This is a genomic window from Spongiibacter thalassae, from assembly GCF_012272835.1.
Classification (GTDB): domain Bacteria; phylum Pseudomonadota; class Gammaproteobacteria; order Pseudomonadales; family Spongiibacteraceae; genus Spongiibacter; species Spongiibacter thalassae.
In genome coordinates this window covers 339,451-397,121 of sequence record NZ_JAAWWK010000002.1, presented here as the reverse complement: position 1 = coordinate 397,121, position 57,671 = coordinate 339,451, and the positions used below count along the sequence as shown (strand labels likewise).

53 protein-coding genes (1 of these 53 running past the window's edge) are annotated in these 57,671 nt (G+C 57.6%); 8 read left to right on the top strand and 45 right to left on the bottom strand.

Translation table 11 applies throughout. The features are described from left to right. Positions 1–91, top strand: partial view of a VOC family protein gene (locus tag HCU74_RS06025; protein ID WP_168449511.1) — the final stretch only. The gene continues 350 nt to the left of window position 1, outside the view; 91 of the gene's 441 nt are visible here — the last part of the coding sequence; the start codon falls outside the window, past its left edge; the stop codon is at positions 89–91. A gap of 12 nt (positions 92–103) precedes the next feature. Here the strand turns inward: HCU74_RS06025 and HCU74_RS06020 are convergent, their stop codons facing one another. From HCU74_RS06020 to ttcA, 22 genes are all read right to left on the bottom strand, one after another. Further along, entirely contained in the window at positions 104–709 is a 606-nt protein-coding gene (locus HCU74_RS06020; protein WP_168449510.1) for a transglycosylase SLT domain-containing protein, read from the bottom strand. Next, the gene (ligA, locus tag HCU74_RS06015; RefSeq protein ID WP_168449509.1) at positions 706–2,727 is read right to left on the bottom strand and encodes an NAD-dependent DNA ligase LigA; all 2,022 of its coding nucleotides are present in this window, start codon (positions 2,725–2,727) and stop codon (positions 706–708) included. The genes HCU74_RS06020 and ligA overlap by 4 nt, the downstream gene beginning before the upstream one ends. Before the next feature lie 16 nt (positions 2,728–2,743). Further along, positions 2,744–3,715: a cell division protein ZipA gene (zipA, locus tag HCU74_RS06010; RefSeq protein WP_168449508.1), complete on the bottom strand. Its 972-nt coding sequence runs from the start codon at positions 3,713–3,715 to the stop codon at positions 2,744–2,746. 144 nt (positions 3,716–3,859) lie between these two features. Next, positions 3,860–7,363 (bottom strand): chromosome segregation protein SMC, encoded by a 3,504-nt coding sequence (gene smc / locus HCU74_RS06005; RefSeq protein WP_168449507.1) that lies wholly within the window; start codon positions 7,361–7,363, stop codon positions 3,860–3,862. Positions 7,364–7,503: 140 nt separating this feature from the next. Next, on the bottom strand, positions 7,504–8,697 hold the full coding sequence (gene ccmI / locus HCU74_RS06000; protein WP_168449506.1) for a c-type cytochrome biogenesis protein CcmI: 1,194 nt from the start codon (positions 8,695–8,697) through the stop codon (positions 7,504–7,506). A 5-nt stretch (positions 8,698–8,702) separates the two neighbouring features. Beyond that, the gene (locus tag HCU74_RS05995) at positions 8,703–9,182 is read right to left on the bottom strand and encodes a cytochrome c-type biogenesis protein (RefSeq protein WP_168449505.1); all 480 of its coding nucleotides are present in this window, start codon (positions 9,180–9,182) and stop codon (positions 8,703–8,705) included. Further along, the gene (locus tag HCU74_RS05990) at positions 9,179–9,742 is read right to left on the bottom strand and encodes a DsbE family thiol:disulfide interchange protein (RefSeq protein ID WP_168449504.1); all 564 of its coding nucleotides are present in this window, start codon (positions 9,740–9,742) and stop codon (positions 9,179–9,181) included. Before HCU74_RS05990 ends, HCU74_RS05995 begins: the two co-directional genes overlap by 4 nt. Next, entirely contained in the window at positions 9,729–11,717 is a 1,989-nt protein-coding gene (locus tag HCU74_RS05985; protein WP_168449503.1) for a heme lyase CcmF/NrfE family subunit, read from the bottom strand. The genes HCU74_RS05990 and HCU74_RS05985 overlap by 14 nt, the downstream gene beginning before the upstream one ends. Then, positions 11,714–12,178: a cytochrome c maturation protein CcmE gene (gene ccmE, locus HCU74_RS05980; RefSeq protein WP_168450037.1), complete on the bottom strand. Its 465-nt coding sequence runs from the start codon at positions 12,176–12,178 to the stop codon at positions 11,714–11,716. The genes HCU74_RS05985 and ccmE overlap by 4 nt, the downstream gene beginning before the upstream one ends. A gap of 25 nt (positions 12,179–12,203) precedes the next feature. Beyond that, positions 12,204–12,395 carry a heme exporter protein CcmD gene (gene ccmD, locus HCU74_RS05975; RefSeq protein ID WP_168449502.1) on the bottom strand — a complete coding sequence of 64 codons (192 nt, stop codon included), beginning with the start codon at positions 12,393–12,395 and terminating at the stop codon, positions 12,204–12,206. After that, on the bottom strand, positions 12,395–13,168 hold the full coding sequence (locus HCU74_RS05970) for a heme ABC transporter permease CcmC (RefSeq protein ID WP_168449501.1): 774 nt from the start codon (positions 13,166–13,168) through the stop codon (positions 12,395–12,397). The genes ccmD and HCU74_RS05970 overlap by 1 nt, the downstream gene beginning before the upstream one ends. Positions 13,169–13,246: 78 nt before the next feature. Further along, on the bottom strand, positions 13,247–13,933 hold the full coding sequence (gene ccmB / locus HCU74_RS05965; RefSeq protein ID WP_428480334.1) for a heme exporter protein CcmB: 687 nt from the start codon (positions 13,931–13,933) through the stop codon (positions 13,247–13,249). After that, entirely contained in the window at positions 13,930–14,562 is a 633-nt protein-coding gene (gene ccmA / locus HCU74_RS05960; protein ID WP_168449500.1) for a cytochrome c biogenesis heme-transporting ATPase CcmA, read from the bottom strand. The genes ccmB and ccmA overlap by 4 nt, the downstream gene beginning before the upstream one ends. 185 nt (positions 14,563–14,747) lie before the next feature. Continuing rightward, positions 14,748–15,551, bottom strand: a complete 804-nt coding sequence (locus HCU74_RS05955) for an Hpt domain-containing protein (protein WP_168449499.1) — start codon at positions 15,549–15,551, stop codon at positions 14,748–14,750. Positions 15,552–15,750: 199 nt separating this feature from the next. Then, positions 15,751–16,125: a response regulator gene (locus HCU74_RS05950; protein ID WP_168450035.1), complete on the bottom strand. Its 375-nt coding sequence runs from the start codon at positions 16,123–16,125 to the stop codon at positions 15,751–15,753. Positions 16,126–16,228: 103 nt separating this feature from the next. Beyond that, entirely contained in the window at positions 16,229–17,071 is an 843-nt protein-coding gene (locus tag HCU74_RS05945; RefSeq protein WP_345889658.1) for a MinD/ParA family protein, read from the bottom strand. Next, the gene (locus tag HCU74_RS05940; RefSeq protein ID WP_168449497.1) at positions 17,068–17,613 is read right to left on the bottom strand and encodes a hypothetical protein; all 546 of its coding nucleotides are present in this window, start codon (positions 17,611–17,613) and stop codon (positions 17,068–17,070) included. The genes HCU74_RS05945 and HCU74_RS05940 overlap by 4 nt, the downstream gene beginning before the upstream one ends. A 28-nt stretch (positions 17,614–17,641) precedes the next feature. Next, positions 17,642–18,028 (bottom strand): flagellar motor switch protein FliN, encoded by a 387-nt coding sequence (gene fliN, locus HCU74_RS05935; RefSeq protein WP_168449496.1) that lies wholly within the window; start codon positions 18,026–18,028, stop codon positions 17,642–17,644. 21 nt (positions 18,029–18,049) lie between these two features. Beyond that, positions 18,050–19,012, bottom strand: coding sequence for a flagellar motor switch protein FliM (gene fliM / locus HCU74_RS05930; protein WP_168449495.1), 963 nt, complete (start codon positions 19,010–19,012; stop codon positions 18,050–18,052). Between the two features lie 149 nt (positions 19,013–19,161). Further along, complete coding sequence (locus HCU74_RS05925) at positions 19,162–19,539, bottom strand: Hpt domain-containing protein (protein WP_168449494.1); 378 nt, start codon at positions 19,537–19,539, stop codon at positions 19,162–19,164. 142 nt (positions 19,540–19,681) lie between these two features. Further along, positions 19,682–21,013 carry a FliG C-terminal domain-containing protein gene (locus tag HCU74_RS05920; protein ID WP_168449493.1) on the bottom strand — a complete coding sequence of 444 codons (1,332 nt, stop codon included), beginning with the start codon at positions 21,011–21,013 and terminating at the stop codon, positions 19,682–19,684. Positions 21,014–21,236: 223 nt separating this feature from the next. After that, positions 21,237–22,127 (bottom strand): tRNA 2-thiocytidine(32) synthetase TtcA, encoded by an 891-nt coding sequence (gene ttcA, locus HCU74_RS05915; protein ID WP_168450034.1) that lies wholly within the window; start codon positions 22,125–22,127, stop codon positions 21,237–21,239. A 311-nt stretch (positions 22,128–22,438) separates the two neighbouring features. Between ttcA and HCU74_RS05910 the strand changes: the two genes are divergently transcribed. Both HCU74_RS05910 and HCU74_RS05905 read left to right on the top strand, forming a co-directional pair. After that, on the top strand, positions 22,439–23,419 hold the full coding sequence (locus HCU74_RS05910; protein ID WP_168449492.1) for a malate dehydrogenase: 981 nt from the start codon (positions 22,439–22,441) through the stop codon (positions 23,417–23,419). 147 nt (positions 23,420–23,566) lie between these two features. Continuing rightward, positions 23,567–24,208: an NAD(P)H-binding protein gene (locus HCU74_RS05905; RefSeq protein ID WP_168449491.1), complete on the top strand. Its 642-nt coding sequence runs from the start codon at positions 23,567–23,569 to the stop codon at positions 24,206–24,208. A 50-nt stretch (positions 24,209–24,258) separates the two neighbouring features. Here the strand turns inward: HCU74_RS05905 and rpoS are convergent, their stop codons facing one another. The 11 genes from rpoS to pyrG form a co-directional block, all read right to left on the bottom strand. Beyond that, positions 24,259–25,230 carry an RNA polymerase sigma factor RpoS gene (rpoS, locus tag HCU74_RS05900; RefSeq protein ID WP_168449490.1) on the bottom strand — a complete coding sequence of 324 codons (972 nt, stop codon included), beginning with the start codon at positions 25,228–25,230 and terminating at the stop codon, positions 24,259–24,261. A gap of 131 nt (positions 25,231–25,361) precedes the next feature. Then, on the bottom strand, positions 25,362–26,150 hold the full coding sequence (locus HCU74_RS05895) for a peptidoglycan DD-metalloendopeptidase family protein (protein WP_168449489.1): 789 nt from the start codon (positions 26,148–26,150) through the stop codon (positions 25,362–25,364). 155 nt (positions 26,151–26,305) lie between these two features. Further along, positions 26,306–27,217, bottom strand: a complete 912-nt coding sequence (locus tag HCU74_RS05890; RefSeq protein WP_168449488.1) for a DUF368 domain-containing protein — start codon at positions 27,215–27,217, stop codon at positions 26,306–26,308. Between the two features lie 34 nt (positions 27,218–27,251). After that, a complete protein-coding gene (locus tag HCU74_RS05885) occupies positions 27,252–27,890 on the bottom strand; it encodes a protein-L-isoaspartate(D-aspartate) O-methyltransferase (protein ID WP_168450033.1) in 639 nt (212 codons plus the stop codon). 53 nt (positions 27,891–27,943) lie between these two features. After that, positions 27,944–28,984: a tRNA pseudouridine(13) synthase TruD gene (truD, locus tag HCU74_RS05880; protein WP_168449487.1), complete on the bottom strand. Its 1,041-nt coding sequence runs from the start codon at positions 28,982–28,984 to the stop codon at positions 27,944–27,946. Continuing rightward, positions 28,974–29,459 (bottom strand): 2-C-methyl-D-erythritol 2,4-cyclodiphosphate synthase, encoded by a 486-nt coding sequence (gene ispF / locus HCU74_RS05875; protein ID WP_168449486.1) that lies wholly within the window; start codon positions 29,457–29,459, stop codon positions 28,974–28,976. The genes truD and ispF overlap by 11 nt, the downstream gene beginning before the upstream one ends. After that, positions 29,456–30,178 carry a 2-C-methyl-D-erythritol 4-phosphate cytidylyltransferase gene (gene ispD, locus HCU74_RS05870; RefSeq protein ID WP_168449485.1) on the bottom strand — a complete coding sequence of 241 codons (723 nt, stop codon included), beginning with the start codon at positions 30,176–30,178 and terminating at the stop codon, positions 29,456–29,458. The genes ispF and ispD overlap by 4 nt, the downstream gene beginning before the upstream one ends. A 5-nt stretch (positions 30,179–30,183) precedes the next feature. Beyond that, positions 30,184–30,462 carry a septum formation initiator family protein gene (locus tag HCU74_RS05865; RefSeq protein ID WP_168449484.1) on the bottom strand — a complete coding sequence of 93 codons (279 nt, stop codon included), beginning with the start codon at positions 30,460–30,462 and terminating at the stop codon, positions 30,184–30,186. Between the two features lie 48 nt (positions 30,463–30,510). Continuing rightward, the gene (gene eno / locus HCU74_RS05860) at positions 30,511–31,794 is read right to left on the bottom strand and encodes a phosphopyruvate hydratase (protein WP_168449483.1); all 1,284 of its coding nucleotides are present in this window, start codon (positions 31,792–31,794) and stop codon (positions 30,511–30,513) included. 66 nt (positions 31,795–31,860) lie between these two features. Beyond that, positions 31,861–32,712 carry a 3-deoxy-8-phosphooctulonate synthase gene (gene kdsA, locus HCU74_RS05855; protein ID WP_168449482.1) on the bottom strand — a complete coding sequence of 284 codons (852 nt, stop codon included), beginning with the start codon at positions 32,710–32,712 and terminating at the stop codon, positions 31,861–31,863. 61 nt (positions 32,713–32,773) lie between these two features. Continuing rightward, positions 32,774–34,396: a CTP synthase gene (pyrG, locus tag HCU74_RS05850; RefSeq protein WP_168449481.1), complete on the bottom strand. Its 1,623-nt coding sequence runs from the start codon at positions 34,394–34,396 to the stop codon at positions 32,774–32,776. Between the two features lie 188 nt (positions 34,397–34,584). Here pyrG and HCU74_RS05845 point away from each other — a divergent pair, with 188 nt between their 5' ends. Further along, the gene (locus HCU74_RS05845) at positions 34,585–35,388 is read left to right on the top strand and encodes an inositol monophosphatase family protein (protein ID WP_168449480.1); all 804 of its coding nucleotides are present in this window, start codon (positions 34,585–34,587) and stop codon (positions 35,386–35,388) included. Between the two features lie 77 nt (positions 35,389–35,465). Here HCU74_RS05845 and secF read toward each other — a convergent pair whose 3' ends face one another. The 3 genes from secF to purL all read right to left on the bottom strand — a co-directional run bounded on the left by secF (position 35,466) and on the right by purL (position 42,247). Further along, positions 35,466–36,389 carry a protein translocase subunit SecF gene (gene secF, locus HCU74_RS05840; RefSeq protein ID WP_168449479.1) on the bottom strand — a complete coding sequence of 308 codons (924 nt, stop codon included), beginning with the start codon at positions 36,387–36,389 and terminating at the stop codon, positions 35,466–35,468. Between the two features lie 13 nt (positions 36,390–36,402). After that, on the bottom strand, positions 36,403–38,277 hold the full coding sequence (secD, locus tag HCU74_RS05835; protein ID WP_168449478.1) for a protein translocase subunit SecD: 1,875 nt from the start codon (positions 38,275–38,277) through the stop codon (positions 36,403–36,405). 79 nt (positions 38,278–38,356) lie between these two features. Then, positions 38,357–42,247 carry a phosphoribosylformylglycinamidine synthase gene (purL, locus tag HCU74_RS05830; protein ID WP_168449477.1) on the bottom strand — a complete coding sequence of 1,297 codons (3,891 nt, stop codon included), beginning with the start codon at positions 42,245–42,247 and terminating at the stop codon, positions 38,357–38,359. Positions 42,248–42,377: 130 nt separating this feature from the next. Between purL and mltF the strand changes: the two genes are divergently transcribed. Both mltF and HCU74_RS05820 read left to right on the top strand, forming a co-directional pair. Then, the gene (gene mltF, locus HCU74_RS05825) at positions 42,378–43,832 is read left to right on the top strand and encodes a membrane-bound lytic murein transglycosylase MltF (RefSeq protein WP_168449476.1); all 1,455 of its coding nucleotides are present in this window, start codon (positions 42,378–42,380) and stop codon (positions 43,830–43,832) included. Positions 43,833–44,391: 559 nt separating this feature from the next. Further along, entirely contained in the window at positions 44,392–44,889 is a 498-nt protein-coding gene (locus HCU74_RS05820; protein WP_168449475.1) for a hypothetical protein, read from the top strand. On the opposite strand, the gene tadA is transcribed toward HCU74_RS05820, so the two are convergent. Then, positions 44,881–45,411, bottom strand: coding sequence for a tRNA adenosine(34) deaminase TadA (gene tadA / locus HCU74_RS05815; protein ID WP_168449474.1), 531 nt, complete (start codon positions 45,409–45,411; stop codon positions 44,881–44,883). The genes HCU74_RS05820 and tadA overlap by 9 nt on opposite strands. Positions 45,412–45,909: 498 nt before the next feature. Here tadA and HCU74_RS05810 point away from each other — a divergent pair, with 498 nt between their 5' ends. Further along, complete coding sequence (locus HCU74_RS05810; RefSeq protein WP_168449473.1) at positions 45,910–46,599, top strand: adenosylcobinamide amidohydrolase; 690 nt, start codon at positions 45,910–45,912, stop codon at positions 46,597–46,599. Between the two features lie 24 nt (positions 46,600–46,623). Here HCU74_RS05810 and HCU74_RS05805 read toward each other — a convergent pair whose 3' ends face one another. From HCU74_RS05805 to guaB, 6 genes are all read right to left on the bottom strand, one after another. Further along, on the bottom strand, positions 46,624–47,703 hold the full coding sequence (locus HCU74_RS05805; protein ID WP_168449472.1) for a PepSY-associated TM helix domain-containing protein: 1,080 nt from the start codon (positions 47,701–47,703) through the stop codon (positions 46,624–46,626). Positions 47,704–47,757: 54 nt separating this feature from the next. Then, positions 47,758–48,354, bottom strand: coding sequence for a 3'-5' exonuclease (locus HCU74_RS05800; RefSeq protein ID WP_168449471.1), 597 nt, complete (start codon positions 48,352–48,354; stop codon positions 47,758–47,760). Between the two features lie 5 nt (positions 48,355–48,359). Next, on the bottom strand, positions 48,360–49,052 hold the full coding sequence (locus tag HCU74_RS05795) for an RES domain-containing protein (RefSeq protein WP_168449470.1): 693 nt from the start codon (positions 49,050–49,052) through the stop codon (positions 48,360–48,362). Continuing rightward, positions 49,049–49,450 (bottom strand): MbcA/ParS/Xre antitoxin family protein, encoded by a 402-nt coding sequence (locus tag HCU74_RS05790; protein WP_168449469.1) that lies wholly within the window; start codon positions 49,448–49,450, stop codon positions 49,049–49,051. The genes HCU74_RS05795 and HCU74_RS05790 overlap by 4 nt, the downstream gene beginning before the upstream one ends. 256 nt (positions 49,451–49,706) lie before the next feature. Continuing rightward, positions 49,707–51,290 (bottom strand): glutamine-hydrolyzing GMP synthase, encoded by a 1,584-nt coding sequence (gene guaA, locus HCU74_RS05785; RefSeq protein WP_168449468.1) that lies wholly within the window; start codon positions 51,288–51,290, stop codon positions 49,707–49,709. A gap of 102 nt (positions 51,291–51,392) precedes the next feature. Beyond that, positions 51,393–52,859 (bottom strand): IMP dehydrogenase, encoded by a 1,467-nt coding sequence (guaB, locus tag HCU74_RS05780; protein ID WP_168449467.1) that lies wholly within the window; start codon positions 52,857–52,859, stop codon positions 51,393–51,395. A gap of 112 nt (positions 52,860–52,971) precedes the next feature. On the opposite strand from guaB, the gene xseA reads away from it, so the two are divergent. Continuing rightward, on the top strand, positions 52,972–54,360 hold the full coding sequence (gene xseA, locus HCU74_RS05775) for an exodeoxyribonuclease VII large subunit (protein ID WP_168449466.1): 1,389 nt from the start codon (positions 52,972–52,974) through the stop codon (positions 54,358–54,360). On the opposite strand, the gene HCU74_RS05770 is transcribed toward xseA, so the two are convergent. Continuing rightward, entirely contained in the window at positions 54,357–56,531 is a 2,175-nt protein-coding gene (locus HCU74_RS05770) for a glutamine synthetase III family protein (protein ID WP_168449465.1), read from the bottom strand. The genes xseA and HCU74_RS05770 overlap by 4 nt on opposite strands. 238 nt (positions 56,532–56,769) lie before the next feature. After that, a complete protein-coding gene (locus HCU74_RS05765) occupies positions 56,770–57,423 on the bottom strand; it encodes a Crp/Fnr family transcriptional regulator (protein WP_168449464.1) in 654 nt (217 codons plus the stop codon). Positions 57,424–57,671: the final 248 nt, after the last annotated feature.

Genomic DNA, 57,671 nt, shown 5'->3' with positions numbered 1-57,671 from the left:
GGATAATATTTCGATTGAGCTACTGCAGGCAGGTGAACCCCTGCCTGCACAGGAGCCTTGGCTTTCGATGGCCAACACCGGCGAATGGTAGGCGCTGAATAACCTAGAATAAACCGAAGAACCAACCACCTTTTTTCAGGTCTTCTTCGCACCGCTTGAGCTGGGCGGTATAGGTGTTTGCCCGCGAGGACACCTTTGACGCAACCCGCCGCAGCCAGGCTTTTTTAGCAAAGGTGCGGCGCTTAAACCCGCCGTGCCCTTCGTGATAGGCCAGATACAGAGAATAGGCATCGTGATTGGCGATACCTACCGTGCGTGTACTCACACTGTTGTACCAACCGATAAAATCAATGGCATCGGCGAAATCATCGCGGTCAGCTCCCCAATTACCGGACTTGTCCTTGTACCACCGCCAGGTAGCATCCTTCGCCTGTGGATAACCGTAGGCGTCGGACATGCGACCGGCGGGAATAAAGCCCAACCAGTATTTCCGCGGCGGTTTGGCATTGGCGACAAAAGCGGACTCCTGGTACATGATCGACATCATTACCGGAATCGGTGAGTTCCAGCGTTTGGAGGCGTCACTGGCATCGTCATACCAGTCGTCCTTTTCCTTGAAAATAGCGCAGATATCGCCAGAATTGCGCGGCGGCGCTGTCGTACAGGCCGCCAGACTCAGTATTGCGAGGCACAGCACCAAAGCCTTCACGGGGCTTCACCACCCTGCAACAGGGCGATTAATCCCGCTTCATCAATCACTTTGATACCCAGCTCCTCTGCTTTCTTTAATTTTGAGCCCGCATTTGCCCCCGCCGCAACGCAGCTGGTCTTGGCGGAGACACTACCGGCGACCTTGGCCCCAAGGGCTTGCAACTGTTCTTTGGCTTCGCCACGGGTCATTGTTTCCAGATTACCGGTAAGTACCCAGGTTTGGCCAGCCAGCGGTTGCTCACCGTCGCTCTGTTTTTCTACCGGCCAGTCTACGCCGTTCTGCTGAAGCTGAGCGATCACCTGGCGGTTGTAGTCACTGGCGAAAAAACTGGCGATATGGCTGGCGACAATGGGGCCGACATCGTCCACCGCTAGCAGGGCCTCTTCATCGGCGGCCATCAAGGCCTCCAGGGTTCTGAAGTGTTTAGCCAGATTCAGCGCTGTGGCCTCCCCCACTTCGCGAATACCCAGTGCGTATAAAAACCGCGGAAAAGTGGTATGGCGGGCCTTGTCCAGCGCGGCAACCAGGTTGTCCGCCGATTTCTGGCCCATGCGCTCCATGTCGAGCAATTGCGCCGCCTCGAGTCGGAATAAATCCGCCACCGTCTCGATTCGCCCGGTATCTACCAATTGCTCAACCAGCTTGTCACCGAGGCCATCAATATCCATCGCCTTGCGGCTGGAAAAGTGCTTGATCGCTTCCTTACGCTGAGCGCCACACACCAGACCGCCGGTACAGCGCATGGCAGCCTCACCCGGTGCGCGCTCCACCGGACTCTCGCAAACCGGACAAGCCGCAGGTGCTTCAATATCCCGCGCGTCTTTCGGGCGGCGATCCTCCACCACCTGCACAATTTGCGGAATCACATCACCGGCGCGGCGCACGATCACCGTATCGCCGATTTTCACCCCGAGGCGCTGTATCTCATCCAGGTTGTGCAGGGTGGCATTGCTCACCGTCACCCCACCGACAAACACCGGTTCCAGCTTCGCCACTGGGGTAACCGCACCGGTGCGCCCAACCTGAAATTCGACATCCTTGAGGAGGGTAATTTCTTCCTGGGCGGGAAATTTATGGGCAATAGCCCAGCGCGGCGCCCGTGACACAAAGCCCAGTTCCGCCTGCAGAGCCAATGAATCGACCTTGAACACCAAACCGTCGATATCATAGCTCAGCCCATCCCGCCGGCTTAACATATCAGCGTAATAGGCCAGACAGCCGTCAATATCGTCAACCACGCGCATTTCCGGGTTGATGTTAAAGCCCCACTCGCCCAGTTGATACAGACCCTCGCTATGAGTCGCAAATAGCCCTTCTTCCGCACCGGCGATGCCGTAACAACACATTTCCAGTGGCCTGGTCGCGGTAATGCGGCTGTCGAGCTGGCGCAAACTTCCCGCTGCGGCGTTGCGTGGATTGACAAAGGTTTTGGTACCCGCCTGCCGGGCGGCCTCGTTCATTTTTTCAAAGCCCTGCCGAGGCATATAAATTTCGCCGCGCACCTCCAGCTCTGCGGGCCAACCGCCCCCTTTCAGTTTCAGAGGCACTGATCTGATCGTGCGCACGTTATGGGTAATATCCTCACCAACGCGGCCATCACCTCGGGTCGCCGCCCGCACCAGCACGCCGTCGACATACAGTAAACTAACGGCAATACCGTCAAGTTTAGGCTCACAGGCGTAGCGCAGTTCGGCAGGGTCAGTCAGACGACCGCGCACCCGGCGGTCGAAATCCCGCAGTTCGTCCTCGGAGAACACATTGTCGAGCGACAGCATGGGAGTTTCGTGACGCACCTGGCGAAACTCGGGCAGGGGCTCGCCACCCACACGCAAGCTGGGCGAGTCGGCCAGTTGCAGCTCCGGGTATTGCGCCTCCAGCTCACGTAACTCGCGCAGCAGGCGGTCGTACTCACTGTCGGGCACGGACGGGGCATCGAGCACATAGTACTCGTTATTATACTGATTCAGCTGGTCGCACAGCGCCTGCATACGCAGACGCGCAGTGGAATCTGACATGGGAATATAGCGCCTTTTACATCAGCGTAAGCTGGCGACGCTCAAAATCGCGAATGCGCTGACGATAGTGTTCGAAGGTCTGTTTGGTGGCCACGCTGTGGCTCTGGTCACGCATGGTGCCGCCGAGGTTTTTCACCAGACAGCGGGCTGTTTCCAGCATGGCCTCAAAGGCCTGCATGGACTGCTCGGGGCCTGGCAGGGTCATAAAAAACACCACACCCGGAGTGGAAAAATCGTCGATGGCGTCCAATTCGAAGCTACCTGGCTCGACCAGGTTTGCCACGCTGAATTGCTCGGCACCGGTGCCATCCGCATTTTCGTAGCGATGAAAAACATTCATTCGACCGTAGCGCAGGTCGCAGGCCAATAGCACCTGCAGCAGGTCCTGGCCCATATAGGGCTTGTCCGCCTCGGCCATGACCTTGATGACAAATAACTCGTCTCCGAGGGTAGAGGCCTTTTGCTCCCTGGGCTTCTGCTCCCGAGGTTTTTGTTCCCGAGGTTCTCGCGCCCAGTCGGGCTTTGCCGGTGCGCTTCTGGATTCTTCGGCCTCGGCCATGGCGTCGTCAGAGTCAGCAGCCATGCGCCGCGGCGCTTCGGGTTCAACGATTTCTGTGCGGGCGTAATCATCGACCGGGCGACGTCCGTATTCTTCGGCGGGATCACTGAACAGCACGTCGTCGGCTGATTCGTGCTGCGCTGATGCAACGGTATCGTCCACGCCGTCTTCGGGCTCACTCTGTGCAAGAGGTGCCCGTGCGTGTCTGGTATGTAAGCTGGGGGACGGCGCTTCGCGCACTGCGACCACTCGCGCCGAACCGGGCAACTCCGGGTTAATCAGCTCGTCTTCATCATCCCGGCGCTTTTTTGAACTCAAGCGGATCGTGTCCCGACGCTCATTGCGCATGCGTCGAAAGCCGTCCAGCAACACAGCGACCGCTAATAATGCCCCAATAATTACCAACCAATCTCTTACATTGAGATCCATTACCCGGCCCTTACCCGCCTTTTATGATTTGATTCAATAATTTACGTACATCGGTCTTAGAGCACCTACCGGCGCTATTGTTCCACGCGGTCTGGAAAATTTCCACAATTGATCGGCGCTTCCGCTACGCCGGTCTATCAGGCCCTAGGAAGCGATCATCTCCGTCGCTTTTTCCAGATCCACCGATACCAAGCGCGACACCCCCGGCTCGTGCATGGTGACCCCCATCAACTGGTCCGCCATCTCCATCGCGATTTTGTTGTGGCTGATGTAGATAAACTGCACGTCGCTGGACATTTCCTTCACCAGACGAGAATAGCGGCCTACATTGGCGTCATCCAGCGGCGCATCCACCTCGTCGAGCATACAAAATGGCGCGGGGTTCAGCTGGAAGATGGAAAAGACCAATGCAATAGCGGTGAGGGCTTTTTCTCCACCGGACAACAGATGGATCGTCGCATTTCGCTTACCCGGTGGGCGCGCCATAATCGAGATACCGGTATTCAACAGGTCGTCACCGGTCATCTCAAGGTAGGCACTGCCGCCACCGAACACCTTGGGAAACAGGGTTTGCAAACCGCTATTCACCTTGTCGAAGGTCTCCTTGAAGCGATTGCGGGTCTCCTTGTCGATTCGGCGTATGGCCGCTTCCAGAGTTTCCAGCGCTTCGACCAGATCGTCGTTCTGTGAGTCGAGGTAATTCTTTCGTTCAGACTGTTGCTTGTATTCCTCGATGGCCGCCAGATTGATCGGCCCGAGTCGGGCAATTCGCCGCCCGACGCCTTCCAGCTGCTCCTGCCATTCGGCTTCGTTGGCTTCCGCAGGCAGGCTTTCCAGCACGGCGTTCAAATCAAACTGGGCTTCGTGCAACTGGTCTTGCAAGCCCTTGCGCCGCACCTGCAAGCCCTGACTTTCTACCCGCGCACCCTCCAGCTTCGACGCAATCGCGTGCAGCCCCTGTTCGATCGTGTGACGACGTTGTTCGTGGGCGCGCAATTGCTGATCCACTTCTTCCAGCGCTCGCCGCGCCTCACTCAATTCCTCTTCCACCCGCAGACGCTGCTCCAAACGCGCCTCTAGCTCCATTTGCAATTCTTCTACCGGCGAGTCGCTGTCATCCATCGACTCCACCAGTTGCTCCTTGCGCTCACGCAGCTGCTCCAACTGCTCCTCGGTGCGGGCAATATTCTGCAGCGCCGCGTCTCGCTGGGTTTGCAAGGACTGCAGGCGCATTGCCAGCTGGTGAGCGTGGTCCTTGCTCTGCCGCGCTTTTTGTCGCGCTGCATCCAATGCCGCGCGGTTATTGTCGCGCTGGCTGAGCAGCTGTTCCCGCTTGCCGGTATCCTGCTCCATGGCATCGATGGCCTCTTGCAGGGTCATTCTCGCCTCGGCCAGCGCCTCCTGCTCGACCTCAAATTGTTCGCTAAGGTCCTGAATATCGGCATCAAGCCGCTGGCGACGCACACCGATTTGTTCAATTCGCGCTTGCTGGGCACTGAGCTGCGCGCGCAATTCACTTTGCTGACGACCGTGACTTTGCAGATCCCGCTGCAAGGTATCCCGCTCCGCTTCTTGCTGTTTCAAGGTTTCCCGGCGCTGCTCGAGTTCTCGTTCAAGGCTGTCGACCCGGGCTTCACCCTGCTCGATACTGAGTTTCAGCTCCGCCAATTCTTCCTGGCGTTGCAGGATACCGCTTTGCGGATTGTCGCCCTGGCTAACTCGAAGCCAGTGCTGACCCAGCCACAGGCCGTCAGGAGTGACCACTGATTCGCCCTCGGCTAGCCCACTGCGCATGGCCAGGGCAGCGGGTAAATCTTCCGCCAGACGAACACGACTCATCAGTGTGGTCAGCGGACCACCGCCCTGAACCTTGTCGGCAAGGGTCGAGCCACTCGCCGAGCCCGGGCTGCCAGTCGCGTCCTCTACAAAACCGAGCTGCCCCTCGTCCAGCTCGGCGAGGATTCCCGACAGGCTGTCGAGGGAATCTACCCGGATTGCCTGAAGCTGGTCGCCGAGCACGGTTTCCACCGCCCGCTGCCATTTCTCATCAACCTGAAGCCCCTCCGCCAGCCTCGCTGCATCAGCCAGGCCATGCTTGTCGAGCCAGGCGCCAAGGGTCTTGTCGCCCTGACCAAGGGCCGCCTGCTGCAGGGCCTCAAGGGAGGCCATACGCCCCCGCCAGCGCTGCATATCGCTGCGCTGGCGGTCGAGTTCGTCACTGGCCGCGCGAATAGCATCGCGGCTTTCTGCTATCGCTGGCAGCAGAGCCTCTTGTCGCTCCTGGAGTGCTTCGCCTTCCAGCTCCAGCTCCGCGGCCTGCTGTCGCAGTAATTCGATGTCCTCATCAACATCCTGTGCAGGCAGGCCGCTCCTTTCCGCTTGCGCCTTTTGCATACGCTCCTGCAAGCGCTGCATACTCAGCTCGAGATGCTGAATCCGCGACTGCTCAACCTCGGCCCGCTGGCGTGGCCCCGCGGCCGAATGGTTGAATTCGTCCCAGGCCTGCTGCCAATTTTGCATCGCCTCTTCGGCAGTAATCAGCGCCTCGCCCGCCAGCTCCTCTTCTTCCTGGGAAATTTCCAGCTCTGGCTCGATGCCGCTGATCTCGTCCTGCCACAGATCGATTTTTTCCCGGTCGCCGGACAGCAAACGGGTGGTTTCCTGAATATTGACCTCCAGCCGCTGCAGATCGCTGTCCAACTGACGGCGGCGCTCGCTATGATGCTGTATCGCCTGTTCCGCCCGGGCAATATCTGCACCCACGCTGTAAAACCGCCCTTGCACTTCGTTAAAGGTGTCGTTGAGCTGGCTGTGCTGATCCCGCGCGACTTCGATACCGGTGCCCACTGACACCTGCTCGGTTACAATCGCCTCGCGTTCAAGTTCCAGCTCGCGTATCCGCGCTTCTTTCTCGCTTACTTTTCCGTCCAGCTCCTTCCACTGCAATACCTGCAGCTGAGCCTTGAGCAGCCGCTCTTCCTTTTTAAATTCGGTGTATTTCTCTGCCGAGGCGGCCTGGCGCTGGAGGTGCTGCAGCTGTCGCTCCAGCTCGTCGCGCAGGTCTGTCAGCCGCTCGAGGTTTTCCTGGGTGCGCCGCATACGATTTTCGGTTTCCCGACGGCGCTCCTTGTACTTGGAGATACCCGCCGCTTCCTCGATAAACACCCGCAATTCTTCGGGTTTCGACTCAATTAACCGGGAGATCATGCCCTGTTCGATAATCGCGTAGCTGCGCGGGCCGAGACCGGTGCCCAAAAAGATATCGGTAATATCCCGACGGCGGCACTTGGTGCCATTGAGGAAGTATTCCGATGTACCCTCGCGGGTGACCTTGCGGCGAATGGCAATTTCCGCGTAGCGGGCATATTCGCCGCCGAGTTTGCCCGCCGAGTTGTCGAAAACCAACTCAATCGACGCCTGCCCGACTGGCTTGCGATTGACCGAACCGTTGAAGATGACATCGGTCATGGACTCGCCACGAAGGTTTTTCGCCGAACTTTCCCCCATTACCCAGCGCACAGCATCGATGATGTTGGATTTTCCACAGCCGTTTGGGCCGAGCACTGCCGACAAATTGGTGGGGAAATGAGCCGTGGTCGGATCGACGAAGGATTTGAAACCCGCCAATTTTATACTTTTCAAACGCATACGAAGATAACCAAGCCTGTCTGGATGGGCGAAGACAGCAGCCGCCGACGCCACGGCGGTTCGCACAAAAGCGCGATTATAGCGGTAGATGCCGCCGATGACAGCTGATTACGCGCGATACCGGCAATGGGATACCGACATCACAACTGTCGGTCAATGCTCAGCTGTGCAGCGGCCTTGTCGGCAGTATTAACGGTCACTGGTGTCGACACCCAGTCGCCCGCACGCCGAATTGCCGTACCGGACATACTCAGATGCGCGGCGAGTGACAGTGCTTCGAAGTCCTTCAGCGTCTGCCCCTGGCGAATCACATCGCCGTCGGTAAGGTGTACCGTCGACGGTGGCGACTCACCCGCCGCCAGCGGAATCCGCAGCGCCGCCACCGGCATCGGATTGCCGTCGTTGCTTTTGGCAACGACAAACAATACCGAGGCGGGGACAGACCCCAGCGACGTGTCGATATTCAGGTCAACGCTAATTCCCTCCAGCGTCCCCGCCGCGATGGCCTTCTCTTTGGCTGCGGCAACGCCGGAGGCAATCACCCTGGCTTCGGAAGAATTGGCGGGCAGTTGCGGCAACAGACGCTGCCAATAATTCAGTGCGCTGGCGAAATCACCACGGCCAAAGGCGTCAATACCCAGCACGCCCAACGCGGTGCCTTGATCGGGGTTGATGGCCAGCGCCTGGCTCAGCAATTCCGCCGATTCCTTATCAAGCTGCCGGTTCTGGGCCAAATAACGGGCCTGAGCCAGCTGGGCGAGCACGTCGGCATCTTTGGGATACAGGCGCTGCAACTCGCGGTAGTAGGGCACTGCCTCGACGTAATTACCCTGCTGGCGGCGAATCCCCGCCATCATAATCAACAACTGGGCATTGTCGGGACGGCGCTCGAGAATCTCGGTCACCAGATTTTCAAACTCTGCCAGATCTTCCCGAGTGGGCTCGGCCTTGGTGATCAGCGCCTTTTGCATATCACGCAGTGCCAGGTCCCGCTGGTAACCGAGATAGTCATAGAGCAACCAGGCCAGCACCGGCACCAGTACCAGGGTCGCGATAATAGGGCCGCGGGCAGCGCGTTCGGCGGCACTGCTGGTATCACTGTTCTCCGCCAGCAATTGCAAATCCAGCTCCCCGCGCAACTCGTCGAATTGCTCTGCGGTGATTGTGGCGGCATCCCGCTCGGCCTGCAGCTCCGCCACCCGCTGTTGATAAAATGTTCGCTGAGCGCCGCGGCGCAGCTGGGTGTCGTTGTGCTGCGGAGGCTGACGCAGGGCCAGCGCGCAAAAGCCTATAGCCAGCAGCGACAATGCGCCTATACCAAAATAAATTTCCACTGCGTCTACCGCCCCTCGCCGTTGGCTGATTTATCGTCTTCGAGCAGGGACTCCAGCCTCGCCCGCTGGGCGTCGTCCAGGGTTGTCGGCGCCGGCTGGCTAACATTGCGTCTCACCGACATCGTCAGCCACACCCCCACGCCAATACCCAGAAGCACCAGCGGTGTCAGCCACAGGGCCAGAGATGCGCCGCTAAAACGGGGTTTATAAAGGATAAAGTCACCGTAGCGATCCACCATATATTGGGTAATTTCCATATCGGACTTGCCATCCATAATCATGCTGTGGACCTGACGACGCAGATCAACAGCAATGGCGGAGTCCGACCCGGACAGATTCTGGTTCTGACATTTCGGACAACGCAACTCCTCAACAAAGGCGTTGTAGCGCTGTCGCTGTAAATCCGTGTCGAATTCGTAGGTTTCGATCACCCCATAAGCGCTGACACTCAACAGGGTAACAACAAGCAGCCAGAGCAGTCTCATTGGCTGTCACCTCCCTCGACAGTTCCTTGCAGCGCCGCGATGCGCGGCGCAAAGACCTTGTCCCAGATTTGCCGGTCCAGCGCACCCTGGTAGCGGAAGCGCACGATGCCCTCGGCATCGACCAGATAGGTTTCCGGGGCACCGGTAACACCCAGGTCCAGCCCGAAGGTACCCACCTTATCGAACAGGGTCGCGAAATAGGGGTCGCCCTTTTCGTCCAGCCAGCGTTGGGCGGGAACGAGTTTGTCCTTGTAATCGACGCCGAGAATCGCCACGCCCTCCTCCTTCAGTTCAACCAGAAAGGGGTGTTCAAAATGGCAGCTCGGGCACCATGTTGCCCAAACATTCACCAGAAACCAGGTGTCGGGTAACTCGGCATTGCTCAACTGCCCACCGTCGAGGGTCGGCAATGAGAAAGACGGCAGCGGGCGATCAACCAGCGCAGATGGCAGAGCCATGGGATCGTAGTCGCCCGTCTGCACCCGCCGCTCCACGCCAAAGAATATCGCCGCCATAATGACGAATATAATCAGCGGTAAAAACAACTTAAGTCTTTGCATAGCTCTCCCCTTTGGGCAGCTCGCTCCGCGACCGCCCTGCACTGCTGCGGTAGCGTTTGTCACCAATCGCCAGCAATCCACCCAGTGCCATTAATACGCCGCCCAACCAGATCCAGCGCACAAAGGGCTTTACGTGAATACGCACCGCCCAGGCATCCTCACCAACCGGCTCACCGAGGGCAATATAGATATCGCGGAACAGTCCGGCGTCGATCGCCGCCTCGGTCATCACCTGGCTGGCACGGGCATGATAACGGCGCTTTTCCGGGTGGAGGTCACGCAGATACTCGCCGTTTTTATACAGGCTGAAATTGCCCCGCTGGCCTTGATAATTTGCCCCGGTGATCGCCTCTATGCCATCAAAGCGAACTTCGTAGGAAAACGCGCTTTCAGCGCGCTCGCCCACCGTCATGCGCAAATCGCGTTCGTCGTGAAAGCTGCTGATCATCGCCACACCCAATACCGCACAGGCAAAGCCCAGATGGGCCAGCAACATACCGTAATAGGACGGCGTCAGACGCTTCAAGCCCGTTAGCAGCGACGAGGCATTGCGCACCTTGTGGCGCACGCTGACCAGTGAACTGCACACAATCCAGAAAAACAGCAGAGCTCCTAGGGTTGCACCAAGGTAAAACTCACCGCCGAACAGGGTGGGCAGAATAAGCGAAAGAATAAACGACGCAATGGCGGCGACCACCATCGCCCGCAGCCAGCTCGTCGTACTGCTGCGCTTCCATTGGGTGCTTGGCCCAATGCCAATCAATACCGCTAACACACAGCAAATTGGCACGAACACAGCATTGAAGTAGGGAGGGCCGACGGAGTATTTACCCAGGCCCGCAAAGTCCATCACCAGCGGAAACAGGGTGCCCAGCAATACCGTCATCGCTGCGACAATCAGCAGGATGTTATTGGCCAGCAACAGCGCCTCCCGCGACAGCAAGCCAAATCCATGACTACGGGCTTGAGCAGGTGCTTTCAAGGCGTAAAGGGTCAGTGAGCCGCCCACCACAATAAACAGGAAGCCGAGAATAAACATGCCCCGGGTCGGGTCGGCGGCAAAGGCGTGTACCGAGGTCAACACCCCCGAACGTACCAAAAAGGTTCCCAGCAGGCTCAGTGAAAAGGCAAAAATCGCCAACAGCAGTGTCCAGCTTTTGAATGCCCCGCGTTTTTCGGTGACGGCGAGCGAATGGATCAGTGCGGTGCCCACCAACCACGGCAGGAAGGACGCGTTTTCTACCGGGTCCCAGAACCACCAACCACCCCAACCCAGCTCATAGTAGGCCCACCAGCTACCAAGGGTGATGCCCACGGTAAGAAACAGCCAGGCGACGTTGGTCCAGGGCCGTGACCAGCGCGCCCAGCTGGCGTCCATGCGGCCACTTAACAGCGCGGCAATGGCAAAGGCAAAGGCCACGGAAAACCCGACATAGCCGACATAGAGCATCGGCGGATGAATCACCATTCCCGGGTCTTGCAGCAGTGGATTCAAATCCTGACCATCGGCGGGAATATTGTGCAGATGTCGCGCAAAAGGGTTGGAAGTGAACAGCGAAAAGCTGAAAAAGCCCACCGCAATCATGCCCATTACCGACAGCACCCGGGCGAGGATGTCCCGGGGTAATTGCCGGGAGAATATCGCCACCGCCAATGTCCACAGGCACAGAATCTCCAGCCAAAGCAGCAGCGAGCCCTCGTGACCGCCCCACAGTGCGCTGAATTTATAGGGAGTGGGCAAACGGGTATTGGACTGGGCGGCAACGATATCTACCGAGAAATCGTCGCTGAGAAAGGCGTAGAGCAACGCCGCCGTTGCGAGGGTAACAAACAGGCACTGCGCCACCGCCAGCGGGCCACCGGCATTCATACAGCGCACGTCGCCGCGCACGACGCCATACATCGGCAGCACCGCCAGTGCGAGGGAAAAACACAGGCCGAGAATTAACGCAAAATGCCCCAGTTCAACTATCACAAGCCTGTGCTCTCCTGTCCGGAATAGGGGGCCGATTTACCCGATTTTTCCAGGGCGTCGCTGACCTCGGGGGGCATATAGTTTTCATCGTGTTTAGCCAGCACATCATCGGCGTAAAATACGCCATCGGCGGCAAGCTGCCCCGTCACCACCACACCTTCGCCCTCGGCAAAGAGATCCGGAAGAATCCCCTCGTACTGCACCGGTACGCTGGCGCTGTAGTCGGTGACGACGAAGCGCACCTTAAGGCTGTCGGTCGCACGCTGAACACTGCCCTCTGCCACCATGCCGCCCGCGCGAATTTTGCGGTCCAGGGGCGCCTTGCCCGCTGCGATATCCGCAGGGGGGTAAAACAGGTTGATGTTTTCCCTCAGGGCATAGCCCAGAAAGGCCGCTGCCGCGGCGGCGGCCAATAAAATAAACACGACGATGGCGAGTCGCTGCTTGCGCAGGGGGTGCATTGCCATTATTACCTCTATCCAATTATCACTGGGGTGAACGCTGCTCTGCGCGGCGGCGACGGGCAGCCGACGCCAGTAGTTGGCGCGCGGTTCTATTCCGACGCCGCGCCTGGACAATCAGCCCGACCAGTACCGCGAAGGTCAGCGCAAAACAAAACCAGACATAGCTGCCGTGGCCATCCATGTACAGCAGCGCTTCAACACTTTCAAAATACATTACGCACCCCTTTCTGCTGAATCGGCGGGGCGATCAGTCAACAACATATCCTGTAACCAACGGGTGTTGCGCTCGCGATCGATAATTTCAGCTCGGGTATACAGCAGCACCAGCCAACCAAACAACAAATACATGCCGGACAGCGTAGCCATTAAGGGCCGCAGCATCGTCGGGTGAATGGTCGACTCACCAATAAACTTTATGCTGGCGGGTTGATGCAAGCTGTACCACCACTCCACCGACCAATAGATGATGGGGATATTCACTGCGCCGACGATCGCCAGCACGGCGCAGGCCTTGGCGGCGGCCTCACGATTTTCAAAGGCCTGGTGCAGGGCGATAATCCCCAAATAGAGAAAGAACAGGATCAACACCGAAGTAATGCGCGCATCCCACACCCACCAGGTTCCCCAGGTGGGCTTACCCCACACGGCACCGGTGACCAGCGACAAAAAGGTGAGTGAGGCACCTATCGGCGCGACCACCTTCATCACCATGGCCGCCAGCTTCATTCGCCAGATCAGGTGTACCGCCGCGGCGGTCGCCATAAACATATAGGCCCCCATCGCTACGGCGGCGGCGGGAACATGCACATAAATAATACGGAAGCTGTTGCCCTGTTTGAAATCGGGGGGCACAAACAACAGCCCCCACACACAGCCGCCGATAAACAGCAACAGGCCGGGCACCGCCAGCCACGGCAACAGCCGTCCGCTGAATTGGTAAAACCAGCGCGGAGAACCCCATTTATGAAACCAAGCCCAATTTGCCACTCTATTGTCCTATATCACCACATTCGGGAACACTCGTTCCATTCGAACCAGACTACCTGCCCACATTATTGCTCGACATTATTGGTCTACACTGATCCGCAGTGCCCCGGCCACCGCCAATGGCGCCAGGGCGACGGCGAGCATAAACAAGGCCCCCAGTAACGCCAGCGTAGGTAAATACACCACGCCGTCGATGGCCGATTTGACCGCCGCACTGCCAAAGATGAGTACGGGAATATACAGGGGCAGCACGATCAGCGACAGCAACAGCCCCCCCTTGCGCAAGCCCACCGTCAACGCCGCGCCAATGGCACCAATGAAACTCAAAATAGCGCTACCAATCAGCAAGCTGACGACCAGCACCGGAACCCCTGACATTGGCATTTGCAAGATGACGGCCAACAGGGGCGACATCAGGCACAACGGCAGACCACTGGTCAGCCAGTGGGCCAGAATTTTCGCCAGTACCAAAGGATACATTGGCATCGGGCTAAGCAGCATCTGCTCCAGAGTCCCGTCATCGTAGTCGCTGCGAAACAGGCTGTCGGTGGCCATCATCGACGCCAACAGCGCCACTACCCAGAGAATGCCTGGTGCCAATAGCGCCAGCTGTCTGGCATCCGGCCCGATGCCAAGGGGAAACAGGGTACAGACAATGGCGAAAAACAATAAGGGGTTGGCCCATTCGCTGCCACTGCGCAGGGCGCTGCGCAGATCCCGGCGTAGAATCGCAACAAACACCGCGGACACGCCCATACGCTTCATGATATGCCACCGCCGAGGTCAACCCGAATCACCGGACGATCAATCGCCAGTGGGTGGTGGGTCGTCAACATCACCATACCGCCACCCTCGGCAAATTCGGCAATCCAGTGTTCAATTTCGGCGACACCGGCCAGATCGATAGCGGTAAAGGGTTCATCCAACAACCAGAAACAGGCGTCGATGCAAAATAGTCTGGCCAGGTTCACCCGCCTTTGCTGCCCCGCAGACAGGGTATAGCAAGCCTGTTGGCCAAAGCCGCCGAGGCCCACTCTGTCCAGGGCAGCGTAAATTTCTCCGTCAGTCACTGCCTGTCCACGCATCGCGCAGGACCAACGCAGGTTTTCCACGGCGGTCAACTGGGGTTTGATGCCGCTGCCATGGCTGAAATACAGCATACGCTGGCGATAATCCACCCACTGGTGGCGCAGGGGTTGACCACACCAGTCAATATCGCCCTCATAGCGGGACGACAGCCCCGCGAGAATACGCAACAAACTGGTCTTGCCACTGCCATTGGGCCCTGCAAGCTGGAGTATTTCACCCGGGCGCAGATTGATAGACAAGTCGGCAAACAGCACACGCTCGTCGCGTTCACTGTACAAATGCCGAATTTCCAACGCCGTAGCCAACCGCACCTCTCCGTTCAAAGCTGCGCACCCGATATCAGTGCGCCTAAAACGCGGCCAAGTATATACGAAATAGCGGCGGCTTCGCTGCCCGCAGCCGCCAGCTTTTGCCCCGATGCGGCGCCGCCAGTGTTAATGGTGTGGTTTGCGGGGAATAAGAACAGAGGACTGCACGTGGTAACTTGGCGTTAGAGGCGGTTCCGCTCGAGCCATTGCTCCATGTCGCGGGTGACCAGATCAAGATAGGCAAGGGATTTATTCAGTTTGTCGCCGCCCTCTTCCCGCTTGAATCCCATCAAACGATTTCTGACCCAGGCCAGCTCACGGATCAGGTCAATGATATGCGGCGCATCAGTGGCCGGCTCCCCGTCACGCTCCCGCACTGCGACGGCATCGTTCACTCGGGCAGCCGACGCCGAGGGTGACGCTGTTTTTGCGGCTATAGATGTGGCGGCATAGCCCGTCAAGAGCTGCTCCAACGCGCCCTTGCCAAAGGTTGCGCCAGCAGGCTTAAGCCTCTGTTCGCTGGGCGGCTGGCTCGGTGAAAAGAAATGGCTGAGCGGATCACAGTCGACCACCGGTGGCCGCGGCGGGGCGACAGACTCTCTCTCCTGGCCGGCGGCACGCAACAAACGCGTCTTCAGCTCTTCCGGTATCGGGCGCACAGTCTGATGTTCAATCAATCTCGACAACATCGCCTCGATGGCGCTGGTTGCGCCAATAATCAAGGACACCAGACTGGGACTCAGAGAAATACGCCGCATACGCAGGCGATCAAGCACCCGCTCGGCGAGCTGCGCGCACTCCGCCAATTCCTCCAGCTGCAACACCGCAGAGCCGCCATACAAGGTATGGAAGCCCCGGTGAATATCATCCAGAATGCGCTGGCCGTCATAGCCATACTGCAACTCTTCCAGCTGCGCAAACAGGCTGTGGACGATGCCCTCAGCCTCGGATAAGAAAATTGCCAGAATGCCTTCGTGTTCGCTCACATCCACTCTCTTTGCCTCGTGAAACTACGGCGATATCCCGCCGCAACAGACACGAATACGGAAAGCCGGAACAGCCACCGGCAATTATCCCAGCCCCATGAGTTGGGCAGTAATGGCTGGGTCACAAAGCGAACAAAATCCGGGGGACAGAGCAGCGAAATTATGCACACGCGCATAAAAACTGAAAAATAAGGAATTTTTAACTATTCAAGCGCTGAAAAATCTGCTTGATCTTGCTTTCCAGCATCGCTGCCGTGAAGGGTTTGACAATATAGGCGCTGACGCCGGCCTTGGCTGCCTCGATAATTTTGTCGCGATTGGCGTCGGAGGTCAGCATCAATACCGGCAAATTCTCAAGCTGATGATCGGCGCGCACCGCCTTCAGCAGCTCCATCCCCGACATTTCCGGCATCACGATATCGGTAATCAGCAAATCAAAGCGCTGGTTATGCAACATGGGCAGGGCCGCCATACCATCTTCGGCCTCACTGACATTGGTATACCCCAAATCGGCGAGCAGGTTGCGAATAATTCGTCGTATCGTCGCAAAATCCTCAACCAGAAGAATGCGCATATCCAGCTTGTCACCGCTCGGGCCGGCACTGTGAAAAGTGGGAAGCTCATCATAGTTGCCAAAGGGGTCTGGCGACGACTCTACCGAGAGTTCCGGCTTGTCCTTACTCATCGACTTGTCGCTCCTTACACTGCGGCGCGGCCGGCACACTAAACAACGATTCGACAAAAAACTCCAGGCTGCCTGTTGCCTTGCCGGACAGAGGCCACGACGCCACCTCCTGTGCGAGCAAACGAATTGCCCGCGACGACGGCGCACTGGGCTCCGACAAAATGACTGGCACCTGTTTTTTCACCGCGCGTGCCAGCGCCGGGTCAAAGGGAATCGCTCCGGCGTACAGCAGGCTGACGTCAAGAAATTGCTCACAGACAACGACAAGTCGCCGAAACAACTCTCGCCCCTCGGCATCGCTGTCAAGCATATTGGTCATTATTCTAAACCGCCGTCGGCCAAAATCGCGATTCAGTAGCTTGATCAACGCGTAAACATCGGTGAACGAAGAAGGCTCGTTCCACAGCACCAATAGTACCTCACGGGCGGCATTGACAAAAGTCAGCACCCCGTCGGAAATCCCCGCGGCAGTATCGACCACCAGTACATCGAGCTGCTCACCGAGGTCGCTGAACGCGCGAATCAGCCCCGCCTGCTCCAGACTGGTAAGCCTGGTCAACGCCCGCGCCCCCGAGGATGCAGGGATAATGCGTATCCCTGCGGGGCCGGTCAGAATAATGTCGCTAAGACTGCACTCACCGCGAAACACATGCTCGATGGTTTTGTCCGCATGTAATCCCAGCAGCACATCGACATTGGCCAGACTGAAATCAGCATCGAGTACGGCGGCACGCTGACCGGATTGGGCTAATGCCACCGCCAGGTTAATCGCGATATTGGTTTTGCCAACGCCCCCCTTCCCCCCGGTGACCGCGACTACCTGAACCGGCTTCACGACGCACCTCGCCGGGGGCGGGTCGGCCCGCGCAGCGTCCATATTCGACTGCAATACTCGGCGAGCTGTTCCGACCCGCAGAGGCCCATCAGTTTCTTAACCAGACGTTCGTCCTCCGGCCTCACATCGACAATCACAATAAACGCTCCTGCCTCGACCTGCGCCATAAAGGGCCGCAACCCCGGATTAACCTTCGTCAAGCCAAGAAAGCCCCCCTCCCAGGCACCAAAAAAAACACAGCACAGCGGCAATGCCACCAGCAGTACTTGTTGAGCAAAACCGTCACCGTTGCCGTAAAGGCCGCCAATCAACAATATCGCCAACACGCTTGATACGCCGCCCCATAAGCCCCCACGCCAGCCGAAGGAAAGCACATCGCTGCGCCGCAACAGCGACATATTGCGCATATTGGCGGCCGCGACATCCGCCGGTCTGTCGCTAACCACCGAGATACGCCAGCCCAGCAAATGGGGCTGGTTGACCATCGCCCCCACTTCTTTAAGAGTTGCGACATCCTCCACCTTGTACACCAGCCGCTTCATATCCACTCCTTGTGTGGGCGCGGGTGACTCAACGCAACGACTGCAAACGCTCGCTTGCGCTGACCACTTCGGTGAGACGAATGCCCAACTTGTCTTCAACCACTACCACTTCGCCACGAGCGATGAGCGCACCGTTTACCAGCACGTCCAGAGGCTCCCCCGCGTGACGCTCCAACTCGACAATCGCACCCTGCTGCAATTGCAGCAAATCCCGTATGGGCATATTGGTGCCACCGACCTCAAGGGTCACCCTTACCGGAATATCCAGCACCATATCGAGGTCCGGAGCGGAGGGGCTGCGGTCTCGCAAGCGCGCCTGCTGCCCGGAGGTTCCGCCAAACAAACTCGCTTCGGCGGACTCTATTTCTTCGCGCAGGGCCTGCCGCTCGCGCCGAAGGTCGTCTGAATTACTCATCTTCTCTCCTGTTGCCTCTACTCAGGCACGCCCGGTGATCACCAGGGTCAAATCGTCGCGGGTGGGGTCGATTCTGGCCCGCAACAGCGGCTGCCCCTCAGTATGAATTTCAACCTGGTCGCTGCGGCCCATAGCGATCACATCGCCGACCTGCAATCCGGCTATTTCGCGCAAACTCATGGTTTTCTCCGCCAAACGGCATCGGGTTGGCAAACAGGTATCCAGCACAGCTCGGCGCATGGCTTCCTCCCATAATGGGTCAGGTGAACGGCGCTCAGCGGCATCACTGCGCGACAGCGCTTCACGCAGAGGCTCCAGCATGGCCAATGGAAAACAGATATGGAACTCACCGCCGCCGCCGCCTTCAGCATCGACCTGAAAGCGGCAGACCACCACGCTGTCTGCGGCACCAACAATATTTGCCATCGACGGATTCACCTCGGTGCCCAGCGGCTGGCATTGCAGCTCAAGCACCGGCCGCCAACTCTCTTCGATGTCGGCGTGAGCACGACTGAGCAATTTGCCCAGCAAGCGCCGTTCTGCCGGGCTGAAATCACGCCCATCGGGCGCGCCCTGGACGGTGGTTCCGCCAAAGAAAATTTCCACCAGCCGGAATACCAGCCTGGCATCGAAGACCATCATCGCCCGCCCTTGCAAGGGCTCCATGCGCATCATATTGAGGCTGGTTGGCAAATATAACGAGTGCAGGTATTCGGCATAAGGCAGAAACTGCAGCTCCAGCAAGCCCACATCAATATCCTGGGTCAACACCTCCGACAGGCTGTAGCGGAAATGCTCTGAAAAGCGCTTGCACAAATGCTCGAGGCCCGGCAGCCGCCGCGATTTCACCTGCCGGCGACTGGCCAGGTCGAATTTCGCGCTCGTCGGAGTCGTCGGCCTTGCCGCTGAGGGCGTCAGCGGCACATCGTCCTGCACCGCCGCCAGCAGCGCATCGACTTCAGCCTGTGACAACAGGTTAGTCATTGCCCCGCCCCGGCATTATCACAACCGCCCTCGCCGGGCCTTCAATACACTTACTCGCCATGGTGAAACTATCCTGATTTTGCGCTGACTACCTGCTGTTACAGCAATAATCACACCAACCGGCCGGCAATGTTTATTATTAGTATCAATTACTTAGAGAACCTCAGGCTGTCATTTTTTTGACAACCCTGCACTGACAACCAGCCATTTATCGCTGACAGCGCCTCGCGCAAGCTGCGCCGCGCATTGGCCAGCTCGGTGTCGACATTGGCCAATGCCGCTTCGCGCCCACACAACTCAATCCCTCGACAATAGCGGGCAAAGCTGTTTGCCCCCATGCCCAGTGCACCGCCCTTCAAGGTGTGGGCCAAGCTGCGCACCGTGTCAGCCTCTCCCCGCGCGGCAGCCGCTTCAATCAGCGACAGACGCTGCAGCGAATCCTTTTCAAAAGCCACTACCAGACCGGCGAGATCCTCGCCCATCACCTGGAGCAACTCCTCCAATACTGAGCCATCAATAGCGTTCATAATTCTTCCCTGTAGAGTCATGCCTGAGCCATATATCGACGCCGAGTAAAAAAACACACCGCGCAGGAACACCACTTAGCATAACCGTTTTTAGCCCTCAGAACAGAAAAACCTCACACTCTCCCGAGCCGATTTTTTCACCTTAGAAAACATCGAGCTTGCGCGCATCCAGCACAACCTCCCCTACCGCCGCCATGCGTTTAGCCACGGTGACAATCTCATTTCTCGCCACTCGAACCTCGGCCTGGGTAACCCGAGTGTCGTCGCTGTCTCGGCCAACCTCCGGACGCAGTGCAACAACCCTCCGCGCGAGGTTTCTCGGTGCGCCGCGCAGGGCAATCCTGACCATTGCGGGATTCAACTGTTTGAGCAACAGATCCAGGTCGGCATCACTGAGCCGTTCGAGTTGTTCGAAACCAAACATCAGGTCTTCCACGCTTTCAGCACTGCCGGGACGCATTCGCCGCAAACCGTTGAGCAGTTCAGCCTCGGTAGCAACATCGAGCTCATTCAGCAAGGACGCTGCAATAGCCTCTCCGGTGAGGGCACGACCCATACCTCGACCCGCGTTATTCAGGTAATCCTCCACCAGCCAATCCAGCTCCTGGAGAGCGGCGGATGACAGGGTTTCCAGCGCTGACATACGGCTCAACAGGTCCAAGCGCCGCTCCTCTGGCAGCGCCAACAGCACGTCACTCGCCTGCTTTGGCGCCAGACTGGCAATCAACACTGCCTGTATTTGCGGGTGCTCTCGATGCAACATCGCTGCAATCACACTTGCATCAAGCCATTTTAATTTGCCGAGCTGCCGGGATTGACCGCTCACCGCCAGTTGGTCGTTAATCAGCCGCGCCTTTTCCGGACCCAGCGCCTGCTCCAGCAGGCCACAAACGTCTTCGGTCACACCGGACTTAATCGCTGAGAAGTGGGTAACGTCGTCGCTGAAGCGCTGCAAAAGCTCAGCCATCTGCGGCGCTGACGGCGCCTCCAGGCCCGCCATAGCCTGGGCGACCCTCTGGATTTCGGTCGGCGATAGCTCCCGCAAAACCCGGGCCGCATCGGCTTTTTCCAGCAGCATCAACACTGCTGCCACTTGATCTTCGGGAGCCAGCTCCAGCTCAATACTTTCTGCCGTCGGCTCCAAAGCCTCGTCCCGCAACCAATGGCTGAGCACTGCCGCCACCCTTACTGGCTCGTCGGCAGCCGCCCGCCGCAGCGCCTTGGACAACAGCGCATAAGCAGAGCTGTTTGCCGTCGGGCCGGGGCGCGATTCAGCGAATCTGGCCGGCGCCGCCTGACCCGCGATAACCGCGAGCAACAGCACTAGCCCTGCGCTGACCAGGGCCACTGCAAGAAGCGGCCAGCTCAACCACAACTGCGCCGACATCGCCAGCAATAGCAGCAGCACAACCGCTAACTGACTAAACAGCAACAATCTGGACGGACCGTAATTCCCACTTTTAAAAAGCGCCATTCACTATTCCCGACAGGGGTACCCACAGGCACCCGCCCGCAGCTGCGACGTCATTTTTTTGACAGCCGCGACAAACACACCATCAATCGTCATTATTTTGACACAAAACCGAACTACCCCACCTACAAGGCGACGAATACGCCTCGACAGTTGGGGGTTATTCTGGCTGTAGCAGGAATCAAGCCAGCGACACGCTGGCGCGCGGAGGAAGTTGCAGACAGGACTAGCGCAGTTCGATAAAGGGTACCGGCGTGACATCCGTCGCGATACCGCCACCCTGAACGCTCTGGCTGGCGTCGAAGGGGTAGGCCGCACGCTCACCGCTGCGGTCTATCTGCAGGTCGGTAAAATTAAACAGCGTGGTGTCAGCCATTTGCGAGGGCGCTATATTCTGCATGGAGGAGAATATTTTCTCGATACGACTACCGTCCTGCTTCTCCCAATCCAACAGCATTTTGCGGATATTCTGCCGCTGCAAATTTTCCTGCGAGCCGCACAGGTTGCAGGGAATAATGGGAAACTCTTTATACGCCGCAAACTTTTCGATATCGGCCTCGCGGCAGTATGCCAAGGGTCGAATAATTACATTGCGCTTGTCGTCCGACAGCAATTTTGGCGGCATGGCAGCCATTCGGGAACCGTAGAACATATTGAGGAACAGCGTCTGTACGATGTCATCCTTGTGGTGACCCAGGGCTATTTTGTTCGCCCCGATATCCTCGGCAAAGCCGTACAGGGTGCCACGGCGCAAACGCGAACACAGCCCGCAGGTCGTTTTCCCTTCAGGCACCTTTTCTTTAACAATGGAGTAGGTGTCCTTGTTGACAATGTAATACTCGATGCCCAACTGGTCGAGGTACTCGGGCAGAATATGCTCCGGAAAACCCGGCTGCTTCTGATCCATATTCACCGCAACCAGCTCAAATTTCACCGGCGCGCTTTTTTGCAGGTTCATCAGAATGTCCAGCATGGCATAGCTGTCCTTGCCGCCGGACAGGCACACCATAACCCGGTCGCCTTCCTCGATCATGCGGTAGTCCTCAATGGCCTGTCCCGTATGGCGACGTAAGCGCTTTTGCAGCTTGTTGAATTCCAGCTTGGAGATTTGCGGCATATCAAGGGTTAAGGACATAGCAGGCCTATCGGGGTCTGGAGCAAAAAATCGAGGCCGCATTATATAGAGTTGCCTAAATATCAGCCACTCAGACACCTAAATTACAAGGAAATCCATCGAAAAACGGCGTCTCGCTGGTATTCCTCAGGCGAGATGACTATCATTACGGCGCCAAAATTAGCTGGCACGAGGTGTAGTCATACACGGCCAGACCCCGGCACGGGTGCATGCCGGACTGTGTAATCCACGTCCGGTCGCACCCGCTCAAAACCGGTTTTAGACCAGATCAATCACCAGAAAGGGACCGCTCCATGAAACAACCAGTTCGAGTCACCGTTACCGGTGCAGCAGGCCAGATCGGCTATGCACTGCTTTTCCGCGTCGCCTCCGGCGCCATGCTGGGCGAAGACCAGCCAGTCATCCTGCAGCTGCTGGACATTACCCCCGCACTGGACGCCCTGCAAGGCGTAAAAATGGAGCTGGAAGATTGCGCATTCCCCCTGCTGGCTGACGTCATTTGCACTGACGACCCCAACGTCGGCTTTAAGGACACTGACTACGCCCTGCTGGTCGGTGCCCGCCCACGCGGCCCCGGCATGGAGCGTAAAGACCTGCTGGAAGCCAACGCGGCAATCTTCTCGGTACAAGGCAAAGCCATTGACGAGAATGCCAGCAAAAACATCAAGGTTTTGGTTGTCGGCAACCCCGCCAACACCAACGCACTGATTACCCAGCGCAACGCGCCGTCAATCAGCCCGCGTAACTTCACGGCCATGACTCGCCTGGACCACAACCGCGCGATGACACAGATTGCCCAGAAAACCGGCAAGACCGTCAATGACGTAACCAATATGACCATCTGGGGCAACCACTCTGCGACCCAGTACCCGGACCTGTTCAACGCCAAGGTTGCCGGCCAGACTGCCGCTGACCTGGTAGATCAGGAATGGCTGGAAAACGACTTTATTCCGACTGTTCAGCAGCGCGGCGCGGCAATTATCAAAGCTCGCGGCGCCTCCTCTGCAGCCTCTGCAGCCAACGCGGCCATCGACCATATGCGCAGCTGGGCTCTGGGCACAGACGGTGACGACTGGGTTTCCATGGGCGTTTACAGCGACGGCAGCTACGGCATTCAGGAAGGCCTGATTTACTCCTTCCCCTGCCGCTGCAAAGACGGCGAGTGGGAAATTGTACAAGGCGTTGAGGTCAACGACTTCAGCCGCGCGAAAATGCAAGCCACCGAGCAGGAACTTGCCGAAGAGCGTGACGGTGTGAAGCACCTGCTGCCCTAAGCAACCCGGTACGATAAGCAAGCCCGCGCTGCTTGCTGAAAAGGCGACCTACGGGTCGCCTTTTTTCGTCTGGCCGCCCCTGGGCTGTCATGTACCTAGCCAGCCCTCCCAATCAACACCCCTAAGTCGAACAACAAGCGGAAGAATATGGAACGCCACGCCATCGTCATTGGCGCTACCGGATTGATCGGTAGCGCACTGCTCAGCCAACTTGCCAGCAACAGTGCTTTTACTCGAATCACGGCCATCACCCGCCGCCCGATCTCGTCGACACCCCGCGTACACAATATCGTAGTGGACTTTGACCAGCTCGACACGGTCGCCGATGCCTTTAGCGGCGACTATCTGTTTTGCTGTATGGGGACCACACGTAAGCAGGCGGGCTCTCTGGCAGCACAATACAAAGTCGATGTGGACTACCCACTGCACGCTGCGACCCTGGCCAAGGCCCGAGGCGTCAAGCACCTGCTACTGGTGTCGTCGATGTCGGCCGACAGCCGCAGTCGCAGCGCCTACCTGCGTATGAAGGGACAACTCGAAGATGGGGTAAAGGCCCTCTGCTTTGAGCGCCTGAGCCTGTTTCAACCATCGCTGCTGCTGGGTGAACGGGAACATCGCCGGACCGGCGAGTACCTGGCGGGTAAATTAATGCCCGCGCTGTGCAAGCTACCGGGGCTGAAACGCTACCGACCGATTAGCGGCAGCGAGGTTGCAACCAAGATGATCGCCAGAAGCCTGGCGCAGGGGCCTGCGATAGAACGGTTTTCACTCGACGAGATTTTTAACTGAAAAGCGGCCCAATGGGCCGCTGCGAAAGGGGGCTGAGGCTGAGCGGTGGTCTACGGCGCCTCGGAAAACAGCGCCCCGGCGTTGAGACCATTGCTTTCAAACAAATGACGCATCGCCTTTAACGCCTCAACCTGGATTTGCCGCACCCGCTCGCGGGTCAGGCCAATTTCCCGCCCCACTTCCTCAAGGGTTGCCGCTTCGTGGCCACGAAGGCCAAAGCGGCGTACCACAACCTCCCGCTGTTTCTCGTTCAGTTCGTCCAGCCAGTGATCGATGCTTGCGGACAAATCCTGGTTCTGCAGAATTTCGCTGGGGTTGAGGGCATTGGTGTCGGCAATCGTATCCAGCAGCACCTGATCGGTATCCTGCGCCGTGGGCACATCCACCGAGCCAACCCGCTCTTTCAGACTACACAGCCGTTTCGCCTCGGCAACAGGCCGATCCATTGCCCGCGCCATTTCCTCCGGCGAAGGCATGTGATCGAGCTTTTGGCTTAATTCACGCTCGGCGCGCAGGTAGCCATTCAGTTCTTTCACCACATGAATGGGCAGGCGGATAGTCCGGGTCTGGTTCATAATCGCCCGCTCTATCGTCTGCCTGATCCACCAGGTTGCGTAGGTGGAAAAGCGAAAACCGCGCTCGGGGTCAAATTTCTCTACTGCCCGGATCAGCCCAAGATTACCCTCTTCGACCAGATCGAGCAGGGTAAGACCACGGTTCAGGTAGCGCCGGGCAATTTTTACCACCAGCCGCAGATTACTCTCAATCATGCGCTTTCGCCCGGCCTCGTCACCCTTTCGGGCCAGGCGAGCAAAGTGCACTTCCTCTTCGGGGGTTAAAAGTGGTGAGAAACCAATTTCACTAAGGTAAAGCTGAGTCACATCGACTTCGCTACTCAGCCGCTTGCTCCGCCCCAGACGGCTGATGCCTTTTTCAGGTTTGTCGCCGCTGCCCTGAATGTCTTTACTGGCCAGGCCATCAAACTTGCCGGACCGCTCTTCGTTTGTTTCATATACCCGCATCGTCGAATCCTTATCGGAAATTGTTTGTTATTTTCGACTTCTGTAATGCTTCAGGTTGCTACCCTGATTATTATATTCACTATCTGTAGCGTGAACACCTTGTTGGACATCAACCTGATGATGTCCCGCACTCAGCGTTTCGGTAGCAATCCCAAAGGATCAACTGGCTTACCATCTATGCGAACTTCAAAATGTAGTTTGGCCGAATCTGTACCACTGTCCCCCAGCTCGGCGATTTTTTGCCCTGATATAACGCTTTCTCCCTCTCTGACCAATAGTTTTCTATTGTGCCCATAAGCACTGAGGTATCGGTCGGAATGCTTCAGAATCAGCAAATTGCCGTACCCCACCAAGCCACTCCCCGCGTAAACCACAACACCACTTCGGGAAGCCCTTACAGGCTCACCCATTTTGCCTTTTATATCAATACCCTTATGTGCTTGTCCTGAAGCAATAAATCGCCTTACCACTCCACCGGGGGCTGGCCACAACCAGCCACTCTCGGCGTCATGCTGCTTTACCGCAGGTTTGGCGGTAACAGTTTTTTCACGGGGTTTGGCTTTGGGCTTGGCCGGGGGAGGCGGAACGGCAACAGCGGGTTTAGCCGGTGCCGGAGGGGGCGCTGATACTGTGACGGGTGGCTTTTTGGCAACCGCACTGCGCTCGGTAAGCTGAATCGCCTGACCAGGATAAATGGTGTAAGGTTTACCAATGTCGTTAGCAGCCGCTAACCTTTGAACATCGAAGCCATAGCGCCAGGCGATGGCAAACAGGGTATCCCCTCGACTGACAATGTAATAGGGGGGAGGCTTTTCTGCTGGATTATAGCGATCGTAAACAGGCGCGCGCTGATGATTGCCCGCACAGGCTGTCAGGCTAATCAGCAGCGCAGTGATAAGGACACGCAGCCTGATTTCCATTATCCCGACGCCACCTGCAAATCGCTTCCCTCCCCACCTTGTTACGTTTTCACGCTCAATTTGTCACCCTGTGCAGGGCCGACGGGCGCTTTTGTCTTAGTCTCACCTTAGCTTCAAAAAATTCTCTAAAATCATTTTTTAATGAAAAAAAAATCTTAAGATGCTGCAAATTTTTCAGCAATTTTTTCCAGTGATACGACCACGACAATACCAAAGGCCATCACTGAGAAGCATAACAGGAGCTGGGGGTCAGCGTATTCCCCGTAGTGGCCTGGTAGCACATTGTGCCAATCCAGGTTGTGGTCGCTGCTGGCCACGCCTCCGGCGGCGCCAAGCTTCCACGGCCATATAATCGCGAGAGAACCCAGTAACACTCCGGTAAGCCACGCCAGAAGCGGACCGCGGAAATGATGGAGCATATAGCTCAACAGGCGCACAAACAGTAATAAACCCGTTGCACAGCCCGCGACAAATACCGCCAGCATCGCCAGATCCATCGCTTTAATGGCATTGATGACCGGTTCGTACATGCCTAACAGCAACAGTATAAAGCTGCCGGAAATCCCCGGCAGAATCATTGCGCAGATGGCAAGCGCCCCCGCGGCAAAAACCGTCAACCCGGTTACCGGCACCTCCCCGGGACGAACGACGGCAATTAGCAGGGCCAATGCCACACCCAGCAGGAGATAGACCGGCTGAAGGCGGCTGCGGGGCGCCTGCCGGTAGACCAGCAGCGCCGAGGCGAGAATCAAACCAAAGAAAAACGCCGACAACGGCACCGGATGGGTTTCCAGCGCCCAGGAAATCCCTCGAGCCAAAGACAGCACACTGAAACAGATACCCAGCATCAGGCTGAGCAGGAAATTGCCATTGATGTGACGCCACATTTCCGCTGGCCCGGCCGAGAACAGCAGCCGCAACGCGGTCAGGTCGCAGTTTTTCAGGCTATCGATAAGCTGGTCGTAAATTCCGGTGATAAATGCGATGGTGCCACCGGACACCCCCGGCACAACGTCTGCCGCGCCCATGGCAACGCCACGTAAAAATATGGCCAACCTGAATTTCAAGCCCTTGTCTCCCTTGTGCATCCCTGCGCGCCAACTAGGCTAATATGCCGCTGACGAGGGGGACGAATTGAACCGGTTCAACACAGCGCTCTTCCACACCCTCAGCACTGCGATCATAGATATATAAGTGTTGTTGCTGCCCCTGCTTGCCGATAGGAATCACCAGCCGCCCACCCACTGCCAGCTGCTCGAGCAGCTCCGGCGGTACCACCTCTGGCGCCGCCGCCGACAGAATGCCGTTAAACGGCCCACGTTCTGCCCAGCCCATACCACCGTCGGCGTGTCGCAGGTGGACATTGTGCAGATTCAGCTGTCGCAGACGGGCACGCGCCTTCTCCTGCAAGGGACGAATACGCTCGACACTGAACACGCGACCGACAAGCTGAGCGAGAATGGCGGTTTGGTAACCGGACCCCGTACCCACCTCAAGCACACGTTCCAGCGGCCCCTTTTCAAGCAGTAGCTCTGTCATTCGCGCAACGATATAGGGCTGCGACAGGGTCTGCTGAAAACCAATGGGCAGCGAACTGTCCTCATAGGCCCGGTGGGAAAGGGCTTCGTCAAGAAAAATATGGCGCGGGGTAGCGCGCAGGATGTCCAGAATTTTGGGGTCGCTGATGCCCTGCCCACGCAAGCGCTCTATCAAACGATCGCGGGTGCGTTGGGAGGTCATGCCGATGCCCTGAAAATTACTGCTCAACGTAGGATTCTCTTATAGTCACGCCCTTAGGCATCAATGAATTCTCGCACAAGCGCCGTGGCGAAACAGCCCCTGGGCAGGGAAAACTCCACCCTCAGACTACGCTCTGGCAAGTGCTGCCAATCCAATCCCTTGGGTATTACCCGCAGACTGCGGCGTTCCATTTTCAGTCCGTGACGCTTCAAGCCATCGCACAGGACGCGGTGCTCTGCGAACACCTGCGCCTCGAAAGCGGCGACATCTGCGGTAACGCCATTGCGCCCCTCTGCGCCAAACAGTGGGCCAGAGGGGTGAATATCCCCCTCGGCCATACGCTGTCTTATTTCATCATCAACCTCGGCCTGAAAAACACTGCCACTGTCACGCAGGGAAAACAGCTCCCCCGTCAGCGGCTCGCACCAGCTGCCGTCGGCTACCCGCCGCGCCAGCACCGAGTTAAAAATATAGGCCCGGGCCGCCGACAGGTAGAGGCCCTTTTGAAAACGCGGCACCTTGCCACCTTGATCAAACCACTGCAAACAGGCTTCAATATTGCCGCCATCATGACCAAAGCGCTGGTCGCCAACATAATTGGGCAGTCCCTTCGCTAGCTCTTGCAAGCGGCGGTCCAAGGCCGCCGTATCACCATCGACTTCGCGCAGGGTCAGACTAAACCGATTGGCACGGTGACTGCCCAAGCGGAGTTTCTGACGATGCCGCCCGAAGCGTTCAACCCGCCACCAGGAGGAGTCGCTGCCCTCGGCACCCTCACTCGTCTCCATCACCCCGCCCCAGTCGCGCCCGTGTTTGCCCGGCAGGTGCACACAGAACCACTGGCGCGTAAGGGCCTGGCGGTCCTTCATACCGGAGTAGGTCACCGCCTTCACCGGCACACCGGCAAGCTCGGCAATTCGCCGCGCCACATAGTCGGTGTTATTACCCCTCTTCACCACCCACAGCCAGTCAAACTCGCCGTCATCGCTGAAGTCCACGCTGAATTCTTCGTCAACACGGAAGTCCTCCGGCGACAGCTTCAGTACGCCGTGGGCCTCGGGGCCACCCAGTGCCCGGGGCCAATCAACCAGCATTGACGCTCTCCAGCAGCACCACCGCGTCCACCGCGATACCCTCCTCGCGACCGACAAAGCCGAGTTTTTCCGTGGTCGTGGCTTTCACACTGACCAGCGACAGGTCTACCCCGATAAGCTCGGCAATACGCCCCCGCATCGCCGGAATATGGGGCATCAGCTTGGGACGCTGAGCGGCAATGGTGATGTCGGCGTTGCCGAGGCGAAACCCTCGCTCGGTGATCAAGCCATAGCAGTGCTGGAGTAACACGCCGCTGTCGGCGCCGGCAAAGGCCTCGTCAGTATCGGGAAAATGCTGACCGATATCCCCCAATGCCAATGCCCCCAACAGCGCATCGCACAGTGCGTGCAAGGCTACATCGCCATCGGAGTGAGCGATCAGCCCTCGACTATGGGGAATCGTCACCCCCGCAAGCACGATCCGATCACCCTCGCCAAAGCGGTGTACGTCATAGCCGTGGCCAATACGAATCATGGCGAATCGCCCTCTGCGCGCAGTTCATTCAGGAAAAACTCAGCCAAAGCCAAATCTTCACGGTGGGTTATTTTAATATTCCGGTGACTGCCCTGGATAATAGCCACATGTCCACCTGTCGCTTCAATGGCCGAGGCTTCGTCTGTCACCAGAACACCCCGTTTACGGCAGTCAGCGAGCGCCGAGAACAGGTCGGCCAGCGGGAACATCTGGGGTGTCTGCGCCCGCCACAATACCGTGCGGTCCACCGTCTCCACCACCTGCTGTCGGTCGTTAGCTCGCTTGACCGTATCTACCATCGGCTGCGCCAGTATCCCGCCACAGTCCCGGGCCAGACACTCCTCGATCAACCGTGACAGGTCAGAGCCTGAAAGACAGGGCCGCGCGGCATCGTGTACCAGTACCCAGTCCCGCTCACCAGCGTCCTGCGCGATGCTTGCCAGTGCCAGCTCGACCGAGTCTGCGCGCTCTGCACCACCCTGCACTGCCCGCACTCGAGAGTTGCGACTGACGGCCAGCTGCTGAAAATGGCTGTCGTCGCCCCGCAGGGCAACCACCACCGTAGCGATGCGAGGCTCCGCCAGCAACGCGTGCAGGCTGTGCTCGATAACCGCCGCATTGCCGAGGTCGAGATATTGCTTCGGGCAGTCGGCGCCAAAGCGACTGCCTTTGCCAGCCGCGGGCACCACCGCCCAGAGACGAGGAGTTGAATCAGACACCCATACTACTCTTCAATAATCAGATAGAAGGTTTCACCTTCTCCGATCATACCCATATCGCTACGCGCCCGCTCACCAATACTGTCGAGGTCGTGTTTTAAACTGCGTACTTCACCCACCAGGCGTTCGTTGCGATTGCGTTGATTATTATTCAGTTGTTGTTGTTCAGCGATTTCCCGGCGCAGACTGACGATCTGCTCCCAGCTGCCATTGCCCGTCCACAAGCGATATTGCAGTGCAGACAGGATTAGCAGGAGTAGGATCAATAATCGACGTCGGGTCATGGCTCATCCTGAGATGTCGGGGCACCGCAGCGCCCCATTCCGATCACATTATGCCCGGAACTCATCGCGGCCACGGTAGGCGGCACCCAATTCAGCTTCGATGCGCAGCAAGCGATTGTATTTCGCTACACGGTCCGAACGACACAGTGAGCCGGTTTTTATCTGGCCGGCCGCCGTCGCTACCGCCAGGTCGGCGATGGTGGTGTCTTCGGTTTCACCACTGCGGTGAGAAATGACCGCTGTATAGCCGGCTTCCTTGGCCATCTTGATGGCGTCCAGAGTTTCGGTCAGCGAACCGATCTGGTTGAATTTAATCAGTATTGAGTTCGCAATACTGTTATCAATGCCCCGCTTCAGGATGCTGGTATTGGTCACGAACAGATCGTCACCCACCAGCTGCACACGGTCGCCGGTCAGTTTGGTCAGGGTCGCCCAACCGTCCCAGTCGCTCTCGTCCATACCGTCTTCAATGGAGATGATCGGGTATTTACGTGACAAGGCGTCGAGATACTCGGCAAAGCCAGTCGCGTCAAATTCCTTGCCCTCACCGGCCAGGACGTATTTACCGTCTTTGTAAAACTCGGAAGACGCGCAGTCCAGCGCGAGGGTAACGTCGTCACCCAGGGTGTAGCCGGCATTGGCTACCGCCTCGGCAATCACCTCGAGTGCCGCTTCGTTAGACGGCAGGTTCGGCGCGAAACCACCTTCGTCACCTACCGCCGTGTTGAGGCCACGGGCAACCAGTACTTTTTTCAGCGCGTGGAAGATTTCAGCGCCGACCCGAAGGGCTTCGGTGAAGGTCTTCGCACCAACGGGCTGTACCATGAATTCCTGAATATCCACGTTGTTGTCGGCGTGCTCACCACCGTTGAGGATATTCATCATCGGTACCGGCATGGAGTACTCGCCTTCGGTACCATTGATCTGGGCAATACGTTGATACAGCGGAATACCTTTTTCGATGGCCGTCGCCTTGGCCGCTGCCAGTGACACTGCCAGAATGGCGTTAGCGCCAAACTTGGCTTTGTTCTCGGTGCCATCGGCATCGATCATTGCTTTGTCCAGGGCGCGCTGGTCGTCGGCGTCCATACCCATCAGCAGATCGCGAATGCTGGTGTTGATATTGGCAACGGCCTTGGTTACGCCCTTACCCAGGTAGCGCGCCGGGTCGCCATCGCGCAGTTCCAGTGCCTCGCGGGAACCGGTGGAAGCACCGGAGGGAGCGCAGGCTGTGCCCACCGCACCAGAGGCCAGTACCACATCTGCCTCTACTGTCGGGTTGCCCCGTGAATCCAGCACCTCAAAGGCCTTGATATCAACAATCTCAGACATTTAGCAATCTCCATATGTGTTTAGATACGTGTTGCCCCGGCACAGCGACCGAAGCCTATATTCGGGCTAGCTCAAATCCAGTTCCGGCAGTGACTTGACCACGGTGTCTACCGCCTTCATTTGTTCCAGAAACGGTTTTAATGCCGACAACGGCAGGGCGCTGGGGCCATCGCACAGCGCTTTGTCCGGGTCCGGGTGAGCCTCCAGGAACAGGCCAGCGATTTTTTGGGTCATACCGGCGCGGCCGAGCTCGGCAACCTGGTGCCGGCGTCCGCCCGAGGCGGCCCCCATCGGATCACGGCACTGCAGCGCATGGGTCACATCGAAAATCAACGGTGCTCCGCCACTGACTTCGCGCATGGTGCGAAACCCAAGCATATCCACCACCAGGTTGTCGTAGCCGAAATTGCTGCCGCGTTCGCACAGCATGACCTTGTCGTTGCCGCACTCGGCGAATTTTTCGACAATGTTTTTCATCTGCGCAGGGCTGAGGAACTGGGGTTTTTTGATATTGATCACCGCACCGGTGGCGGCCATCGCAGCCACGAGGTCGGTTTGGCGGGCAAGGAAGGCTGGCAATTGAATGACATCACAGACCTCAGCTACCGGACCCGCCTGATGCACTTCGTGCACATCGGTAATCACCGGTACGTTAAAGGTCTGTTTGATTTCCTGGAAAATTTTCAGCCCCTCGTCCATACCAGGGCCGCGATAAGAATGAATGGACGAGCGATTGGCCTTGTCAAAGGAAGCTTTGAAGACATAGGGAATACCCAGCTCGGCACAGACGCCGACGTAGTGCTCAGCCACCTGCATCGCCAGATCGCGGGACTCCAGCACATTCATTCCGCCGAATAAAACGAAGGGGTGAGCATTGCCCACCTCGATATCAATGACCTTTAGGGTTTTATCCTGCATGGTTTGACTCCAGAGAGGTAAACAAGCTCATCGGCGCGATCACTGACCGCCCCGACTCTCTTTAGGCTTTATGGTTAAGTGCCGCTTTGACAAAACCGGTAAACAGCGGGTGGCCATCACGGGGGGTCGAGGTAAATTCCGGGTGGAACTGACAGGCGACAAACCAGGGATGGTCCACCACTTCAACAACCTCAACCAGGCTCTTGTCCGCCGACCAGCCACCGATACGCAGCCCCTGCTCCTGCAGGCGTTCCACGTAGTTGTTATTCACTTCATAGCGGTGACGGTGGCGCTCGGTAATTTGCTCGGCACCGTATATATCTCTGGCCAGAGAGCCTTCCACAAGGTGACACAGCTGGGCACCCAGACGCATGGTACCGCCCAGATCCGACGCCTCGTCGCGCTGTTCAGTTTCACCCTCAGCGGTTACCCATTCGGTAATAAGCCCCACCACCGGGTTGCTGCTGTTATCGACAAATTCACTGCTGTTGGCGTCTTCAAGACCCAGCACATTGCGGGCAAACTCAATGACCGCTACCTGCATACCCAGGCAGATGCCCAGATACGGAATTTTGTTTTCCCGCGCATACTGCACAGTGCGAATTTTACCTTCGACACCGCGGTTGCCGAAGCCGCCGGGAACCAGAATACCATCGACCCCTTCGAGCACTGACAGCCCTTCGGTTTCAATGGTTTCCGAGTCGATATAACGCACATTGACCTTGGAGCGGGTGTGGATTCCCGCGTGCTTCAGGGCCTCGTTCAGCGACTTGTAGGCATCGAGCAGTTCCATGTATTTACCGACCATCGCAATGGTCAGTTCCTGCTCCTGGTGCAGGTCGCCGTCGATAACAGCATCCCACTCCGACAGATCCGCCGGCGGGCAGTCCAGACCAAAGCGCTCGACAATCAGGTCATCAAGCCCCTCGGATGACAGCAGGGACGGAATCCGGTAGATCGAGTCAACATCCCGCAGCGGAATGACCGCACGGGACTCTACATTGGTAAACAAGGCGATTTTGTGGCGGCTGCTCAATTCAATTTCGTGATCCGAGCGGCACAGCAGTACATCGGGTTGCAAGCCGATAGAACGCAATTCCTTAACGGAGTGCTGGGTGGGCTTGGTCTTGGTTTCGCCCGCGGTCGCGATATAGGGCACCAGTGTCAGGTGCATCAGCATGGCGCGTTTGGCGCCCAGCTCGACCTTCAGCTGGCGGGCGGCCTCGAAAAAAGGCAGCCCTTCGATATCACCCACGGTGCCGCCGATCTCGACAATGGCGATATCGGCATCGCCGGCCCCGGCAATTACCCGGCGCTTGATCTCGTCGGTGACATGGGGGATAACCTGTACCGTGCCACCAAGATAGTCACCCCGGCGCTCCTTGCGCAGTACCGTTTCGTACACCCGGCCGGTGGTGAAGTTGTTGCGCTTGTTCATTTTTGAGCGCAGGAAGCGTTCGTAGTGTCCCAGATCGAGATCGGTCTCGGCACCGTCTTCGGTTACAAACACTTCGCCGTGCTGAAAGGGGCTCATCGTACCCGGATCAACGTTAATATAGGGGTCGAGCTTGAGCAGGGTGACATTCAAGCCACGCGCTTCGAGGATCGCCCCTAGCGAGGCAGAGGCAATGCCCTTGCCCAATGATGAAACAACGCCGCCGGTGACGAATATGAAACGCGCCATGTAATGCCTATTCTCGAACTGGATATGGAAGAAGAGCCGCGGAAACCGATAAATCCAAGGCCCCTGTAAGATGGGGGCTCAGTTTAACAGCATGACCTGGCCTAGACAATGAAATTAGCTCTCTGAGCCGGGCCAGAGCTCTGTTATACTACCCTGCTAAATGCTTGCACTTTCAAGGTCTTAGTTATATGCAACCAATGCTTAATATTGCCCTGCGCGCCGCCCGCAAGGCCGGGGATCTCGTGGCCCGCGCCGCCGAACAGGTCGATCGCCTGCAGATCGAGTCCAAGGGCGAGAACGATTTCGTCACTGAGATCGACCGCAAGTCCGAAAGCGAAATTATCTACCACCTGAAAAAAGCCTATCCGGATCACGCCTTCCTCGGTGAAGAAAGCGGCATCAGCGGCAACCCGGACAGCGAATACCAGTGGATCATTGACCCCATTGATGGCACCACCAATTTTATTCGCGGCATCCCCCATTTTTGTATTTCCATCGCCTGCCTGCACAACGGCCAAATTGAACATGCGGTGGTACTCGATCCGATTCGCCGGGAGGAATTCACCGCCAGCCGCGGCCGTGGCGCCCAGGTCAATGGTCGTCGGGTGCGGGTGACCAGTGCAACCAGCCTCGACGGCGCGCTGATCGGCACCGGCATTCCCTTCAAAGCCCGCAGCGACCAGCATATTCCTGCGTATATGCGCAGCCTCGAAGCAGTAGCCAGCGAAACCGCCGGTATTCGCCGCGCCGGATCGGCGGCACTGGACCTGGCCTATGTCGCGGCCGGTCGTCTCGACGGGTTCTGGGAAATCGGTCTGGGCAAATGGGACATCGCCGCAGGGGTATTACTGGTGCGGGAAGCGGGTGGCCTGATCAGTGATTTCCAGGGTGGCGGCAGCTACCTTGAAACCGGCAATATCGTCGCGGCCAATCCGAAATGTTTGAAAGGACTGTTACAGGCGATCAAACCCCACTTGGAGCATATACGCTAAACCCTTGGCTTTAGCGCAAAAAAACGGCGTGTGGGCCTGGCCCACACGCCGTTTTTTTTGCATCACTCTGGCTGCGCCTAGGGCAGTTCATCCACCTCGGCACCCTCTTTCTCCGGCACCACCAAATCTTCCTGACTGATCTTCATGGCAACCAACAGACTCGCCACAACATAGATGGAAGAGTAGGTTCCCACGGCGATACCCACCAACAGGGCCAGGGCAAAGCTGTGGATCATTTCACCGCCCACCAGTGCCAGCGCGATTAACACCAGCAAAGTCGTACCCGAGGTCACCAATGTCCGTCCGAGCGTATCGGTCAGCGAGATATCGATAATTTCCAGCGGCGTATGCCCACGCATACCGCGCAGGTTCTCACGAATGCGGTCGGCGACCACAATGGAGTCGTTCAGTGAGTAACCGATTACCGCCAGCACCGCAGCCAGTACGGTAAGATCAAAATCCCAACCGACCAGCGAAAACACACCAAGGGTAATAATGACATCGTGCCCCAGTGCCGCCACGGCGCCAAAGGCAAACTTGAGCTGGAAGCGCATGGCCACGTAGATCAGCACCACAATCAGCGCCAACAATACCGCCAGACCGCCCTGCTCGCGCAGCTCCTCACCCACCTGGGGGCCGACGAATTCTATCCGCCGCAGCTCAACGCCACCGGGGCTACCCGCCTCCAGCACCGACAACACCTGGTCGCCCAGCTCAGGACTCATCCCCTGTGGCAGACGCACCAGAACATCGGTATCGGAGCCAAAGTTCACCACAATGGCATTCTCGAAGCCCTCCTCTGCCAGAGAGTTACGCACCTCTTGCAGGGGCACCGATTCCTCATAGATCACTTCAATCAAGGTGCCGCCGGTAAAGTCCAGGCCGAAATTCAGCCCCTTGACGCCCAGCAGCACGATGGAGGCGATCACCAGTGCAGCGGACAACAACGAGGCAACCTTGCGGGCGGCCATAAAACGGATAATGATTCTTTCCTCTGACATCTGCTGCGCTCCCTTATATAGCCAGTTTGGTGACACGGCGGCCGCCGTAGATCAGGTTCACCACTGCGCGGGTGCCCATAATCGCGGTAAACATTGAGGTGATAATCCCCAATGACAGGGTGACGGCAAAACCGCGCACCGGCCCAGTGCCTACGGCATAGAGAATCACCGCAACAATCAAGGTGGTAATATTGGCGTCCATGATAGTGACAAAGGCACGCCCGTAACCGGTGTTAATCGCCTGCTGAGGAGACTGTCCCGCCGCGATTTCCTCCCGTATTCGGGAAAATATCAGCACGTTGGCATCGACTGCCATACCGACGGTCAGCACGATACCGGCGATACCCGGCAGGGTCAGCGTCGCGCCGAGGAGCGACATACAACCCACCATTACGACAATATTGAAGGCCAATGCGATCACCGACACCACGCCAAACACCCGGTAGTAGATCACCATAAATACCGCTACCAGTCCCAGGCCGATTTGCACCGACAGCAGACCTTTTTCGATATTTTCAGCACCCAGTGACGGACCTACTGTGCGCTCCTCAACGAAGTCAATTGGCGCCGCCAGTGCGCCGGCGCGCAGCAACAAGGCCAGCTCAGCGGCTTCGCCGGGCGCGTCCAGTCCGGTAATACGGAATTGCACACCCAGAGCATCGCGAATGGTCGCCAGGCTGATAATCTTCTTCTCGTCATAGGGAATTCGGGTGACCTGCTCCTGTCCCGCTTCATCAGTGCTGTAACTGGTGCGGCTCTTGCGCTCAATAAACAGTACCCCCAAACGACGGTTGATATTGTGGCGGGTCACCCGGTGCATCATCGTGCCACCCTCGCTGTCGAGGGTGATACTCACCTGGGGCATACCATTTTCATCGAAGCTGGCCTGGGCATTAGCCACTCGCTCACCGGTGATGACCACATCGCGCTCCAACCAGGCACTGGGTTCACCGCGACCGGGGTTGCGGAACTGAAACTGCTCCCGATCCGAGGCATCGGCGTCGTAGCGCGCTTCCAGACGGAATTCGAGATTAGCGGTTTTACCCAGAATACGCTTCGCTTCAGCGGTGTCCTGAATACCGGGCAGCTCAACCACGATGCGATTGCGCCCCTGACGCTGTACCAAGGGTTCAGATACACCCAGTTCGTTGACACGGTTACGCAGGGTCGTCAGGTTTTGCGACACCGCGTAGTCTTCAATTTCCTTGCGCTTGGCTTCAGACAGAATGGCTTCCATATAGAAGACGGCGTCTTCACCCTTGCTGTCTACACGCTGTGCCGTCAGTTCGCGGTACTCCTTGCGAATCAGCGCCAGGGCCTTGTCACGGGCTTCTTCGGTGCGGAATTTGCCGCGAATGGCGCCCTCTTCACTTAAATTTATCAGACCGCGAATACGATCTTCCCGCAGCGCCTTTTTAATACCGGTGGTGTAGTGCTCAAGACGGGTCGCAATCGCCGAGTCAGTATCCACCTCTAACAGAAAGTGCACCCCGCCACTCAGGTCGAGGCCCAGCTTCATTGCCTCGGCACCCAGGTCGCTGAGCCATTTCGGCGTATTGGAGGCCAGATTCAGCGCCACCACATAGCCATCGCCCAGTGCTCGCTGAATCACTTTCTGCGCGCGTAACTGATCGTCGCTATGGGTCAAACGCACCAGACCGCTGCGGCCATCTTCCCCAGGCTCGGCACCGAAATGCTCGATGCCCTGGGCGTCCAGCGCGGCCGACAGCTTGTTCATCTGCACCGCGGTAATTTCCATACCGCTGCTGTCCCCGGAAATCTGCACCGCCGGATCAGGCCGGTACAGGTTGGGCGAGGCATAGAGCAAACCTATCCCCAACACCGCCATTATCAGCAGGTTCTTCCAAAGGGGGTATTTATTGAGCATTGTTATTCACCAAAACCGCCCCTGGGGGCGGCGTCCATAGTTATCTGAATTCATTGACCGGCATGGATTCAACAGCGGTCTAGCCCACCCATACCCGTGCATTGCGGAACATACGCATCCAGCCGCTATCCTCACCCTGATCGGCAGGAGCCCAGCTGTTGGTCACACTGCGGAACACCCGCTCAGGGTGTGGCATCATGATCGTGACACGGCCATCGGCACTGCTCACCCCGGTAATACCCTGCGGCGAGCCGTTGGGGTTGGCGGGATACACTTCCGTGCCACGCAAGTGGTTATCGACAAAGCGCATTGCGACACTTCCCGACCCCTGCAGCTGCTCAAGGTGGGCCGCAGACGTAAACTCCGCGCGACCTTCACCGTGGGCCACTGCGACCGGCAGTCGCGAACCCGCCATGCCTGCAAAGAATATGGAGGGCGATTGCGGAATTTCAACCATCGCCACCCGCGCCTCGAACTGTTCTGAGCGGTTGCGCACAAAACGCGGCCAATCCACTGCGCCGGGAATCAACGAATGCAGGTTGGACATCATCTGGCAGCCGTTGCAAACACCCAGGGCAAAGCTGTCTTCCCGAGCAAAAAACGCGGCAAAATTATCCCGCGCGCGACTATTGAACAGAATGGTTTTTGCCCAGCCCTCGCCGGCGCCGAGAACGTCGCCATAGGAGAAGCCACCGCAGGCGGCCAAGCCTTTAAAGTTAGCCAAGTCGACTCGACCACTGAGGATGTCGCTCATATGCACATCCACCGCATTGAAGCCGGCACGATCAAAGGCCGCCGCCATTTCCATTTGGCCATTCACCCCCTGCTCGCGCAGAATGGCCATCGCCGGACGCACACCTTTACTGATAAAAGGCGCGGCAATGTCTTGCTGTGCATCAAAGGTGAGTGACACCCTCAAGCCGGGGTCGTCTTCACGCAGGCTGTCAAACTCCTGGGCGGCGCACTCGGGGTTGTCCCGCAGCGCCTGCATGCGGTAGCTCAACTCGCTCCAGCGGCGGTGCAATTGCAAGCGGTCTGCAGTGAGCAGGGCCTCTCCATTCACCGCCACCTTCACCTCGGCGCCGGGGGTAGCACTACCGATCACCCGCAGCTGCTCGGCAGCCAGTCCCTGGGCGGCAAATACGGCTTGAACCTCCGCCAGGTCACTGCTTCTGATTTGCAGTACGGCGCCTGCCTCCTCGGCGAACAGCTCAGCGGCGGCGGCTTCCTCGGTAGCAATATCCAGATCGACACCACAGTGTCCGGCAAAGGCCATTTCCAACACACTGACCAGCAAACCGCCGTCCGAGCGGTCGTGATAGGCCAGCAATTTGCCGTGCTCCAGCAGCTGTTGCACGGCGGCAAAGAAGCCCTTCAAACTGGCGGGGTTGCTCACATCCGGCGCACGACAACCCAGTTGATTTGTCACCTGGGCATAGCAACTACCGCCGAGGCGACGCTGTGGCCCGTCGATATCCACCATTAATAAGAGATTGTCGGAGGACTCGACCCGCAGCTGCGGCGTGACGGTTTTACGCACATCCAGCACCGGAGCAAAGGCCGAAATAATTAACGACATCGGTGACGTGACCGCTTTGTCCTGGCCATCATCCTGCCAGGCGGTGCGCATGGACATACTGTCCTTGCCCACCGGAATTGTAATGCCGAGCGCCGGGCAAAATTCCATGCCCACCGCCGCAACCGCGTCATACAGCCGGGCATCTTCGTCACCATGACCCGCCGCACACATCCAGTTGGCCGACAATTTGATGTCGGCCATCTCACCGATTCGGCTGCCGGCGATATTGGTAATCGCCTCGGCCACCGCCATCCGCGCCGATGCCGCTGCGTCGATCAGTGCCAGCGGCGTGCGCTCACCCATCGACATGGCCTCACCGGCAAAGCTGTCGTAACTAACGGTGGTCACCGCACAATCCGCCACCGGCACCTGCCACGGTCCGACCATCTGGTCGCGGTGTACCATGCCCGTAATTGAGCGATCGCCAATGGTAATCAGGAAGTTTTTGGAGGCCACCGCAGGCAGACAAAGCAGGCGGTCGAGGGCTTCGTCCAGCGCGACCGTCGAACTGTCCACTTCAGGCAGTTCTACGCTGCGGCGCTCGGCACTGCGATGCATCTTCGGCGGCTTGCCAAACAGTACCGACATCGGCAGATCAACCGGGTTATTGTCGAAATACCGGTCGCCGACTTTCAGGGTTTTCTCGTCAGTGGACTCGCCTACTACCGCATAGGGTGCCCGCTCACGTGCACAAATTTCGGCAAAGGTATCGAGGTTTTCCGGCGCGATAGCGATAACGTAGCGTTCCTGGGACTCGTTACACCAGATTTCCAGCGGCGACATGCCCGGTTCGTCATTGGGCACTTCACGGAGCTCAAAGCGCCCGCCGCAGCCGCCGTCTTTTACCAGCTCTGGAAAGGCATTGGACAATCCGCCTGCACCAACGTCGTGAATAAAGGCAATGGGAGTGTCCTCTCCCATCGCCCAACAGCGGTCGATCACTTCCTGACAACGCCGCTCAATTTCCGGGTTCTGGCGTTGCACCGAGGCAAAGTCAAGGTCTGCGTCGGAGGCACCGGAACTCATCGACGAGGCCGCGCCCCCACCCAAACCAATCAGCATGGCCGGGCCACCCAGAGCAATCAGTTTATGTCCGGCAGTAAAGGGTTCCTTGATGACGTGTTCACTTTTGATATTGCCGTAGCCGCCGGCAATCATAATCGGCTTGTGATAGCCCCGGCACTCTTCACCAGCACCGGTATCGACACTCTGCTCATAACTGCGGAAATAGCCACACAGGTTCGGGCGGCCGAATTCATTATTGAAGGCCGCGCCGCCAATCGGGCCGTCGAGCATAATTTCCAGGGCAGTAACAATACGCTCTGGCTTGCCATACCCCTGCTCCCATGGCTGTTCAAAGCCCGGCACCTGCAAGTTTGACACAGTAAAACCGGTCAACCCCGCCTTGGGCTTGGAGCCGCGCCCCACCGCGCCCTCGTCGCGAATTTCACCACCGGCTCCGGTACCCGCGCCGGAAAACGGCGCGATGGCCGTTGGGTGGTTGTGGGTTTCCACCTTCATCAGCAGGTTGATGTCTTCATGGTGGTAGCGATACTCGGCGCTGCCTGGCTCAGGGTAAAAACGTCCGGCCTGGGGGCCAGCCACCACCGCCGCGTTGTCGGAGTACGCGCTAAGCACGTTTTCGCCACCCTGCGAATAGGTGTTTTTAATCATGCCAAACAGACTGTGGGACTGATCTTCTCCGTCGATCGTCCAGCTGGCATTGAAAATTTTGTGGCGACAGTGCTCCGAGTTGGCCTGGGCAAACATCATCAGCTCTACGTCGGAGGGGTTGCGCTGCAGCTCAGTAAAACTGTTGACGAGGTAATCGATCTCGTCTTCGGCCAGGGCCAGCCCCAACGTGGTGTTGGCCTGGCTCAGTGCCTCGCGACCTCCGCCGAGCACATCCACTACTGACAGCGGTGCAGGTGTGGCGTGACTGAACAGGCAATCGGCTGCGTCCACACTCGGCAGCACTGCCTCCACCATACGGTCATGGATTTCTGCATCCAGCGCAGCCAGTTGTTCGGCATTGAGAGGCTGGGCACACTCGAAGGTATACAGCACACCCCGCTCAAGGCGCTTCACCGCCCCGAGCCCCGCATTATGGGCAATATCACTGGCCTTGCTGGACCAGGGAGATATCGTACCGGGGCGAGGCACAACAAAGCGCTGCACACCCTGCAGGTTGGCAATATCCTGCCGCGGGCCATAGTGCAGCAACTGCTCCAGTACGGACTGCTCGTCAGCGTTCAGATCGCGCTCAAGTTCAGCCACATGCACATAGCGCGCACTCACCGCCTGCACGCTGGAAACGCGGCTCTGCAGGGAGTTCAACAGCTTTTCAATTCGGAATTCGGAAAGCGCCGCAGCGCCGGGGACGATCAGCATGCAGGGTAAAGCCTCGGTCGACGGGAATAAAGGCGGCTATTGTACAGGAATAATCCGGCAAAATTCAGGCTTCTGGTGCGATCAGTGCAAGGTAGCTACAATGCGTTGAATGAAATGCGGAGCACAGGGATTGGGAGTCAGTAAAAACAGCATCATCGGGCGACTTTTTTTCCTCGTCCTGTTCGGCGCGTTGACCATTGCCAGCGGCTGCAAAAAGCCCGAAGACAGCCTTGAGCGCATTAAAGATGCCGGGGTCTTGCGGGTCCTCACCCGCAATGGCCCTACGACCTATTACGAGTCCCAGGGTCGCCCCACTGGCTTTGAATACCACCTGTTAAAGGGTTTTGCCGACCATTTATCGGTTGAGCTGGAGATGATCCCGGTCGTCGGCCTCGACGAGTTACTGGCCGGTGTTGTTGAAGGGCGGGCCGATATTGCCGCTGCAGGTCTGAGCATCACCCCCGAACGGGTGGAATATCTCGATTTCGGCCCGAGCTATATGACGGTCAAACAGCTGTTCATCTATAACCGCAAACACGTCCGTTTCAGCGACGTCAGCGAACTTGTGGGCAAGAATCTGCGGGTACTCAGCCACAGCTATCACGCGGAAATACTGCGCAAAATGCAACAGGAACTACCGGAATTGAGCTGGAGCGAAAGCCGTGACCAGGAAACCATCGACCTGTTGGAAATGCTCAACAATCGGGAGATCGACGCCACCATGGTCGATTCCAACGAATTTCACGCCAATCGCGCCTTTTACCCGGACTTTCGCATTGGCCTGAGTGCAGGCCAGCCCGGCAAGCTCGCCTGGGCAGCCCCCAAACGGAAAAATGGCGAAAATACCGCACTGCTCGCGGCGATGGATGACTACTTTAACGCCATTCGCAGCAGCGGCCAGCTCGCCCGATTAATCGATCGCTTTTTCACCTTTAACGAGCGCCAGTCGTATATCCGCACGCAAACCTTCCTGCAGATGAAGGAAATGCGCCTGCCTGAATACAAAGGCATGATCGAACAGGTGGCCATTGAGTACGATATGGACTGGCGCTTTCTGGCGGCAATCAGCTACCAGGAATCATTTTGGAACCCGACCGCCAAATCGCCCACCGGGGTCCGCGGCATGATGATGCTCACCACCCCCACCGCCAACGAGCTGGGCGTTGAAGACCGCCTCGATCCCTTGCAAAGCCTGCGCGGCGGCGCTCGCTACTACAAGAAACTGATGGCGCGATTACCGATCAGCATTGAGCCCCCCGACCGCAGCTGGTTTGCCCTGGCGGCCTATAATATCGGCCTGGGCCACCTAGAGGACGCGCGTATTTTAACCGAGCGCAACGGTGGCAATCCGAACCTGTGGAAGGACGTAAAGGAAAACCTCCCCTTGCTGCGCCAGCGCAAGTGGTACAAACAGACCCGCTATGGCTATGCCCGCGGCGATGAGCCGGTGCGCTATGTTGAGAACATTCGCAGTTATTACTCGCTACTGACCTGGGACGAGCTCAACCGCTACCGGGTGCCCCCCCCGCGCATCGTGTCGGACTACCTGCCGGATCACCTGAATCGCGGCTTCGACTCACTCTGAACGCTTCGGCTCGCAAGCAGGAGCTCTCCGGGCAGTGTTCCTCATTGGCAACACCACCGGCCGCGCAAATTCACCGGTAGCTCACCCCGCAAAGATGATTCGCAGGCTACTGAAAATCAACGAGATAGGTGGCGCATTCGGGGCGACCTCCCCCAACCCGGCCACGGTCAACGGCGACTTTTTACCTCCACATCGGCAAACCGTGGTCAAAATGCAACATACGTAAAATAAGGCCGCGGATCCCCAAACCACAACGCGCCGGCCCTCGATCGCCGTCTTATTGCCGCCACAGCGGCACAGTACAGCCCATAGTCTCCAATCGCACGCCCGCTGAGCTGTTGGGCTTCGGCTACACCTGAGCACAAAAAATACGGGCGCCAACCCTCAACCAAACGCCAACTTATTGATATTAAAGATATAAAAAAACTGGCATGAGGGTTGCCCTAGCCTTCGGTAGCGCGCTGTCACCACAGTGACGGCGCCAGGGCCGATGTATACCCACCGGCCAGGACCCATTCACTGATTATGCAAAGACACTTTCAACTTGAGAGGAACAGCAATGAAGCCAGCAAGCAAACGCGTAATGACCCTCGCGGCATGCACCACACTATCGGCTCTGATGGCAGCCCCGGCGATGGCACAGGGCCCCGTTGCCCTGCCCTCGTTCGACAGCGCCCCAAAGCCCGTTGGCAGCGCCATGTCTGCCCCAAGTGGCGGAATCCCTGAATTGAGTCTGGCGAGCCTGTCGGCCCCCAGCGTTGAACCCAGCAGCAGCTCAAATGCCAATCGCTTTGACGGTGGCTTAACGGTACGCCAGGAAACCCGCGGCGAAGCGTTTACACCGGGAAGCGGCTCTTTTGAGCAAGCCCGAAACCCGTCGTTCTTCGAGCGTCACACATTGGCAGAAGATCATGTCAGTGTAAGAACCTGTCTGGCCGCGGGTGAAGTTTGCCGCGCCGAATTTGATGTCATCATGCCGATCAGCGATGAAAGCATCTACGACCCGGCAATTCTGGTGAACGATGAACCGGTACTACTCGGCGGCGCATCATTTTAACGGCGGGCTCTCTCCTGCCTGACCGGCGTCGACGCGGCCCAATGTGAGCGCCTTGCGCGCTTCGCGGCGCTGCTGACGTCGGCGGGCGAAAAAACCCTGTATCAAGTCAGCGGATTCGGTTTCCATAACGCCCTGCTGCCAGGATACGTGATGATTCATCTGCGGCTGCTCAAACAGTCGCAGATGGCTGCACACTGCCCCGGCCTTGGGCTCCGATGCGGCAAACACGACCCGCTCAATGCGCGAGTGAATTATCGCACCGGCGCACATCGCACAGGGTTCAAGGGTAACGTAGAGCACCGCCCCCGGCAGGCGATAATTGTTCACTGCCTGCGCCGCGGCCCGAAGCGCCACCACTTCCGCATGGGCGGTCGGATCAGCGGCGGAGATAGGTTGATTAAATCCCTGGCCAAGAATTGCACCATCACGCACTATCACCGCCCCCACAGGCACTTCGTCGGCATTATCCGCCTGCCGGGCCTGTTCCAGGGCAAGTCCCATCCAATACTCGTCGTACACCATTTGTTTTGCACACCGCCGATATTCGCCTTGTCGCTCGACATAATACCGCAAACAGCGGACGTGCTGGCCGCCGGGCGCAGCGCTAAAGGGTTTTCATATATTCGATCAACGCGCGTCGCTCCGCGTCGGTCAGTACAGCGGTAAACTCATGCCCCTGATTGCCCTGACTATACAGATGTGTATTGAAAATCTTTCGGTTTTCCACGTCCTGTCGACTCTACAATCGGCGACGTACCGGCCCCGCCACCACAGGAGGCCACCAGCACGCCGCAGCACACCACCATAAGCGCAGACATTCGAGAAGTTATTAAAGATGAGCAGCGCATAAACACTCCCTTGACCGCAGCGTCAAATCGTTGAGTTTGAAAGGGAGATCATTGCGCAACCCAAACGCCGTCCAATAGCACACTTGCGTCAATTTTGGTCAGGGCGCGCCGTCCCGAATATCCCCCAACGCGCCAGGAACGATATAATCGCGGATTTCACACGGGTTTACCGATGCTTGAGAACACTCCCCGCGGCGACTGGCAGGCGGCGCATACCGACCAGCATTTCACCCTGCGCTGGCCCCACCCCCGTCCCTGCCTCAGCACCGCGATCTATCACGGGGGTTTCCACGCGGCCAGCGCGCTGCTAAACCTTCGAGTGGCAAAGCATACCGACGACGCCACCGTGGAAAGCCCTGACGTCACACTGGCAAATTGGGCCCGGGAGCTGAAGATTGAGCCTGCCGGGAAAGCATGTATCGGCATGATGACCGCCGCCTCAATGAACAGCCTGCGATGCCGACACTTTTCTCTGTACGGACAAGCCGCATCGGTCTACATCAGTTCCGGGCTGAGCAATGCCCGTCGCGCTGGCGACCCCGCCGACTGGTCAGAGAGTGACGCCCATCGCATTGGCACTATCAATAGCGTCATTATCTGCGACGCGGCCATGGGGCAGTCCACTATGGCGGAAATTCTGGTATTGGCCACCGAGGCCAAAGCGGCTGTGTTGCAGGAGCTGGATATACGCAGCCCGGTATCTCAAGCGATTGCCACCGGCACCGGCACCGATTCTATCGCCATTATCAGTGGCAACGGCCCGTTAAAACACTGGTTTGGTAGTCACACCGAAGCGGGGGAAACCCTGGCAAACCAATACATGGCGGCACTGCGCGACAGTATTCAGGGCGAGGATAAATAGCGGCGAACACGGTGTAAAACACCGTTAGCCAAGACGGCGCGACCACCACAAATAGCTTCCCGTGGCGAATAACAACACCGGGGCCAACCCGGAGAACAACAACACCCAGCGCCCCGGCAAGCCAAGAATATCGGCATTGTGCAGCGGAAATATCCACGCCAGAACCTGATTGCCCAGAGGCTGCTGCGGCGCAGCCCATGCTTCTGCAACTTCGCCTCGGTAAGGATCTAACCAAAGACTGCTGGCGCCGTGATTCGACCAACGTTCATCGGGCAAATTGACCGCCAAACGCACGCAGTCAGTGGCTTTTTGCGGCAGAAACACGCGCTTGATCTGCGCCTGGGGCCAGTGCGCTTCCGCGCGGCGCACAAGGTCATCAAGGGGTAAGCGACGGCCGGCCGGCACCACCGAACAGGACGGTACATCGCGCACCTCAGTGACACTGTTCACCACGGCATTTGTCTGGGTGTAGAACACCATAGCGATCCCCGTTAGCGCGCAGACGAACAACGCCGGCAGCGCCAACAGCCCTGCCACTCGGTGAATATCCCAGAACACCCGGCGCGAACCGGCACCTCGGGCAACCCTCATCACATAGCGCCAGCGACCATGCCTGGGCCAGGCCAAATACAATCCGCTAAGGCAGAAGAACAACAGACCAATACCGACAAAGCCGACAATATTCCGTCCGAGATCACCTGCTAAAAGGGTGTAGTGAAAGTCATAGAGCCAACTCATTGGGTACTCACCCCACTCACGTACCGCCAGTACGTCGTGGTTGAGCGGGTCAACACTCACCTCAATGCGACGCCGCTCAGGTTCCGGGCCGCGAAACCCCACCATATAGGGCGAACCCGGTTGCCGCGGAAAATCAATTCGGCTGGCCAACACTCCAGGGGCAACCACCTGCTCTGCGGCCAGCAGCAAACCTTGCAAATCGCCACTGGCCTGATGGGATACGTTGCGCAGAGCGGGGGTCACCGCTTCGTCGAGGGCATGATCAAACACCAGCAAGCTGCCACTCAATCCAATAAGCGCCAATACAACGCCGATGATCACTCCGACGTACTTGTGTATTGGATACAAAATTTTACGAATTCTCATAAATTTCCATTGGTGGTGTGAAAGCGCCGTCTCAAAACCTGCTTTGCAAATCGCTTATTTGGGCATCACGCCCCGTAGTCGCCGCATTTCCTCCACCACGCGCACGGTTTGCTGGCTATCAATACTCGCCCCATGAAGTCCATTGTTTTTGGCCCGCAGATCCTCAACACCCAACACGTTCGTCAGCACATCCAGGGATGGGCCTCTCTGACTACAAGGAAGCTTTATTGCCTGCGCCCAGGGAATAGCGGCTTTCTGGCTGCAGAACACACCTTCAATTGGCGGTAGCGACAAGCCGTATCGGGAGACGTGATCCATCAGTATCGGCCAGTCAAAGCTCGCATTGTGAATCACAATCAGCTGACCTTTCAGGTAATCGGCTATCGGGTGCCATTGGGAATCAAAGGGCGCAAATCCCGCCGCCTGTTGATTGCTGATCCCATGTATCGACTGCGCTTCTTCTGAAATGTGTTTTTCCGGCCGTATTTTAAACTCGACCGCTTCGGCAATTTCTCGATTTTTTACCGCAGTAATGCCAACGCTCACAATATCCGGCGGCCCATTTTCGTCAGGAAGTCCGGTGGTTTCAGTATCCAGAACAACGTAATCATCAGGAAGTTGGGTGAATACCCACAACAGCTCATTATCCATTGCCGTCACCTCCTGCCGCTACCGTCGAGGGACTCGACCTTGACGATCGTCCCCTGGTCATAGTGGTAACGCAGATACCGCCAGTGGATTGCATCGGACAGGGCTCGCGCCCGCATTACCCCATAACAGTCCCCCTTTGCTCGCACACTTCGGTAATGAACGCCAAAGCTATTGGTCTGTCGCAAACTCTCACCGAGCTGCTGGGCCTCACCGTAATCGTCCGGGTGGTAAATAGCATTCCCAACCAGATGCCTTACATCATGCAGGGTGACGGGGCCCAGCTGCGCACGGAGAACACGCAGCTCCTGAGTGGTCTTGTCGATTCTGGATTCCCGCAGAAAACGCGCCCGGTGGTGGGATGATTCGGCGATAGCCACCGCTTCATCAGCAGCGCAGTAATAGACGCCGAAGTCTCGATTGAAACGACCTCCGCGCCCGTCGACTGGAGGATGAGTGAAGGCAGCCATTACCCAGGAAGCGCCCTCACCATAAACCCGGTCTTCCAGCGGCACCAATCGAATATCACCCACTTCATCTCGCAGCCGAGGATTGGTCAGAGACTCAACAGCATAGAGAATCTCCCAATCCTCCGGGCTGGAGACGCGCTCAAACAGGTGGACTTGCGGAAAGCGCGACAGTATTACCCGGTAGACCGGCGCGTTAACCTCGCTGGCAGGCAGGTCATCTATCGCGATCACCACCCACCCCGCTCTGCATCGAGAAAATTCCTCACCACCGCCAAGTCGGTCACCTGACCTGCCAGCAGGCGATCCAAAGGTGCCGTACCGTTGAACAGCGGATTGTCGTTGGGCGTCGCCAGCCACTGATCAGCCAGCACATGATCGGGCAGCAAGATCTGCAGAGACTTGTATATCCCCAGAATATAACTGGCCCGCTCCATCAGGTCTCGCGTCAGTTTGGCCTTCTCCGGCTGACTCTTCCAGTTATAAAGGGTCTTCTCATTACCGAGCCCCAACAATGTCATCTGCTGGGCACCCGTAAGGCGCCACTGCTTGAAAATGTTGAAAATCGCCGGCAGCAACGTACCGGAAACCGCAGGACCACGTCGCAATAGTTGTTCAGCTTGAGCGCTCATGAGTACCTCCTGCTTGTGTTGGCACTGTACTGTTACAGTATTCAAACATAAGCTATCAAGCTGTACTGCTACAGTCAATTGTTTCAGAGATAGTCATCGAGACACGGCGGCTTTACACCAAATAAATATCAGCATTCACAGGGCCGCTCACCCAGGCTCTACGATAAATCATCCCCACATAAACGAAAAAGCCCAGCGTTACGCCGGGCTTGGGACTCTTTCTCTTAACGCAAAGCATGTAACATATTCGCGCCGGCTACTCCCACTCAATCGTCGCCGGTGGCTTGCTGCTCACGTCATAGGCAACCCGCGATACCTGCTTGATCTCGTTGATAATGCGGTTCGACACCGTCTCCAACAGCTCGTAGGGCAAGTGGGCCCAGCGGGCGGTCATAAAGTCGATGGTTTCCACCGCACGCAGGGCAATAACGTATTCGTAGCGGCGGGCATCGCCGACAACCCCCACCGATTTCACCGGCAGAAACACGGCAAAGGCCTGGCTGGTTTTGTGGTACCAGTCGGCCCGGTGGAGCTCTTCCAGGAAGATCGCGTCGGCTTCGCGCAGGATGTCGGCATATTCCTTTTTCACTTCGCCCAGAATACGTACGCCCAACCCCGGCCCCGGGAAGGGGTGGCGGTAGACCATGTCGTAGGGCAGGCCGAGCTCCAGACCGATCTTGCGTACTTCGTCTTTAAACAGCTCGCGCAGTGGCTCAACCAGATCCATTGCCATGTCGTCAGGCAAGCCACCCACATTGTGGTGGGATTTGATGACGTGGGCCTTACCGGTTTTTGAGGCTGCAGACTCGATGACATCGGGGTAGATAGTACCCTGAGCCAGGAAGTTCACATCCTTGAGTTTGGTGGCTTCGGCGTCGAATACATCGATAAAGGTGTTGCCGATAATCTTGCGTTTTTTCTCCGGGTCGGACTCCCCCGCCAGCTTCGACAGGAACTGCTCTTCCGCGTCGACGCGGATCACCTTGACCCCCATGTTTTTGGCGAACATGTCCATCACCTGGTCGCCCTCGTGCTTGCGCAGCAAACCATTATCGACGAACACGCAGGTCAACTGGCTGCCGATAGCCTTGTGCAGCAGGGCCGCCACCACCGAGCTATCTACTCCGCCGGACAGGCCAAGCAAAACCTTCTGGTCACCGACCTGCTCACGGACCCGCTCGATGGCATCCTGGATAATATTGGCCGGCGTCCACAGGGCCTCACAGCCGCACAGGTTCAGGACAAAGTGTTCGAAAATACGCTGTCCCTGCAGGGTGTGGGTCACTTCCGGGTGGAACTGCACACCATAGAAACGCTTTTCTTCACATTGCATGGCGGCAATCGGGCAGGACGGTGTTGAGGCCAGTACCTCAAAGCCCTGGGGCAACGTTACCACCTTGTCGCCGTGGCTCATCCACACGTCGAGCAGCGATTTGCCGCTGGCCGCATCGAGGTGATCGGCAATGTCGGCGGTCAGCGCACTGGCGGCTTCCAGGCGAATCTGCGCGTAACCGAATTCATGTACCGGCGAGCCTTCAACCTTGCCGCCCATTTGTTCGGCCATGGTCTGCATGCCGTAGCAAATACCCAGCACGGGAACGCCCAGAGTAAACACCCGCTCCGGCGCCCGGGGCGAACCCAGCTCGGTCACGGACTCAGGGCCACCGGCGAGAATAATGCCGGAGGGCGCATACTCGTCCAGCTCACTTTCTTCGATATCGAAGGCGCGAATTTCACAGTACACACCGATTTCCCGAATGCGCCGGGCGATCAGTTGGGTGTATTGCGATCCAAAATCGAGGATAAGGATTCGGTGGGCGTGAATATCGGGGCTGGACACGGCGTTCTCTCTATTTGTCACGGCTTAAAAACAAGCGCCCACCCAAGTGTTTTGTCACCGGGGTGGGCAGCGAATAGCATACTTACCAAGGGCAAGATGGCATCAGGTCGGGTAGTTTGGCGCTTCCTTGGTAATGGCAACGTCGTGCACATGGCTTTCGTTCATACCGGCAGAGGTCACTCGAACAAACTGAGGCTTGGAGCGCATGGTCTCAATATCGATGCTACCGGTGTAGCCCATGGCACTGCGCAAACCGCCCATCAATTGATGCACAATGGCCGCCAGCGGGCCCTTGTAGGGAACGCGACCCTCGATCCCTTCCGGTACCAGCTTTTCCGCACCGTCTTCAGCGCTCTGGAAGTAGCGGTCGCTGGAGCCCTGGGTTTTGGTCATCGCCCCCAAAGAGCCCATACCACGGTAGGACTTGTAGGTACGGCCCTGGAACAGCTCAACCTCACCGGGCGCTTCCTCGGTGCCCGCAAACATCGAGCCCATCATAATCGCGTTGGCGCCAGCCGCAACAGCCTTGGACAGGTCGCCACTGAAACGAATACCACCGTCGGCGATCAGCGGCAGACCGCTGTCTTTCAACGCGGCGGCCACATTGGCAATCGCCGAAATTTGCGGCACGCCAATACCGGTAACGATCCGGGTAGTACAAATCGAGCCGGGACCGATACCCACCTTCACTGCGTCGGCACCCGCCTCCAGCAGCGCCAGTGCAGCTTCACCGGTGGCGATATTGCCGCCGATGACGTCTACCTGAGGATAGTGCTGCTTGATCCACTTCACCCGGTTAATTACGTTTTTGGAATGGCCGTGGGCGGTATCAACTACCAACACATCGACACCGGCGGCAACCAGCGCCGCTACCCGGTCATCGGTATCGGCACTGGTGCCAACCGATGCGCCCACCCGCAACTGACCAGAGCTGTCTTTACAGGCCATGGGAAAGGTCTGGGCGTTATTCATATCCTTTACCGTGATCATGCCGGTCAGTTTGAAGTCGTCGTTGACCACCAGCACTTTTTCGATACGGTGTTTGTGCAGCAGCTCGCGAGCCACCGACATATCCTCACCTTCCTTGACCGTCACCAACTTGCTCTTCGGGGTCATGATGCTCGATACCGAGACATCCATTTGTTCCTGGAAGCGCACATCGCGACTGGTGACAATGCCCACCAGCTCGCCCTTGTCCAGCACCGGCACACCGGAAATTTTATGGCGGCGACGCAGAGCAAACAGCTCGTGAATCGGGGCTGCCGCATCAATGGTAATCGGGTCTTTCACCACGCCGCTTTCGTGTTTTTTAACCGCGCGCACTTCCTGAGCCTGCTGCTCAATTGTCATGCTTTTGTGGATAATGCCAATGCCGCCTTCCTGTGCCAGAGCAATCGCCAGTGCGCTTTCCGTGACGGTATCCATGGCCGCAGACAGCAGCGGAATATTGAGGGTGATATTGCGGGACAGCTGCGTGCGCAAGCTGACATCTTTGGCGGTTACTTCAGAGTAGCCGGGGAGAAGCAGGACATCATCAAAGGTCAACGCTTCTTGAGCAATTCGTAACATACGGGTGATTCCAATGCCTGTGGCTAGAATCTTGGCAATTTTAAGTGAAGCGAGGCTCTGAGTAAACCAATTCCTCAAGCGCAAAAGCACAATATCTTGCTACAATCCGCCCATGACGACACCAGATAGCAAGCAACAACTCAGCGTAAGCCAACTAAACCGCCTCGCCAAACAACTTTTGGAAGACTGTTTTGCCCAGGTCGCGGTAACCGGCGAAATTTCCACCCTCTCCCGCCCCAGCTCCGGCCACTGGTATTTCACCCTGAAAGACCAGCAGGCACAAATTCGCTGCGCATTTTTCCGCAATCGCAATATGCGAGTGAACTTTCGCCCGGAAGCGGGCCAGCAGGTGATTGTCCACGGCAAAGTCAGCCTCTATGAAGGTCGTGGTGACTATCAGCTTATCGTCGACGCCATGCAGCCCGCCGGTGCGGGTGCCCTCGCTGCCGCCTTTGAGGCACTTAAAGAAGAACTGAAGGCCGCTGGCTGGTTCGACGCCGATCACAAAAAGCCACTACCTGAGCAGATACACCACCTCGCAGTGATCACCTCCCCCACCGGCGCCGCATTGCAGGATATTCGCTCGGTGCTGGAGCGGCGCTGGCCAATGATGAGACTGACTGTCTTACCTGTGCTGGTCCAGGGCGAACAGGCAGCTGCACAAATCAGCCGAGCCATTGAACAGGCCAACTACCTCGCCGCCTCTGGCCGGGAAGATTTCGACGCGGTACTACTCACCCGTGGGGGCGGCTCACTGGAAGATCTTTGGCCCTTTAACGAGCGCAATGTCGCCACAGCGGTATACCACTCGCAATTGCCGGTGATCAGCGCCGTTGGCCATGAGGTCGATTTCAGCATCTCCGATTTCGTCGCCGACGTTCGCGCCGCGACCCCCTCAGCCGCAGCAGAACTGCTCAGCCCCGACCAAATGGAAATCCTGTCGCGACTGAACCTGCTGCGCGGCCGTCTCACTGCCGCACAACAACGCCGCTTACGCCAACAGCAGGAAACCCTTGCCAGCCTGCTAAAGCGCATTCGCTCACCTCAGAGCCGCTTACGGGAACAGGCCCAGCGGCTCGATGAGCTGGAACTGCGCCTGCAACGGCAACAGAAGCTGCTGCTGCGGCAAAAACAGCAGACGCTGCACGCGGCGCGCCAGCGCCTGGTATTACTTAATCCCCGACAAACATTAAAGCGACAGCGGCTGGAGCTTCAGCAGCTGGGCAAAAGCCTGCGGCGCAGCATTGAACAGCGACTGCAACAGCAGCAACGCCAGCTTGAACACTGCCAACGGCAATTGCGAGCACTGGGGCCAGAACAGACCCTGAGTCGCGGCTACGCGATCGTATTGAATCCTGAAACGGGGAAAGCCGTGCGCAATAGCGAGGAACTTACGATGGGACACGCCGTCGATGCCCGCTTTGCAGCGGGCCGTGCGATGTTACGTGTAGAACAAATCGAGGGGTCTGTCCCCGGGGACAGACCCCATCAGGGGGATTAACGGATAAACAGCATTTCCCGGTACTTCGGCAGCGGCCAGTACTCGTCGGCCACCAGTGTTTCCAAGGTGTCGGCGTGGCTGCGTACCCGATCCATCAGCGCGCGAATTTCATAGGCAAAGAAGTGCATGTGCTCCTCTGTACTGGAAAAATCGTGCTTCGACAGGGCCTCACCCAACTCGGCCACGCCCGCCATCATCGCCTCCATCTCGCCGGCGACCTTTGACGCAGTTCCAGTGCTGATACCAATACCGATTTCCTTCATGCTTAAAGCGGTTTCGCTCAGCTGAGAGAGGTAGGCCATCGCCGCAGGGTAGATCATGGTCGACGCCATTTCGACAACCAACTTGGCTTCCACCTCAATCGATGCCAGATACTGCTCTGAGTAAACCTCAAAGCGGCTTTCCAGCTCAACCGGGCTCAGCACGCCCGTGCTTTTGAACAGTTCAACCACTTCCGGCTCACGCAGGCAGGGCAAAGCGTCGGCGGTGGTGGGCAGGTTGCGCAGACCCCGCTCTTCCACCGCAGCGCGGTGCCACTCTTCGGAGTAGCCATTGCCACCGAATACCACGTTGCCATGGGCGTCCATCAACTGCTTGAGCACATCCATTACCGCCGCAGTTTTGGTATCGTTTTTCGCCAGAGCCGCTTCGAGGCGATCCGCCACCCAGTTCAACGAATCCGCCAGCATGGTGTTCATCGCCACCAAGGGACCAGAAACCGAAGCAGAGGAGCCTACCGCACGGAATTCAAAGCGGTTGCCGGTAAAGGCAAAGGGCGAGGTCCGGTTACGGTCGCCGGGATCACGCTCGAATTTCAGAATCTGGGACAGACCAAGATCCATATAGCCACCGGCCTTGGCCGCTTCCAGCTTGCCGTTTTTAATATCAACAAACAGCTTCTCCAGCTGCTCGCCCAGATACACCGACAGTATCGCCGGAGGGGCCTCATTGGCCCCCAGACGATGGTCATTTGAGGCCGAAGCAATTACCGCCCTCAGCATAGGTCCAAATTGGTGCACGCCGCGAATTACCGCACCACAAAAGAGCAGGAAGTTCAGGTTGTCACTGGGGGTACTGCCAGGATCAAGCAAGTTCCCCTGTGTCGCGTTACCAACCGACCAGTTCACGTGTTTTCCCGACCCATTCACACCAGAAAACGGCTTTTCGTGCAGCAAGCACATAAAGCCATGTTCTTTGGCTGTGGCCTTCATCAGCGTCATTAACAATTGCTGATGGTCTGCGGCAACATTGGCTGCCTCATAATAGGGCGCGATTTCAAATTGACCCGGCGCAACTTCGTTGTGATGGGTTTTTGCGGGAATGCCCAGGCGATAGAGCTTGTCTTCCAGGTCTTGCATAAAGACCTGGACCCGCGCCGGAATCGCGCCAAAGTAGTGATCATCGAACTCCTGACCTTTGGCCGGGGCCGCACCGAACAATGTGCGACCCGCCAACAACAGGTCGGGGCGGGCATTGGCAAACTCGGCGTCGACCAGGAAGTATTCCTGCTCGGCACCACAACTGGAATTGATCGTGGCGACGTCGGACTCGCCCATCAGCGCCAGCACCCGTGCACCGGCCTTATCCAGCGCAGAATTGGAGCGCAGCAGGGGGATTTTCTTGTCCAGCGCCTCGCCGGTCCACGACATAAACACACTGGGAATCATCAGCGTGGCGCCGTTGGCAGTGTGCATAATATATACCGGGCTGGTCGGATCCCAAGCGGTGTAGCCCCTGGCTGCACTGGTCATCCGCAGACTGCCGTTGGGGAAGGAAGAACCGTCCGGCTCGCCTTTAATCAGCAGGCTACCGGTAAATTCAGTGATGGCCGCACCTTCACTGTTGGTTACGATGAAACCATCGTGCTTTTCAGCAGTGGCGTTGGTCATCGGGTAGAAAATATGGGAGAAAAACTTCACGCCCTTGCTGATCGCCCACTCTTTCATTGCGGCGGCGACCACATCAGCAGTGGCGGGGTCCAGAGCGGCACCGGTCTGCACTGTGTTTTTCATTGCCTTGAAGGCGTTCTTCGACAGTGCCTCCTCCATGCTGGCAAGGTTAAACACATCGCTGGCCCACACCTTATTCAGCGGCTGCGGCATGGTCACCGACTTGGCTTGACGGCGGGTAATTGCAGAGATTGCGGCCGCACGGCCCTCATTAACACTCATTTGATACTCCTGAGCAAGAAACGATAATTCGAATGAAAATGGCTGTCTGATTTGACAAGAGGTCGTTGGCGGGCGTTTCTGGAAAGAAGCCGGGTCAGCGAGTTCCCCTTTGGGGGCTCTAATCAAGGTAAAAAGATAGCAAAAAACGATCCAACGTCACCGATTTACCTGTGACCGCCGAATTATATTTCACTTTAATGACGAAGCGAACCCATTCAGGGTTCGCCTGGAAATGAACTCAGTAGCTCTCGGGCAGCTTTTTCTTGATAATGATATGCCGCCCCTCGACCTCGATGTAATTCCCGATGGTGAGGTCTTTCAGTATCCGCGCGACCATTTCCCGGGAGGAACCCACCCGATCGGCGATCTCCTGCTGGGTGAGCTTTTCGCGGATTTTCATCACCCCGTCGTCCCCTTCGGGGGTCGCCAGGCCAGTCAGTACCTTCACTACCCTGCCGTACACATCTTGCAGGGCCAGACTTTTCACATCATTGGTCAACTTGCGAATGCGGCGCGTCAGATTTTTATTCAGAATACGGGTGATATTGGGGTGCATATCCAGGATGGCCTTGAAGTCTTCCTTATAGATAATACGCACCTTGGTTACGTCCATCGCCCGTACCGAGGCCGAACGGCGATCGTCGTCAAGCAACGCCAATTCACCGAAATAATCCCCTGATTCGAGAATATTCAGCACAAAGTCCTTGCCGCTTTTGTCGCTGCAATACACCTTCACCCGACCGCTCTCAACAACATACAGAGAATCAGCGACATCCCCTTCGTGGATCAACACCGTGTTCTTGGCGAATTCCCGGAGAATGCTGGTGTCGCGCAGGATCTGCAGTTCATCAGGCGTCAGGCCGTCAAACAGGTCCACATTCTCAATGCTCATCGGGCTACTCCACATCGGGCAAAAAAGTTAGTGGCACTATAGCATAGCTTCGCAAGTGACTGTCTAGGATGGAGTTCTCGGGATGGGAGGCGCTAGACGCTAGACGCTAGACGCTAGACGCGAGACGCGAGACGCGAGACGCGAGACGCGAGACGCGAGACGCGAGACGCGAGACGCGAGACGCGAGACGCGAGACGCGAGACGCGAGACGCGAGACGCGAGACGCGAGACGCGAGACGCGAGACGCG

Bases quoted from the DNA above. Each gene is read 5' to 3' on its own strand.
- HCU74_RS05920 (WP_168449493.1), bottom strand. From the start codon at position 21,013: ATGGCGCTTTTTAAAAGTGGGAATTACGGTCCGTCCAGATTGTTGCTG.
- ligA (WP_168449509.1), bottom strand. From the start codon at position 2,727: ATGTCAGATTCCACTGCGCGTCTGCGTATGCAGGCGCTGTGCGACCAG.
- ispF (WP_168449486.1), bottom strand. From the start codon at position 29,459: ATGATTCGTATTGGCCACGGCTATGACGTACACCGCTTTGGCGAGGGT.
- ccmD (WP_168449502.1), bottom strand. From the start codon at position 12,395: ATGTATTTTGAAAGTGTTGAAGCGCTGCTGTACATGGATGGCCACGGC.
- HCU74_RS05765 (WP_168449464.1), bottom strand. From the start codon at position 57,423: ATGAGCATTGAGAATGTGGACCTGTTTGACGGCCTGACGCCTGATGAA.
- HCU74_RS05905 (WP_168449491.1), top strand. From the start codon at position 23,567: ATGGAACGCCACGCCATCGTCATTGGCGCTACCGGATTGATCGGTAGC.
- pyrG (WP_168449481.1), bottom strand. From the start codon at position 34,396: ATGGCGCGTTTCATATTCGTCACCGGCGGCGTTGTTTCATCATTGGGC.
- fliM (WP_168449495.1), bottom strand. From the start codon at position 19,012: ATGACTAACCTGTTGTCACAGGCTGAAGTCGATGCGCTGCTGGCGGCG.
- eno (WP_168449483.1), bottom strand. From the start codon at position 31,794: ATGTCTGAGATTGTTGATATCAAGGCCTTTGAGGTGCTGGATTCACGG.
- ttcA (WP_168450034.1), bottom strand. From the start codon at position 22,127: ATGCCGCAAATCTCCAAGCTGGAATTCAACAAGCTGCAAAAGCGCTTA.
- zipA (WP_168449508.1), bottom strand. From the start codon at position 3,715: ATGGATCTCAATGTAAGAGATTGGTTGGTAATTATTGGGGCATTATTA.
- HCU74_RS05845 (WP_168449480.1), top strand. From the start codon at position 34,585: ATGCAACCAATGCTTAATATTGCCCTGCGCGCCGCCCGCAAGGCCGGG.
- tadA (WP_168449474.1), bottom strand. From the start codon at position 45,411: ATGGTGTACGACGAGTATTGGATGGGACTTGCCCTGGAACAGGCCCGG.
- rpoS (WP_168449490.1), bottom strand. From the start codon at position 25,230: ATGCGGGTATATGAAACAAACGAAGAGCGGTCCGGCAAGTTTGATGGC.
- fliN (WP_168449496.1), bottom strand. From the start codon at position 18,028: ATGAGTAATTCAGACGACCTTCGGCGCGAGCGGCAGGCCCTGCGCGAA.
- HCU74_RS05790 (WP_168449469.1), bottom strand. From the start codon at position 49,450: ATGAGCGCTCAAGCTGAACAACTATTGCGACGTGGTCCTGCGGTTTCC.
- xseA (WP_168449466.1), top strand. From the start codon at position 52,972: ATGACGACACCAGATAGCAAGCAACAACTCAGCGTAAGCCAACTAAAC.
- kdsA (WP_168449482.1), bottom strand. From the start codon at position 32,712: ATGCAGGATAAAACCCTAAAGGTCATTGATATCGAGGTGGGCAATGCT.
- smc (WP_168449507.1), bottom strand. From the start codon at position 7,363: ATGCGTTTGAAAAGTATAAAATTGGCGGGTTTCAAATCCTTCGTCGAT.
- secD (WP_168449478.1), bottom strand. From the start codon at position 38,277: ATGCTCAATAAATACCCCCTTTGGAAGAACCTGCTGATAATGGCGGTG.
- HCU74_RS05820 (WP_168449475.1), top strand. From the start codon at position 44,392: ATGAAGCCAGCAAGCAAACGCGTAATGACCCTCGCGGCATGCACCACA.
- HCU74_RS05885 (WP_168450033.1), bottom strand. From the start codon at position 27,890: ATGACCTCCCAACGCACCCGCGATCGTTTGATAGAGCGCTTGCGTGGG.
- HCU74_RS05910 (WP_168449492.1), top strand. From the start codon at position 22,439: ATGAAACAACCAGTTCGAGTCACCGTTACCGGTGCAGCAGGCCAGATC.
- HCU74_RS05940 (WP_168449497.1), bottom strand. From the start codon at position 17,613: ATGAAGCGGCTGGTGTACAAGGTGGAGGATGTCGCAACTCTTAAAGAA.
- secF (WP_168449479.1), bottom strand. From the start codon at position 36,389: ATGTCAGAGGAAAGAATCATTATCCGTTTTATGGCCGCCCGCAAGGTT.
- HCU74_RS05925 (WP_168449494.1), bottom strand. From the start codon at position 19,539: ATGAACGCTATTGATGGCTCAGTATTGGAGGAGTTGCTCCAGGTGATG.
- truD (WP_168449487.1), bottom strand. From the start codon at position 28,984: ATGCTGGTTGATTGGCCCCGGGCACTGGGTGGCCCCGAGGCCCACGGC.
- HCU74_RS05800 (WP_168449471.1), bottom strand. From the start codon at position 48,354: ATGGATAATGAGCTGTTGTGGGTATTCACCCAACTTCCTGATGATTAC.
- HCU74_RS05950 (WP_168450035.1), bottom strand. From the start codon at position 16,125: ATGCGCATTCTTCTGGTTGAGGATTTTGCGACGATACGACGAATTATT.
- HCU74_RS05810 (WP_168449473.1), top strand. From the start codon at position 45,910: ATGCTTGAGAACACTCCCCGCGGCGACTGGCAGGCGGCGCATACCGAC.
- guaB (WP_168449467.1), bottom strand. From the start codon at position 52,859: ATGTTACGAATTGCTCAAGAAGCGTTGACCTTTGATGATGTCCTGCTT.
- HCU74_RS05865 (WP_168449484.1), bottom strand. From the start codon at position 30,462: ATGACCCGACGTCGATTATTGATCCTACTCCTGCTAATCCTGTCTGCA.
- ccmB (WP_428480334.1), bottom strand. From the start codon at position 13,933: ATGAAGCGTATGGGCGTGTCCGCGGTGTTTGTTGCGATTCTACGCCGG.
- HCU74_RS05770 (WP_168449465.1), bottom strand. From the start codon at position 56,531: ATGAGTGTTAATGAGGGCCGTGCGGCCGCAATCTCTGCAATTACCCGC.
- HCU74_RS05995 (WP_168449505.1), bottom strand. From the start codon at position 9,182: ATGAGACTGCTCTGGCTGCTTGTTGTTACCCTGTTGAGTGTCAGCGCT.
- HCU74_RS05895 (WP_168449489.1), bottom strand. From the start codon at position 26,150: ATGGAAATCAGGCTGCGTGTCCTTATCACTGCGCTGCTGATTAGCCTG.
- HCU74_RS05805 (WP_168449472.1), bottom strand. From the start codon at position 47,703: ATGAGAATTCGTAAAATTTTGTATCCAATACACAAGTACGTCGGAGTG.
- ccmE (WP_168450037.1), bottom strand. From the start codon at position 12,178: ATGCACCCCCTGCGCAAGCAGCGACTCGCCATCGTCGTGTTTATTTTA.
- purL (WP_168449477.1), bottom strand. From the start codon at position 42,247: ATGCTGATCGTCCCCGGCGCTGCGGCGCTTTCCGAATTCCGAATTGAA.
- HCU74_RS05990 (WP_168449504.1), bottom strand. From the start codon at position 9,742: ATGCAAAGACTTAAGTTGTTTTTACCGCTGATTATATTCGTCATTATG.